Genomic DNA, 56,849 nt, shown 5'->3' with positions numbered 1-56,849 from the left:
CTCACCGACCAGCCTGTACAAAACGACGAACAGGACCTCACCCCCCAGCTACGCACTGTCCTTGAACTCCTCGCCGAGGGCTACACCGACGAGTCCATCGCCGCCCGCCTCGGGGTCTCCCCCCGCACCGCCCGCCGCCTCGCTGCCGAACTGATGACCCGCCTCGGCGCCCGCAGCCGCTTCCAAGCCGGTGTCCGCGCCGTCAGTCACGGCTGGTTCACTCCAAATTCCGGGAGTGTCTAACCTCGCTGGGGGTGAGGCGGGGGAAGTGCTGCCAGATGAAGATGCGGCAGGAGAGCATCGGTTCACGGCGCAGCACGGTGTGGCAGCCCTCGCCGCCGACGAAGATGATCGCGAGCTGAGTGGAGGGTTCGTCCCACAGGGAGCGGAAGTATTCGAACGCCTCGCCGTTGAGCCACTGGGCCTCGTCGACGAGGAAGGTGCGGGGGCGCTCGGCCAGGGAGGTTTTCAGCAGTCGGTCGAATTCGCTGGGGTGGCGCGGTGGCTGGCCGGCCAGGTCGAGGGCAGTGAACAGTTCGTAGCGCACCGCGCGGGCGGTGGGCCGGGCCCGGAAGGTGATCTTGCGGACGTCCTCGCCGGGTTCGAGTTCGCGGGTGCACCCGCAGGCCCGTCCCCCTCTCCCTGCCGGCCGAGGTGACATCGAACCCGGCACGGGTGAACGTCCGGCAGACCTCATCAAACAGCGTCTGCGGAACATCCTCAGCGGCCATGTCCAGAGCATAGCCGCAGGTCAGAGTCCCGAAGCAGGCACTAAATCGGACGCCCGCCTGTTCGGAATATCACTGCGGCGCACCTCTGGCCGAACGTTCCTGCCCCCGGAGGGGGCAGGAAGGTCGGGATGTCGATCATCACCCCGGGGGTATGTCTCCACCCGCGTTGCGCATCATGCGTTGCAGTACCTTCAGGGTGATCAGGTATTCCTCGTCCGGGATACCCGTGTGCACCTGTGTCCGGCTGGCGCGCTGAGTCTCGGCGGCGCGCTGGTGCAGCGCCCTGCCTTCGTCGGTGATCTGGAGTCGGCCGTTCCTATCCAGCACGAGCAGCTTCCGCTCCACCAGAAGGTCGATGTCGGGAGCAAGGCCGGCGCCAACGTCCAGGTTGGCCTGCTGGGCACTGATCACCTCGTCCCGCGTGGCCCCGGTTTCGCTGTGCAGCACCTGGTGCAGCACCCACCACTGAGGCTGTGTGATTCCGATGGCCGCGAGCCGCCCCCTGACGTACGCCGTAAGCGTCTTGTTCGCGGCCCATGTCCAGTACCCGATCGGCTGGTTCACCAGCTCTTCGTCGTCGTGCGAGTACTTCATCACGCCACCTTCTCTCTGCAGGTTCGCCCACCGCGCCGTGCGAGCGGCCACGCCACGTGGACAGCCACCGCGGCTCACTTTGGGCATCAGCAACTGTCGCCTCTCGACTGCGGTCAGCTCACGTGGGACCGCGTCGGCATCAGTCGTCTGCGCGCACCGCTGGGAGCCTGCGCCCGTAGGCAAGCAGCAGGAGCTCCTGAGCGGGGCGCGCCACCTGGGTGCCCCTGCCGTACGACCACTCCAGGTCGGTGGCCCGCAGTTCGACATCGCCGAGGTTCGCTCGGAAGAAGCGGAGCGTGCTCGGCTTGACGGTTTCCAGCACGATCCGCAGGCGTTCCATGGGGACTTGTCGCCCGATCCCGAGCGCGACGGTGATGTCCGATCCGTGAATGACATCGTGCCCGAGTGCCGCTGCCGGGCCGCCCACCGGCGGCCTCCAGGGGTGATGGGCGTTGTCCCGCAGTGCTGCGGCGAGTTCATGGGGCGTGAGGACAGCGGCGTCGCGGCGCGCGACGCGGTCGGTCATCCGGTGCAGGTTGCCTTGCGACCGAGCCAGCTCCAGCGCCGTCCTGCCGTACGAGTACCTGAATCCCATGCTCATGTGTGCGGCGACCTCTCGCACCCGCCACCCGCTGCACAAGGTCGGCGCATCCCACTGGTGATCGGTCAGTCCGTCCAGCACGTCCGCCAGTTCGCGCCGCTCGGCTGCGATCTCGGCACGAACGTCCACCGCTGCCCTCTTCATGATCACCAGCATCTCGGACGCTGGGCCAGAAGTCCAAGAGACAGTAATGCTCGCAACTAGCATCTCCGCTTATGGAGCTCCGCCAGCTGCAGTACTTCCTCACCGTCGTCGAAGAAGCCAACTTCACCCGCGCCGCGGCCCGCCTGCATGTTGCGCAACCGGGGGTGAGTGCCCAGATCCGGCAGATGGAGAGGGAACTTGGGCAACCCCTGCTGGACCGGTCCGGTCGAAGGGTGACCACCACCGAAGCGGGCGAGGCTGTCCTTCCCTATGCGCGGGCAGCACTTGCGGCCATCGAGGGGATGCGGCAGACGGTGGACGAGTTCACCGGTCTGGTGCGAGGACATGTCACCATCGGCGTCGTCTCAGGGGCCGCCACCGACGAGTACGACCTGGCCGCCTTGCTCGCCAACTTCCACGACGAGCACCCGCAGGTGGAGATTTCCCTCACCGAGGACACCTCAGCACGCATGCTCACCGCCCTGCGTCGCGGTGAACTCGACCTCGCCATCGTCGGCGTCACCGACGACGATCCCCTGCCGGGCACCAGCCTCCAGGTCGTGATCGACACTCCACTGGTCGCCGCCATGACCCCAAAGGATCCACTGCTGCTCCCCGTCGGCCGCACAGCACTCCCACTGGCCGCGCTCGCCGACCGCCCACTGATCAGCCTTCCACGCGGCACCGGCATACGCGGCGCACTCGAACGCGCCTGCCGACAGGCCGGTTTCCAGCCACGCATCGCCTTCGAGGCCGCCGCGCCGAGCCTGCTGACACGCTTCGCCGTCCGCGGCCTCGGAGTTGCCATCCTCCCGGAGATCCCGTCCGAAGCCGCAGCCGCTCTCGGCCTCCGCACTCTGCCCCTGACCTCCCCCCGCCTCCGCGGCCGGATTGCTCTCGCATGGCCGACGGACGGTCCCACCACTCCGGCAGCCAAGGCCCTCCTCATCCGCATGCAAAAGGCCCTCCCACCGACCAAACCCTCACAGCACTAGGAACGTGGCCAGGCCACCCCAAAGTATTCCGCAAGTTCAGAAGCAGGCACTGACGGCGGATCATGCTGCCCTGCTCCTTGCGGGTGGCGTGGTCGGTGCCGTCGAGGGTGAAGCAGCGCAGGGCGGTGAACCGGGCCTCGATGCGGTTGAGCCAGGAGCTGTTGGTCGGGGTGTAGGCGATCTCGACGTTGCTCGTGGCCGCCCAGGTGCCGACCCGCTGGCAATTCTTCGTGCTCGGGTGCGGGGGAAAGTCGTCACAGACGATCGCGATGCGGACCTCGGGCGGGTAGAGGCTGCGCAGGTAGCGGCAGAACTCCAGGAACTGCGTCCGCCTCTTAATCGGCTTGATGCGACCGTAGAGCTTGTCCTTGGCCAGGTCCAGGGCGGCGAACAGGTGCCGCACTCCACCGCAGCGATTGCAGGTGGCCCGGCGCCTGCGGCGGGGTCGCGGTCGGGGTCCTTGTGTCTGCCCCCGCGCTCGGCCCACTGCCGAACGGCTGACCACGCTGGGCATCGAGCCGCTTGAGGCGCCGTCTGCCGGCCCGGCGGCCACACGTAAGGGCAGGGCCCGGGCAAGGCGCAGCAGGCATTCCAACGCGGCCTGGCGGCCCTCGCGCAGCGGGTGGAGCGGGAAGGCGCACACCGGCCGGTGCCAGGCGGCCGCGCTGAACAGATCAAGGTCGACGGCGAGAGGGAGCCGGTGGTCGTGAAGCTGGGCGTGTGGGTAGCGAACACCAGATCGAGGCGGGACCGGCTTGACCAGGAGCAGCTGGACGCCGCGGGAACTGGGCGTGGACTGGGCGAAGCCGGTGACGGTTGTCCAGGCAGGCCCGGGCAGCGTCTGACCGCTTCCTGCGCCGTGACCGGGCCGAGGCTGCAGTGGTCCTGGTCCTGGTCCTGGTCCAGGGATGACGTGCTGTTGGCAGGTTCAGGCCGTGACCGTTGGGCGTCCTGGCAACTGCGCGGACCGGTGCCTGCTGTCGGTCGCCACCGGCGCTGTCATCGGGGCCGCAGGGTGATCACAGCGTGTGCATCAGTGTGGCGAGGGGCCGCGCGCACGTACGGAGAGGGCGTCACGGATCCGCAGCCTGCGCCGGGCTTCACCGTGCCACGCTCGCCTCACACCGGCGGCGCGATCTTGCGATCCTCATGGGGCAGAGCCTCACCCAGGCGCGGATCACGGCATCTTCGCTTCCGTTCGCTGTGACGGGCCTGTGCACCGGCCATGGACTCCGTCGCCGACAGCGAGGCCTCGCTGCAGGCCGCGCTCACCCAGTACTGCCAAGCCCTCGTGGACGAGCTGGGACACACATTGGGCATCGTTCGTCGTTCCCGCCTCGGGCAGGCACCGGCCGCTTCTGATGCTCGGACCAGCGGATCTCGCTACTGCGAGGCGTCTGCCGGGTCGGCGGAGGGCTGTTGTCCACGCTGGAAGGTGCGGCCGAGGCGTTGGCCGGAGCTGGGGGCGGGCAGGAGGCCCGGGCGTTTGGCCACGCGGCCGTCTCCGGAGGAGCGCCCACGCGCGCGCCTGCCGATCCACGGACCGAGGAATCCGGCGAGCCAGCGCGCCTCGGCTGACGCGGCACGCAGGAAGCGTGCCCGGCCGACAGGAAGGACGGGCAACGGGTGGGTCCAGGAGTCGTCGGTGCCCGGCAGGTTGAGCGAGTGAGCGAGCGCCGCCGCGATCCGCTGGTGGCCCAGCGGGCTGCAGTGGAGGCGGTCCTGACTCCACAGGCGTGGATCGGTGGCCACCGGATACCGGGTGACGTCGGCGACGACGACACCGTGCCGGTGCGCCGCGGCGCGAACGCGGTGGTTCAGCGCCTCAAGACGCGGCCGGAGCGGACGGGCCAGTGGAGTCAGGCACGTGATGTCGGGAATCGTGAGCGTGGCCACGCGCGCCCCCTGGCCGGTGAGCGCGGCGAACATCGCCTCCAGATGCGCGGCCACCTCATCCGCATCGAAGCGGGGGCGCAGCATGTCATTGACTCCGGCCACGACCGTGGCGAAGTCCGGCCGCAGCGCGAGCGCCACGGGCAACTGCTGTGCGTGGACCTGCCCGGCCAGACGGCCCCGCACGGCGAGATTGGCATACCGAAGCTGCGGGCTGTGCCGGGCCAGGTGCTCGGCGAGCCGGTCGGCCCACCCGCGCAGGCCTGTCACATCGTCGCCGTCGCCGACTCCTTCGGTGTGGCTGTCGCCCAGGGCCACGAAGCGCAGGAAGCGGGTCTCAGTGCCTGACATGTGCGGCCGGCTCCTTGTCTGCGATCACCGCCAAGAGCCACCATCCTAGTCAATTTTTTGAGTAAGCATCTTGGCGCGCTGGTCGAGCCTGCGCAACGCCATGTCGCCCCACTGGAGGTTCTCCCGCTCGAACGACATCCCGCGCAGCAACGTCAGGTACGGGCCGATACGCTCGGCCTCGGCGAAGTACGCCTCCTCCGAGCGGCCGCCCAGCAGCCGTTGCCGGATCCTCTCGTAGCGGGCCAGCTTGGCCGTGGCCCACCCCATGCGTTCGACGACGGCGGCGCGCACCGCCTCGACGTCGCCGGCGTCCGCGCACTGCACCTTGACCAGCAGCTCGTCCCTGATGACCGCAGGCCGGCCCGGCGGCTCGGCCGTGTATGCGCGCACCGCCTCCCGCCCGGCCTCCGTCAGGGAGAACAGCCGCTTGTTGGGACGACGCCGCTGCTCGACGAGGCGAGCGGTGACCAGCCCCTCGGCCTCCATGCGCTCCAGCTCCCGATAGAGCTGCTGAGGCGACGCCGTCCAGAAGTTCGCGACCGTCGCGTCGAAGCCTTTCGCGAGGTCGTAACCGGACGCCTCGCCCTCCAGCAGCGCGGCCATCACCGCGTTCCGCAATGCCATGGGAGCACGGTACGGCCCCGCGAGTGTCCAGTGCTGAGCACTCCCGCAGCGCCGCACCCTCGCCAAGCAGCGCAGTCGCCTCTACCCTCCTCCGCACATATGCAACTTATTGAATATAAAGATTGATCATGCACCCCTTCCGCAAGGCCGTCGAGAACGGCGACCCGGACGCCGTGGCCGCCCTGCTGGCCGACGACGTCGTCTTCACCAGCCCGGTCGCCTTCAAGCCGTACCCGGGCAAAGCGATCACCGCCGCCTGCGCGCTGTGACACAGGTCTTGGAGAACTTCACCTACGTCCGGGAGACCGCGGACCCCGACGGCCGCGACCACGCGTTCGTCTTCACCGCGAGCGTCACCGGAAAAAGCTCCAGGGCTGCGACTTCCTGCACCTCGACAAGGACAGCAAGATCGACGACTTCACGGTGATGGCACGCCCGCTGCCGGCCGCCCACACGCTGTCCGAGGCCATAGGCACCCAGATCAACAAGATCACCCGCCAGACCGCCGAGCAGTGAGCCCGAGCAGCCGACGCCGTGGTCATCGGCACGGCAACGCCTGACTCACCGCCGCCACCCGCCGACATACGGGACGATGCACCTCCTGGCGCAGCGTCACCCCATCCCCGGCGGCTGTGCCACGTCCTTCGCCGCGAGCGCTTCGCATTCGGCACGGCGCCGCCACCAGGTGTCCCCGGGGTGGGACGTGGAGGCGCCCCACCCGGCCGGGTCTCATCGGATGTGCTTCGCCGGCTTGGTGGCGGCGTTGAGCAGGTACTCCAGGGGGCCGCGGCAAAAGAAGCGGGACCAGAAGGCCGCGAACAGAGTGACCCCGAAGATGAACATCAGCAGCGGCACCCATGACTGCTGGGTGCCGGTCCCGGCGGGCACGGACAGCGCGGACTGTGCGAGGAAGTGGCCGACGTAGGCGGTCAGGGACATCGTGCCCACAGCGATGACCGGCCTTACCAGACGGCGCAGTCGCGGCAGGCGCTCCATCGCCACCGTCGCGCCCACGATCACGAGGATCGCGATGCCGACGCTGCCGATGATGTCGAACGTGGTCCCGCTGTGCGGCCCGGCCGAAAGAAGCGACGACGCCGGCATATCGGGCAACGACCCGCCGCCGGAGGGCATCGACCCGGAGCCGGAGGACGACGGCCCGTCTTCCGCCATGCTCCTCAACGCGCCCGGGCCGGCCAGCAGCAAGGACATGCCGTACGCGGCCACGGTCAGGACGGCACCGAACGCGGCCAGACGCCACCGGACCGTGCCGCAGGACAAGTCCAGGCGGCCCAGCGCCATACCCGCGATCACGAACGACATCCACGTCAGCGCCGGGTAGAAACCGGTGAGCAGCAGATCGAGCACTCCCACCCCACTGAGCCGGCAGAGCAGGTCGTAGGCGTTGATGCTCTCCTGGACCGACGGAGACAGCAGCGAGGTCATGACGAACGCCAGCTGCGGCATGACGAGCGCGATCCCTGCCGCGACGATCGCGAGCGTCCTCGCGCTCAGACGCACCAGAGGCAGGGCCAGGAGGAAGTAGACCCCGTAGAAGCCGAGGCTGATCACTCCCCCGTACTCCACCGCCAGCGTCGTGCCCAGCGCCAGCAGGACCACGGCCCGGATCGCGATCCGGGCCCTCGCCTGCCGGCCGGCCAGGCCGGTCTTCGGCTCCCGGCGGCCGGCGATCAGCATCAGCGAGAACCCGGCAAGGGTGGCGAACAGGACCGAGGAGTGACCGTCCGCCAGGTACCGGATCCAGCCGGCGACGCCGCTCGTGGCCGACAGCGGCGGGCCGATGTGCACGACGTACATGCCGAACACCGCCAGCGCACGGGCCAGATCCACGCCGACCAGACGTCCCATCGAGGGACCGGGCGAGACGGGCGCAGCGCACCCGGGGGAGGTGAGGGGCGGCGGAGGCGAGTTCTCCCGCGGGGCCGGCGTGCCCTGCTGTGTCGTTGGTGTCTGTGGCATGCGGAGACTCTCGCCTCGCCGCCGGGCAGGGAGCCATCCGGCAGGCTTCGGCAACGGCCCCGCCGACCGGCGGGTACCACCCCGCCGACCGGCGCAGTCCTACCTCCGGCCTGTCCGGTGCCAACCGCTGCGACTCGACGACGATCTCCTTCAGCCACTCGGCGGGGGTGAACCCGACAGGTGCCGGATGGGCGCACACAGGCCCGGATTCCAGGCTGGAGGCATGACACACCGTGCGCGACACAAACAGCCCGACACCCTTCTCACGCCATGGGACGACGTGCCGGGCCGTGACGCCGACCCACAGGAGGCGGCGGAGTTCCCCTCCGCCTGATGCCGGCAGCGGGCACTCGCCCCGCCGGTCGTACGACCCGAAGTCCGTCGAAACGTTGGCGGGCGCCGCCGCCACGAACACAACCGGACTCCTCCGCTGAGCCGGCACACAATCACGCCCTCCCCGCCCGGCGCCGCCGACACCGTGCCAGGCCGGTCCGGCCGACGCCGCCGACACCGTGCCAGGCCGACCGCAGAAGAAAGGAATTACGTGAACACCGCATCCGCCCCGACGACGGATGAGACCCACGAGACCTCCCTGTCCGCCCGGGAGACAGCCAGGGCCCTGTATGCGTATGTGCGGCCGCACTGGTGGGCCGTCACCCTCGGCCTGCTGTGTGCCCTCACCGGTGCCGCCGGGGGACTGCTGCAGCCACTGGCCACGAAGGCGCTGGTGGACCGGCTCGCGACAGGTGAGACCATCGCCGGGATCCTGATCGCGCTCACCGTGCTGGTGGTGGCGGGCACGGCGGTCGAGGCGTTCGGCGCGTATGTGCTGGAGCGGACGGCGGAGTCGGTGGTCCTGGCCGCGCGGCGCACCCTCGTGGGGCGGCTGCTGCGGCTGCGGATCGCGGAGTTCGAGCGGATCCCGCCGGGCGATCTGATGTCCCGGATCACCTCCGACACCACGCTGCTGCGGGCGGTCAGCACCCAGGCGGTCGTCTCCGCCGCCACGGGAACAGTGACCTTCACGGCAGCCATCGTCATGATGGCGTTCCTGGACGTCGTGCTGCTGGGTGTGACGCTCGGGGTCGTCGTGCTGGTCGGCGGGGCCGTCGCGCTGGTGATGCCGAAGATCGCGCGGGCCACCGAGCGGGCGCAGCAGGCGGTCGGGGAGGTCTCCGTCGCACTGGAGCGGACCCTCGGGGCGTTCCGTACGGTGAAGGCGTCCGGCGCCGAGGAGCGGGAGACCGCCCGGGTGGAGGCGGCGGCGCGGCGGGCGTGGCGGCACGGCGTGAAGAGCGCGAAGTGGGAGGCCGCGGCCGGCTCGGCCGACGAACTCGCCGTCCAGCTCGCCTTCCTCGCGGTGCTCGCGGTCGGCGGCACGCGCGTGGCGTCCGGGGAGATCCCCGTGTCCACCCTCATCGCCTTCCTGCTGTACCTCTTCTACCTGATCGAGCCGGTGTCCAGGCTGGTCGAAGCCGTGTCCTCCTATCAGGAGGCAGCGGCCGCCATCTCCCGGATCGCTCAGGTGGAACGCCTGGCGACGGAGCCCACCGACCATCCGGCGGGCGCCCTGCCCAGACAGGGGACACCGCAGCCGGGTCCGGCACCGCACCCGGGTGGGGCATCGGTCCGCTTCGAGGACGTGTCCTTCCGCTACCGCCCGGGCCAGCCGCATGTCCACCGGCAGGTGAGCTTCGAGGTACCGGGCACCGGGATGACGGCCTTCGTGGGCCCCTCCGGCGCGGGCAAGTCGACCGTGTTCGCACTCCTCGAACGGTTCCACGAGACCACCGGCGGCCGGATCCTGGTCGACGACAACGACATCCAGCACTGGTCCCTGTCCGCACTGCGGTCCGCCATCGGATACGTCGAACAGGACGCCCCAGTACTGGCCGGCACGCTGCGAGAGAACCTCCTCCTCGCGGCACCCGGCGCAACCGACGACGACATCCGCGACGTCCTGACCCGCACGAAACTCGACACCCTCATCGAGCGCCTCCCCCACGGCCTGGACACCCCGGTCGGACACCGCGGCTCAAAGCTGTCAGGCGGCGAACGGCAGCGCCTCGCCATCGCCCGCGCCCTGCTGCGCAGGCCACGCCTACTGCTGCTGGACGAGGCGACCTCGCAGCTCGACGCCGTCAACGAACTGGCACTGCGGAACGTCATCACGCAGGTGGCCCGCCAGACCACCGTGCTGGTCGTGGCCCACCGCCTGTCGACCGTGACAGGCGCCGACCGGATCATCGTCATGGACGGCGGACAGGTCCGGGCCGTCGGCACCCACGAGGAACTGGTGGCCCAGGACCAGCTCTACGCACAACTGGCCGCCACCCAGCTCCTGACCCCCACGCGATGACACACCACACGCCAGGTCGCCCGACCCGTCCACCACCACATTCCCGGCAGTGCGGTCACTGACACGGAAACCCATTTCCGTTACTCGGAGCGGCTGCGCGAGCATGTCGGCATGACCTTGCCGCGGTGCTGTGGAGGCACCTGATGGATGCGAGTCCCGAGCCCAGGCTGATCTTGCTCTGTGGGCTTCCTGGCTCTGGGAAGACGACGCTGGCCAAGCGCCTGGCGAGAGAGATTCCAGCGGTGCGTCTGTGTCCGGACGAATGGCTGGCAGATCTTGGTGTCGACCTGTTCGATGAGCGGATACGCGACCGGCTTGAGGGGCGGTTTTGGGCTCATGCCCAGGATCTGCTGAGGCTCGGACAGACCGTGATCTTGGAGTTCGGCTTCTGGCGGAGCGCTGAGCGGGATGAGAAGCGTTTGGCGGCGCATGCACTCGGGGTTCCCGTCGAGCTGCACTACCTTGCTGCGTCGGTCGATGATTTGTGCCGGCGCCTCGAAGCCCGCAACCGGGAGGGTGGGCCGGGGACCGTTCCAGTCAGCCGCGAGTTGCTCGAGGAGTACGCGAAGTTCTTCCAGGCGCCCGACGACGACGAGCTGGGTCTTTTCGACAACCCGCCTCCGGAACGGCGCGGATGACCGCGCCCCTGCGGTGCGGGTCCGGTCAACCGTCGGCTGGCGCCGGTTTCCTCGGCCAGCGGGGGCGGGCCCCTTCCGGCCTCGACACCTGGTCATGAGAGGGCGGCGGCGCGCCCATCCCCCCGGGCCGCCTGCTGGCGGCCAGGGAGCCCGCCAGCAGGCGGCCGGCGTCATTGGGGCGCAGGCTGATCGTGGGGAGTGGCCCGTAGACGTCGCCCTCGCGCGGCCCGTGCCGCAGCTGCCGGCGGGACCGTAGGCGTACGAGATCAAGGTCGATGGTTCTTCAGGCACTCAGAACTGTCTTACCGAGTGGCTGTCAGGCCGGGCGTTGCGCTCACCAGGCCGCGGGTCCCGGGAAAAGCCTTCGCCCACCGTCATGGCGGTCCGGCAGGCTCTGGGCCATGACCACACCGTCCTTCACCCCCGGACTGGAGCTCTCCCGCCGTTTCTACTTCGAAGCCGTCCGGCCCCTGCTGGACGAGGCCGCCCCCGGCATCTGTCACTCCGCCGCCCGTCTCGGCAGCGGCTCGGAAGTCCTGGGATTCGACACCGCCCGCTCCGCCGACCACGAGTGGGGACCCCGCCTCCAGCTTCTTCTGTGCCCGGACGATGTCGCCCGCCACGGGGCGGCGATCAAAGACCTGCTCTCCGCACGTCTGCCGAAGACCTTCCACGGCTTCCCCACCCACTTCGCCCCCACAGCCGAGGCGGGTATCCGCGTCATGCAGGCGACCGACGGGCCGGTGCACCACCGCGTCGACATCACCGACCCAGCCACCTGGTTCACCGAGCAACTGGGCTTCGACCCCGGCCGGGGCGTCACCCTGACGGACTGGCTGGCCACTCCCACGCAGCGGTTGGCCGAAGTCACCGCCGGCGCCGTCTTCCATGACGGCCTCGGCCGACTCGCCCCGGCCCGCGAGCGTCTCGCCTGGTATCCCCACGATCTCTGGCTGCACGTGCTTGCCTGCCAGTGGCAGCGCATCTCCCAGGAGGAGGCCTTCGTCGGCCGGTGCGGCGAAGTGGACGACGAACTCGGCTCCGCCGTCGTCGCCGCCCGCCTGGTCCGCGATCTGATGCGGCTCTGTCTGCTCATGGACCGCCGCTACCCGCCCTACAGCAAATGGCTGGGCAGCGCCTTCGCCCGCACCCCGCAGGCAGCCGTCCTCACGCCCGTCCTCTCCGCGACCCTCGCCGCCACCGACTGGCACACCCGCGAGCACCACCTGGCCCGCGCCTACGAGACCGTCGCCGCCGCCCACAACCGGCTCCGCCTCACCGACCCGGTCGACCCCACCACGCGCACCTACCACAGCAGACCGTTCCAGGTCCTGCACGCTGAACGCTTCACCGCGGCGTTGGCAGCCCGCATCACCGACCCAGCCGTGCGCGCACTGCCGCCGACCGGCACGGTCGACCAGTTCATCGACAACACCGACGCCCTCAGCCGCCCAGGACGGGCACGAGCGGTGACCCGGGCCGCCACCTCCGTCCCACCGCCGTGACGATGTGCCCGGCCTGTGAACCGCACCTCGCTCGTACTCCTCCATGTGTCACAGGGGCAGCCGTCCGTCGGGTACGGCGGCTTGCCAAGTCCTGCCTGACGAAAGCGGCCCAAGCCGATCGTGGTTACGGTCAGAGGCCGATGTCGGTCAACCACTGCCCGGTGGTGCGAGGGGTGATGCCGAGCAGCTTCTGGGCGGAGTTCTCGGGCGTGATCGAGCGGTCCGCCAGGGTGGTCATGGCCGCGTAGGCTCCGGCGACGTCGGCGGCGGGGCCCTCGCCGATCAAAGGTGCGACGGAGCTGCGGAACTGTTCGGGAGTGATCTGCTCGAAGAGCACGTCCTTGCCGAAGTGGGCGCCGAACGCCTCGGCCAGGTCCGGGCCGGTGATCGCCGGGTACTGGCCGACGGAGATCACACCGGTGATGTCCGGGCGGTCGAACAGAGCGGCGACGACATCGGCGATGTCCAGGTGAGACGCCCAGGAGGCAGGGAAGTCCGCGCGGATCGGATAGGGCAGTACGCCTCGCTCGCGGACCGCGTCGAGGACGTACGGCATGAGCAGGTTCTCCAGGTAGAACGTGGGTGTGATCACCGCATGGGGCACCCCGGAGTCGGCCAGCCCGTCGGCCAGGGCCGCGGCCGCGCCGCCGGTTTCCGGGTCGATCGGGGTACCGCTGGTGGAGAACACCACTCGGGCCGGGCGGGCCGCGCGGACAGCGGCGACGATGTTGTGCGCGTAGGTGCGGCGGTCCTCTTCGGAGACCACCGGCAGGTGGACGAACACGCCGTCAGCACCGCGGTATGCCTCGGTCAGTTCAGCGGTGGAGCCGTAGCCGGCGGCTACGACGCGCTGCGCGCCGTCCACGACGGCGTCGGCGTCTCGGGTCAGAGCGGTCACGGACTTGCCCGCGGCGGAGAGAACGGCGACGACGGGGGCACCCTGGGCGCCGGTGGCGCCGTGAATCACGTAGGTCATGGCGCCATTAGTGCATGCGATACACCAGTTACATCAACTGCACTAATGGCGTACGGTCAAAGTTGTGACCGATCCCTGTCTCCCCGAGTGCGGCGTCGCCCGGTTCCTCACGCTGCTCAACGGCCCGTGGGCCACCCTGATCGTGCGCGAACTGCTGCACGGTCCCCACCGGTTCAACCAGCTGCGCGAGGCGCTGCCCGGCATCAGCCCCCACACCCTGACCAGCCGGCTGCGCCAGTTCGAGCGGCACGGCATCGTCACCCGCACGACCTACGCGGAGGTCCCGCCGCGCGTCGAGTACGCGCTGACTCCTCTCGGCGAGGGGCTGCGCGATGTCCTGGACGCCATGGGCACTTGGGCCATGGCGGTGCCGGACCCGGAGGCAGACGTCACCACCTGACGTACGCGACGCCGCTGGGGCTCCGCCCCGAGCGGGACAAGCGGTTCGTCGGCATCGGGGAACCGCAGCCGAAGCCGCGCATGGCCAGTCGGAGCGGCACAGGCTAGTGACCGTCCTGTCCCAGGCCCCGGCGGATCGCGATCTCCACGGCGGAGTAGGCGCCGTCGGCCCGCTCCAGTTCGTACGGCGCGGCCGGCATCAGGGGAGGCTGGGCCATGAAGCGCGGTCGCACCCCGTGGTGCGGTTGCGCCGCGTGCACCAGGAACGGATGGCACAGGAAGACGTCGCCCGGGGAGCCGGTGGCGTAGGCGAGTGGGCGGTGGTCGGACGCCGCCACCAGATCGGGCGCGAGGGCCAATCCACTCGCCCCGTCCTCCCCGTACTTCTCCAGGACCTTCGGTACGTCGAGGTGTGAGCCGACCCGGATTCGTGTGGGGGCGTCCTCCTCACCGACCTCGCTGAACAGGAACAGCATCAGCAACGCCCGGTCCCGGGAGCGCAGGTTCGTGAAGTACCAGCTCTCGCCCTCCGGCAGGTAACTCCCCTCGATGTGCCAGCCCGCGTCGTCGGGCTCCTCCTCGTGCGGGAAGCGGAGCGGGAACGCGCCCAGCGAGTAGCGCGGCTCCCAGCGTCCCGCGCCGACGAGCAGGTCGTACGCGCGGTGCAGGGACGGGGAGTTGGGTGCGGCCGCGAACGGCCCCTGTGCCATGCCGGCCACCCAGTGCACCGGCTGCGTCCACGTCGCTGGATCGTCCGGGTCGCAGCCCGTCTCCCGCCACAGCAGCCGCGCGCAGTCCGCGGCCACGCGCGGCGCGACGGCGCCCTCCAACTTCACGTAACCGTCGCGGATGAAGGTGGATACCAAGGTCGTGTCGTCCATGCCCCCATCGTGTGGCGGCACCCGTTCCGGCCACCCGACATTTTCTCCACCACCTTTGTCGGGCGCGCGGGTCGGGTTGCAGAGTCACGCCAGTTCACGCAGAAGGCCGGGCGATGATCAGAGGACGGACCGTCTGCGCTAGATTTTGCCTCTCCTTGAACGCGATCACTCACGATCTCAACCCTTTGGAGTCGGCAATCCCATGAGCGACATCGTCAACGGACTCGGGCGGGCCACCGCGTACGGCGGGTTGGGCCTGGTCCTGTTGGTCCTCGGCATCGTCCTGGTCGACGTGCTGACGCCCGGAAAGCTCGGCCGACAGATATGGGAACAGCGCAACCGCAACGCCGCCGTGGTGCTCAGCTCCGCACTGCTCGGGATCGGCGGCATCGTGTTCACGTCCATCTGGACGACGTACGAGCACTTCGGCAAGGGGCTGGTCTCGACTGCGGCCTTCGGGTTGCTCGGGCTGGTGATGATGGCCGTGGCGTTCCTGGTGGTGGACCTGATCACGCCGGGGCGCCTGGGCGCGACGCTGGTCGAGACAGAGCCTCATCCCGCGGTCTGGGTGACGGCGTCCTGCAACCTCGCTGTCTCCGCCGTCATTTCGGCGTCCATCGCCTGAACCCTGGTCCTGTGGGAAGGTGTTGCGGCGGCCGCTGAGAGAGGGAGCGTGCTCCGGCGGGGCGGGCCGTCAGTGGTCACGGGGGCTGCCCGACCGCTTCGGGCCGAGCGGCCGCCGCCCCGGTCGGGCAGGTCGCCGAGCGCTGGGCGGCCGTATCGCTCGGTCCTTGCCTGCGGCCGGTCAGCGCCTGCGGCCCCGTGCCGACCAGCCGCTGCCGACCCCCGCGACGTGCAGGGCGAGCAGGGCCAGCCCGATCAGCATGACGTTGGTCGAGGTGAAGACGTCGTTGGTGGAGATCTCCGCCGCGTTGATGAGGAAGGCGAGAAGAAACAGGACTGCCGCGATGATGCCCAGCACTCTGTGCCTCCTTGGGTGAGGTGCCGGCCGAGGGTTCCTGTCACCCGTATGCCCCCGGCGGTCCCGCTCACGCACCGTGCGCGGCACGCTCGGGCGCGGCGGTGATGTGCGCCCCGTAGAGTGGAAGTGACCGGGCCCCTTCGCCTCTCGCACCATTCGTCCGGGAGCACTCATGCACCACCCGTCCGGCGGTCCGGACGACGACTCCGGCGCGCTGTTCGAGCTCGACGCCCTCACCCCCGCACCCGCCGCCACCGACCGGCACCCCTCCTTCCGCACCTCCGCGGAGGCCCGCCGGATGCTGCCCGTGCGGGAGATCTTCGCCGAGCCCGCGGCTGCCGCGTCCCCGCGCGGGAGGCAGATCACCGCCCGGTTCCCCGGCGCGCGCGTGACCATGGTGGACTCCCACTGGCGCATCCCCGGGCTGCACGGCAACCAGGGCAACATCGAGCGCTGGGTGCGTGTCAAGGGCGAGACGCTGGTCCTGGGTGAGAAGAAGACCCTCACCACACGTCCCAACGGCCGGTCGGCGGACTGGATCGCCCCCGGACCCTCCAACGGCTGCGCCATGGCCTGCGCCTACTGCTATGTGCCCCGGCGCAAGGGGTACGCCAACCCCATCACCGTCTTCACGAACATCGACCGGATCATCGGCCACCTCGCCCGGCACGTGGCGCGGCAGGGGCCCAAGCCCGAGCCGAACCAGTGCGACCCCGAGGCATGGGTGTACGACATCGGGGAGAACGGCGACTGTTCGGTGGACGCGCTGATCTGCGACAACACCGCGGATCTGGTGCACGCGTTCCGGCAGTGGCCCACGGCCAAGGCATCCTTCGCCACGAAGTTCGTCAACCCCGACCTGCTGGCCCTCGACCCCCGGGGGCGCACCCGCATCCGCTTCTCGCTGATGCCGCCGGACGACGCCCGGCTGCTCGACGTGCGCACCTCACCCGTCGCCGAGCGCATCGGCGCCGCGGCGGACTTCCTTGACGCGGGGTACGAGGTGCACCTCAACCTCTCCCCCGTGGTCGTCCGTCCCGGCTGGCAGGACGCCTGGGCCGAGCTGCTCGTCCACCTCGACGACGTCCTGCCACGGAGGGTGAAGCAACAGGCCGCCGCTGAGGTGATCATGCTCACGCACAACCAGGAGCTGCACGAGGTCAATCTCGGCTGGCATCCCCGAGCCGAGGAGGTGCTGTGGCGACCTGAGCTCCAGCAGGCCAAGCGCTCCGAGAACGGTGCCCTGAACGTCCGCTACCGCAACAGGGTAAAAGGGGATGCCGTGCGGACGCTGCGCGCCCTGATCGGCCGCCATGCGCCGTGGCTCCGGGTGCGGTATGCCTTCTGAGAGCGGGGCGTCGTAAGGGCGGTGCAGTTCTCCTCCGGCCTCATCCGAGGCGGTCACGGGTGTCGAGGGGGCCCTGGTGGTTCCCGTCGGAGGTGACCGCCCAGCTGGCGAGGAGTCTGAGCCGGTCTTCGTCGCGTCATGGAGTCGAGGTCCACTGGACGTGGGGCGGGATGTCGACGGCTCGACCGCCGTCGGCTCCTGGATCGCCGGGCTGGCCATCGGTTTTTCCCTGGGGGTCACGGGCCCCGCCGCCGTCGGCACGGTCGTCGCGGCGCTGACCCTGGTCCCCGCCGTCACCGTCGCGCTGGTCCAGCGCCGCCGTCCGGGGCCGTCGCCCGCCTCCCCCGCCCGGGCCGCCGACGCATTCGGTGGGACGAGCTGAAGAACGAACCGACGCCACCGTCACAGAAAATCCCCGCCGCAGAACAAGGAGACAGAACCCATGCGCGGGTTAGTCATGCACACGCCCATGGGTCATGAGTACGGGGGCGTGGTCCAGAAGGTCGGCTCCGAGGTGAATACCGTCAGGCCCGGGGACTTCGTGGTCGGATCCAGGCGGAGAAGGCCCGTATCCCACTGGCCGCCGGCACCCTGGTCGCCACTCCCGGGCAGCCCGGCCCAGAGCTGATCCCCGCCTCGCCTCCGACGTCCTCGGCACCGGCTGGTACGCCGCCGTCTGTCTGATGGCCGTCCTGGCCGCCAGGAAGCTGGGTGCGGGACGCATCATCGCCATGTCGCGTCACCCCGAGCGGCAGAAGCCGGCCCGCTGCGGCGGCGGGCACCTGGGCGCATCCACACCCTGGGCGGGCCCGCGCCCGTACGGCGGTTCCTGCCCGAGCTGATCCGGCTCATCTGGGACCGCGAGATCGACCCCGGCAAGGTCTTCGACCTCACCCTGCCCCTGGAGCGGGCCCCCGAGGGATACATGGCGATGGGCGAACGCCGCGTCACCACGGTGCTCCTCACCCTCTGAGGTGCGCGCGCCCTTTCCCCCGGGCGCCGGAGCCAAGATCGATTGTCAGTGGTGGGTGAGAAGGTGGGAACACCAAGCCGGAACGAGGGGGAGCTGTGACGACCGGAAGCCAGAACTACATCAACCACGTTGCGCTCGTGCTGGATGCCAGCTCGTCGATGTCGCATCTGAGCGGCAAGGTGGTCGAAGTCGCCGACCAGCAGATCGCCTATCTCGCGCGCCGTTCGAGGGAGCTGGACCAGGAAACGCGCGTCACGGTGTACGTGTTCGCCGACAAGGTGGAGTGCGTCATCTACGACAAGGACGTGCTGCGCATGCCGTCGCTGAAGCAGCTGTACCGGCCCGGCGGCATGACAGCCCTGCTGGCCGCCGCGCTGAAGTCGCAGAGGGAACTGGCCCAGACGGCCCAACTGTACGGCGACCACAGTTTCCTGACGTTCGTCCTGACCGACGGACAGGAGAACGCGAGCCACCGCTGCGAGGACTCCCCCGCCCGGGATCCGCGTGAACTGGTCAAGGCCGTGGCCGAGATGATGGCGACCCAGCAGGACAACTGGACACTGGCCGTCCTGGTGCCCGACCAGATGGGCAAGCGCGAGGCCATGCAGTGCGGCTTCCCCAAGGACAACATCGCCATATGGGACGCCACCAGCACACAGGGGCTGGAGGAGGCCGGGCAGGTCATCCGGCAGGCCACCGAGAACTTCATGGTGGGCCGCACGCAGGGCATCCGGGGATCGCGGGCGGTGTTCTCCACCGGCGCGGACGCGGTCAACAAGGACACCATCAAGGCAGCCGGCCTCACCCCGGTCGACCCCTCGAAGTACCAGCTGATCCCGGTGGCTCGCGACGCGGGGATCCGGGAGTGGGTCATCGAGTGCGGGCACCCTTACCGCACGGGTGCGGCGTTCTACCAGTTGAGCAAGTCCGAGAAGATCCAGGCGCAGAAGCAGATAGCGGTGCTGGAGAAGAAGACGGACCGCGTGTACACGGGCCCCGCGGCCCGAACGCTGCTGGGCCTGCCGAACGCAGAGGTGCGCGTCAAGCCGGACCACAACGACGATTTCACCATCTTCGTGCAGAGCACCAGCGTCAACCGCAAGCTCGTTTCGAATACGCGGCTGCTGCTGATGCTCTGACACCTCGTGGATCCGGGGGCCGGAGGCTTCGCCGCCGGCCGGCCCCTCATCACCAGCACCAGCGGCGTACCGTCCGTCGCCGGGGCGGCACCGCCCGTCCTGGGTGGGGACCGGTGACGGGCGCGCTCACCCGGCATCCTCCGCGGCGGCGTCGGTTGGTGCCGCGAGACCTGGGTCGGGCCGGCCGGGAGGGGTGAAGAAGCGCTCGACGTCGGCGTCGGTGACCTCGGTGAGGGTCTTCGGTGACCAGCGCGGCCTGCGGTCCTTGTCGACGACCTGGGCGCGGATGCCCTCGACCAGGTCGGGTGTGCCGAGGGCGGCGCAGGAGACGCGGTACTCCTGGTCCAGGACGCGGTCCAGCGAGCCGAGTGCCCGGGCCCGGCGCAGGGACGCGAGGGTGACTTTGAGGGCGGTCGGTGACCTGGTGAGCAGAGTCTCCGCGGCCTCCTTGGCGTCGGGGTCGCCGTGTGCGAGCAGCCGGTGCACGATCTCCTCGACGGTGTCAGCGGCGTAGCAGGTGTCGATCCAGTCGCGCCGGCCGGCCAGGACACCCTGCGGGGCCGTCCGCGCCACGCCGGCCAGCGCCTCGCTCGCGGACCGCTCGGTCAGAGAGTCGAGGAGGCGCCCCAGCGAGGCCGAGGGCACGTAGTGGTCCGCGAGGCCGCACAGCAACGCGTCGGCGGCGCCGGCCTGGGCCCCGGTCAGGGCGAGGTGGGTGCCCAGTTCGCCGGGGGCCCGAGCGAGCAGGTACGTGCCGCCGACGTCCGGTACGAAGCCGATGCCGGTCTCCGGCATGGCGACCCGGGACCGCTCGGTGACGACGCGGACGCTGCCGTGTGCCGAGACACCGACGCCGCCGCCCATCACGATGCCGTCCATCACGGCGAGGTACGGCTTGGGGTAGCGGGCGATCCGGGCGTTGAGGCGGTACTCGTCGCGCCAGAACGCCCGGGAGGCCGAGCCGTCGCCGTCGCGGGCGTCGTCGTGGATGGCGCGGATGTCACCGCCCGCGCACAGGCCGCGCTCCCCCGCGCCGGTGATGACCACGGTCTCCACGGCAGGGTCGTGTTCCCACGCGGTCAGCGCCTCGTCGATGCGGCGGACCATGGTGTGGGTGAGGGCGTTGAGGGCCCGAGGCCGGTTGAGGGTGATGCGGGCGGCGCGTCCGGTGGTGTGGAAGAGGACGGGTTCCTCGGCTCCGCTCATCGGAACGTCTCGGCCAGGTCGTGGGCCGGGGTGGTGCGCATACGTGCAGCTTCCTTCCGTTTCCGGTGAAGGACACGGTGTCCGCCACCGCCGGCAACGAACCGTCTCGCCGCCGGGCCCCTACGTTGCCTGATGACCTGCCCGGGCGACCCGGCGGGGGTGGGGCCGGCCCCGCCCGCGAGTCGGCGGTCACGGGAGGAGTTCGACGTACCCGTCGCTGCCGTGGACGCGGATGCGCTGTCCGTCCCGGATCAGGCGGGTGGCCTGATGCACGCCGACGACGGCCGGCAGGCCGTACTCGCGGGCGATGACCGCGCCATGGGTCATCAGGCCGCCCACCTCCGTGACGAGGCCCGCGATGCCGACGAACAGGGGCGACCAACTGGGGTCCGTGTAGGCCGTGACCAGGATGTCGCCCGCCTGGAGATCGGCTTGCGCCATGTCGAGGACGACGCGGGCCCTGCCCTCGATGGTCCCGGCGGAGACCGCCAGGCCGACCAGGGCACCGTCCGGCACGTCGTCGCGCCGGTACGCCCCGTCGACGGCCTCGCCGTCGGAGGTGAGCACCCGGGGCGGGGTGAGGGCCTGGTAGGAGCGGAACGCGTCCGCGCGCTGCCGGATGAGCCGGTCGTCCACCCGCTGCGAGCGCACCGCCTCGTGGAACTCCTGGAAGGTGAGGTAGAAGACGTCCTCCCGCTCGGCGAGCACGCCGGCCCGGACGAGCCGTTCGGCCTCCTCCAGCAAGGCCTGCTTGTAGACGAAGTAGCGGCTGACGATGTCGTATTTCGGGTACTCCCGGTACCCGATGAACGTGCGGACCCGGTCGATCATCCGCTTGGCCTCGTCGGCCTTCCGGTCCCCGTCCGGGAGGGCCCGCAGGCGCGACAGCACGTCCTGCTCCTTCTTCCGCGCCTCCTGCAGGCCTTGCTCGAAGCGCCGCCGGGCGGCGCCCGGTTCGAAGTTCCTGACGTTGTCGAGAATCGCCGGTACGAGCATGCCGGGGCGCTCGCTCCAGCGGGGCCTGGTGATGTCGATCTCGCCGGCGCAGCGCATGCCGTACCGGTCGAGGTAGGCCTCGATGGCGTCGCGTGCTTCGGTCCCGCCCGGGAGTTTCGGCAGCTCGTCCAGGAAGTCGTCGTCCTCGACGCCCTGGAGGAAGGCCACCACGTGCGGATGCGGGCGGATGACGTCGGCGACGTCGAGCAGGTCCAGTCCCATCTCCGAGGTGATGTTGCCGGGGGCGGACAGTGTGAGCGTGTCGGCCGCGTTCTTCTCCCCCAGCCACTCCCGCAGCTTGTCGTTGAGCCACCATGTGGCCTCCATGCCGGCCATGATGACCTGCATGCTCAGCGGGTCGCCGAGGACCCGCTTGTGCTCCGCGAAGGCCTCCACGAGGAAGTCGAACAGCGCCGGCCCGCTCTTCGTCCGGATGTCGCGCCTCAGGGCGGCGATGGAGGCCTGGCTGCGTTCGACCAGCTCGGTGACGAGGGCCGGATCGGTCTCGATCGGGGCCGGGGCGCGGCCGGGCGGTGGCCCGGCGGGGCCCTGGTCCGGGAGCGACGGGACGAAATCGCCCCGCTCGAGGACGGTTTCCAGCGCGTCCCTGACCAGCGGGTCGCCCCTCCCCACGAGGTCCAGGAGGCCGGCGCGGCCCGCGGGCGTGGCCAGGCGCCGGGTGACGTCGACGAACAGCCTGCCGCCTGCCTCGTGCATGGGCGCCATGGCCGTTAGCCGCCACATGGAGAGCCCCAGGGGCTTCATGGGGTCGGTCATCATCTGCTGGTGGCCGACGGAGACGTAGACGTGGTTCTCCTGGTCGCCGGTCTCGGGGACGGGGAACAGTGTCGTGATCGGCCGGCTCTGAACGATCCGGAAGCCGTCGTCGGCCAGGCACCACTCGATGTCCTGCGGACGGCCGAAGTGCGCTTCGATCCGCCGCCCGAGCCGCACGAGCCGCACGACCTGGGCGTCCGTCAGCGTCGGCTGCTCCTGCCGCTGCGCGTCGATCGTCACCTGCTGCGTACCGCCACCCGGCAGGGCGTGCACGGCGCGCTGTTTGGCGGCGATCGTCTTGGCGACGACCTCGCCGTCGCGGACCTTGTAGACGTCCGGGTTCACCAGGCCGGAGACCAGGGCCTCGCCGAGGCCGTAGCCGGCGTCCACGGTGGCGACCTTACGGTTGCCCGTGACGGGGTCGGCCGTGAACAGGATGCCCGCGGCCTGCGGGGAGACCATCCGCTGCACGACCACCGCCATGTGGACCGTGCGGTCGTCGATGCCGTTGCGCCGGCGGTAGGTCACGGCCCGCTCGGTGAAGAGCGAGGCCCAGCAGCGGCTGACGTGCCGCAGGATCGCCGACGCGCCGACGACGTTGAGGTACGTGTCCTGCTGGCCGGCGAACGAGGCCGTCGGCAGGTCCTCGGCGGTGGCGCTGGAACGGACGGCGAAGGCGGCTTCCTCGCCGAACGGTGCGAGCGCGCCGGTGATCGCCGTCGCGATGTCGGCCGGGACGGCGGTGTCTTCGATGGTGCGGCGGATCCGCGCGCTGAGCGTGCGGATCGCCTCCACGTCGTCCGGGCTCACGCGCGACAGCCGATCGAGGTCGTTGTCGATCGACGGCGCCTCCGCCATCGTGCGCCGGAAGGCGTCCGTCGTCACGCAGAAGCCGCCCGGGACGCTGACGCCCTCGATCCGTGACAGTTCGCCCAAGTGCGCGCCCTTGCCGCCTGCGACGGCGAGCTGTGTCCCGTCGATCTCCTGAAGGTCCAGCACGTACCTGTACGTCGACAACAACACACGCACCCTCGTTCCCCGTTTTCGCAGGTCCTGGTCTCGGTCGACGATTCTGCGCCGTCCCCGGGGCCTTGCCGCAAGCCCCCCTGTGCGCTATAACTTGAGACAGGCAAGGAGAGGTCTCCTTGCCTTCGTGTTTTTCTGCCACCGGTTCGTCTCGCCTTCCCGCTCAGGGTGAGGTGACGGCGGTGTGGGCGAGGGTGGCGGTCTCCTCCGGCGTACCGTCGATCGGGACGGCCGCCCCGGCTTCGTCCTCCCCCAGCGGTTCGAGGTCGGCGTACTGGGTGCGGAGCAGGTCGGGCGGCATGAAGTGGCCGCGCCTGGCGGTGAGCCGGGCGGCGATCAGCTCGGGCGAGCCGTCGAGGTGCAGGAAGAACACGCGCGGGGCGGCGGAGGCGAGCCGGTCGCGGTAGCGCCGCTTCAGTGCCGAGCAGGTCACCACACCTCCGCTGTCGGCGTGGCCGGTCAGCCAGCGTGCGATCTCCTCCAGCCAGGGGCGGCGGTCCTCGTCGTCCAGCGGGTGACCGGCCCGCATCTTCGCCACGTTGGCTTCGGGGTGGAAGTCGTCCCCCTCGGCGTACGGAACGCCGAGGCTCTGTGCCAGCAAGCGGCCCACCGTGGTCTTCCCCGAGCCCGACACGCCCATGACCACGACCAGCGGAGCGGAGTCCTGAGACATCCGGCACCTTCCCTTCGAGTTCTCGTTGCCATCGTCTAGAGATCGACGACTACCTTGACGTCGTCCGGTTGTGGGGTGAACGCCTCCGTCGCGCGCTCCAGGGGCACCCGCCGGGTGATCACGCGCTCCAGCCATGACAGGTCGGCCTCGGCCAGGGCGTCGGCGGCCTGCCGGTAGTGACGCAGGTTGGCGTTGACGGAGCCCACCACCGCGTCGTTCTGCAGCACGATCTCCCGGTTGATCGCGCCCGCGTCGACGGTCATCCGGCGCCCTGCGGGTGACACGCCGGTCAGGCACACCACCCCGTAGGGCGCGGTGCCGGTCAGCGCGGCCAGCACGGGCTCGTTCGCGCCGGTCGCCTCGATGACGACGTCCGGGCATACGGCCGTGACGACCTGCTCGGTGTCCTTCGCGTGGTACGTGGCGCCCAGGTCCCGCACCAGGCCGGGCTTGGGGCCCTCGGTCACGCGGTCGAGGACGTGCACGTCCAGGCCTCGCTGCGTGCCGAGGAGCGCGGCGAGCAGGCCGATGGGGCCCGCGCCGGTCACCAGGACGCGCCGCGGCTCGAACCAGGAACGGCCACCGACACGCTCGACCTGTTCCCACGCCTTCGCCACCACGGTGGTCGGTTCCATGAGCACTCCGACGCGGTCCAGGTGCGGCTCCAGCCTCACCGCGTACTCGGCCTCCACGCACCACGCCTCGGCGCCGTAACCGTCGATCTCCTTGATGCCGCGCTCGGTGTAGCGGCCGTTGCGGCACATGTCGAACTCCCCGCGTGCGCAGGCCCCGCACGGCTCGGGGTCCGGGCGGCGCACCACCCCGGCGACGAGGTCACCGGCCGAGAAGCCGCTTCCGGGGGGTGCCTGGCGCACCCGCCCGAGGGACTCGTGTCCCAGGACCAGCCGCTCGCGGCCCGGCGGGGCGGAGCCGTACTCGCCCCGGACGATCTCCTTGTCCGTTCCGCACACCCCCACCGCCAGGCCGTCCACCACCAGCTCGCCCGCGGCCGGGGCGGGGTCGGGCACCTCCCTCACCTCCACGGAGTCCTTGGTGCCGGGTCGCACAGTCACCGCACGCATCGCTCACCTCATCCCTCGCTCGGGCGGCGCGGGACGGGCACGCGCCGCTGTCCGACCGTCTGTCCCGTTCAGAGGGTTTCAGCACTGATCGCGTGTGTCTTCGGGACACGACCGTGTCGGCGTCTCTCCGGGGGCTGCTGCGCGTCCTCGCGCGCGCACCGGGCGGGGCTGCCGTTCCGTACCCTGACGGCATGCGCATGCGCCCCACCCTGAGCTGGACACCTGCCGAGGACCTGCCGCCGGGGACCACGGACCTGGAGCCGGTCGCCGACGCGCTGGGCACCGGCGGTGTGCTGGTGCTCAGCGGAGCGGGCCTCTCCACCGAGTCGGGCATCCCCGACTACCGGGGCGAGGGCGGGAGCCTGAGCCGGCACACACCGATGACGTACCAGGACTTCGTCGGCGGCGCCCAGGCCCGGCGCCGGTACTGGGCGCGCAGCCACCTCGGCTGGCGCACCTTCGGCCGGGCCCTGCCCAACGCCGGGCACCGGGCCGTGGCCGCGTTCGAGCGGCACGGTCTGCTCTCGGGGGTCATCACCCAGAACGTGGACGGCCTGCACCAGGCCGCCGGCAGCGAAGACGTCGTGGAACTCCACGGGGCCCTGGACCGGGTCGTCTGCCTGTCCTGCGGCGCCCGCAGCGCGCGCCGCGAGCTGGCCCGGCGGCTGGAGGAGGCCAATCCGGGGTTCGAGCCGGTGGCCGCCGGGATCAATCCGGACGGTGACGCCGACCTCACGGACGACCAGGTCGCCGGTTTCCGCGTGGTGCCCTGCACGGTCTGCGGCGGCATCCTCAAACCGGACGTGGTGTTCTTCGGCGAGACCGTGCCGCCGCAGCGCGTCGAGCACTGCCGCGAGCTGGTCCGGGCGGCGTCCTCGCTGCTGGTCCTGGGCTCCTCGCTGACGGTGATGTCCGGGCTCCGCTTCGTCCGCCAGACGGCCCAGGCCGGCAAGCCGGTGCTGATCGTCAACCGGGATCCGACCCGGGGCGACCGGCACGCCCTCACCCGGGTGGCGCTCCCTCTGGGCACGGCCCTCACGACCGTGGCGGACCGGCTGGGCATCGCGGTCGACCGGCAGGCGCCGCCGAGCCCGTGACCGTACGGGGCTCCCTCCGGGCCCGCTGTGGAAAGCAACTCCCGCCTCACAGGGAACGCACAGCCACTGTCCTTCCTCTTGCAGGGCGAAACCCCGCAACTGAGAGGAACGTGCTGTGCGTTCACGTACACGTATACGTCCGCGCCTGTACCCGGCCGGGTCGGTGGTGCTGGCCATCGCCGCCGCGGGATCCGTGCTGGCCGGTCCGGCCGGACCCGCGTTCGCCGCCGACGCGGCGGGACGCGCCGACCTGCGGGCGGATGTGAACCGCGACGGACGGGTCGATGTCACCGGCGGCAGCGACAAGAAGGGTGAGGACGGCTGGTCCGTCGAGCGTGGCGCCGTCTACCTGCCCAACATCGACGACGACGCCAAGCGGTGCCCGGTCACCGGGCCCGGCGGCAGCCCGCTGTCCGACGCGAAGTTGGCCGCGTGCAACGACGGCTCCGACACGCAGGTCAACGGCGCCGAGGACGCCGCCGACCTCGCCCGGGTCAGATCCGTGCCCCTGCCGGGGCTTCCCGCCGACGCCAAGGGCAGCCTGAAGCTCACCACGGGCGGCGAGCACGCGCACCTCTTCCTCAAGCGGGCCGGGAAGTGGGTGCTGGTGACGTCCGCGACCCGGCTCACCGCCGCCGAGTTGCGTGCCGGTGCGGAGTTCGGTGTCGAGGCCACCGACGTCGTCCGGGACCGTGCGCAGTGGGACGGCCGCGCGGTGGTCCGGCTGACGGTGACGTCCGGCGGGAAGTCCACCTCCGACGCCGTGACCCTGCGCGTCGCACCGCTGCTGACCCACCATCACCTGCAGGACACCCAGCAGGTGATGGTGAGCGAGGTCCAGGGGCAGGGCCCGTACAGCCGTCTCCAGCAGAAGTTCGTCGCCGAACTCGCGAAGGAGGTCGAGCAGGCCGGGGTCACCGCGCCGCTGGTCAAGTTCACGAAGTACGCCGACCCCTGGGCCCAGGACTTCGTCGAGCCGGCCTACGTCAGCATGACCGGGCCGGGCGGCCGGCGGCACGTGATGCGGGTGATGCTGCGTTCCGCCCAGCCCGACCGGGACGCGGGCCGGGAACTGTTCGAGAAGGTGCGCGGCCGGGACATCGGCGTCGTGCAGGTGACCGACCGGGCGGAGCCCGACGACTGGTCGCTCAACTCCATGGGGAACCTGGAGACGATCCCGCCCTACGCGCACAACGGGCGCTCGTTCCCGGCCGGGCGGATCATCATGGGCGAGCGCAAGGACAGCGGGGCGCGTCCGTCGAAGGTGGTGCGGACGCTGCTCGCGTCGCAGGGGATGCAGGATCCGCTGCTGCTGGACACCTCCTGGCTGGGCGTCGGGCACGTCGACGAGTTCGTGCAGTTCCTGCCCGCCGACACCCCCCGCGGCTGGCGCATCGGCGTCGCCGACCCGGAGGCGGGGCTGCGGCTGCTGCGCGACGCCCAGCGCGACGGCCACGGCAAGACGAAGATGTTCTCCGTCCCCGGCCGCAGCGACAGTCCCGCGCCCAAGGAGACCATCGACCAGGCGCTCGCCTCACGTCACCTGGTGGCCGACAACGAGATGGCGGCGCGGCGCATCGCGGCCAACCTGGAGGTCCTCAAGCGCGAGACGGGGGTCACCGACGCGGAGATCGTGCGGGTGCCCGCGCTGTACACCCGTGACTCGGAGGCCGTGACCGCCGAGGGCGAGGAGATTCCGGTGCCGCGTCTGACCCGCATGGGCGCCGGCTCCGACCTCGTGGACAGCCTCGGGGACCGCGGCCAGCAGAAGTGGCTCGCCGAGAACCCGGCCGCCCCGCGCGCGGCGGCTGCGCCGACGGTGATGACCAGCGCGTACGTTCCCGGCGCGGTCAACGGCGTGCTCCTGGCGCGCGACCGCTACCTCGCGCCGCGCCAGTGGGGGCCCGTCATCGGCGGCAAGGACATCGTCACGGAAGCCGTCAGCGCCGCCTACCAGCGGGTCGGGCTGAAGGTGTCGTACATCGACGACTGGTACACGTACCACCTCGGGATGGGTGAGGTGCACTGCGGCACCAACACCCTGCGCGACGCGACGGCGGCTTGGTGGCAGCGTCCGGCTGGGGGTCGTAACGGGGCCTAGGCGGCAGGTGGTTCCGGCCCGGCCCCGTCGCCCCGGGGCCGGGCCGGCCGGCGAGGACGTCGCGGCTGATCATGTCCCGGCACGCCGGCGCCTCGCCTCTGGTCGTCAGTCCACGATCAGTTCGGCGCGCGGCGCCGGGGTCCGGCCGGTGAGGACGCGGCTGAAGTTGGCTTCGACCTCCGTCTTCTCCGCCGCGTTCGGGTACGGGTTCGTGCAGGAGATGCCCGCGCTGGAGCCGGACATCAGGCTCGAGCACGGTCCGGGCTTGCGGTCGGGCAGGCCCAGGATGTGCCCGAGTTCGTGGGAGGAGATCCGGATGGTGTCGTAGCCCTGGTCGACGGCCTGGCGTCCGATGTAGACGGTTCCGTTGCCCAGGGTGGTGGGCAGGGCGCGCGGCCAGCCGTTGTCCGCAAGGACCCGTATGTTCGCCCGTTGCCCGGCGGTGACCGGCCGGAGCTCGACGGCGTCGACACTCGCGTTCCAGATGGCCGCGCCCCGGTCGACCGCGCTCTTGAACTCCGCGGCGCCGCCGGCGTCGTAGGTGAGGACCCGGGCGGCGAGGGTGGTGCCGGCCGGGCCGGGGGAAGCGGCCGCGGCTGGGCCGCCCGTCAGTGACAGGGCCATCAGGCAGGCGGCGGCGAGACCGCCGGTCAGCGTACGGACGTGCATGATCGACCTCCTTGTGGGGGAAGGGCAGTCGTGCTCATGACATTCGCAGGCCTCTTGCCCATGGAGGGTGGAGATGAATCCGTCGATTCGCGGACCGTGTCCCGGCGGACGAGCCCTCGGCGTCCGGTGGTTCAGGGTCGGTGTGCTCGGGTTCGGGTCGGGGTGGTGTGCCGGGTCGGGGTGGTGTGCCGGTTGATCTCGATCGCGAGCGGGGTGGCGGTGAAGACCGAGGAGTACGTGCCGATCGCCAGGCCGATGAGCAGGGCGAGGGCGAAGTCGGTGAGGGTGTCTCCGCCCAGGACGGCCAGGGCGGTGAGGATGAGGGCGGCGCCCATGCCGGTGTTGATCGTGCGGGGCAGCGTCTGCAGGATCGCCTGACGGGCGATGTGCGGCAAGGGGGTTGTGCGGTCGCGTCGCCACAGCTCCCTGACGCGGTCGAAGACGACGACCGAGTCGTTGACGGAGTAGCCGATCACAGTCAGCAGCGCCGCCAGGAACACCCCGTCGAGGGGCTTGCCGAGCCAGGCGAAGACGCCGACCAGGATGACGACGTCGTGGGCGAGCGCGGCGACCGCGGCGGTGCCGAACAGCCAGCGGAAGCGGGCGGCCAGGTACAGCAGTTGGGCGGCGAGGGCCACGCCGAGGGCGACCAGGGCGTTGCGGCGGAGTTCCTCGCCCAGGCTGGGGCCGATCAGTTCGTCGCGGATCTTCTCCGTGTCGCCGCCGAGTGCGGTGAGGGTGCGGGTGACGGTGTCCGCCTGCGTGTCGGTGAGTTCCTCGGTGCGCACGGTCAGGGCGTCGTCACCCGAGGACTGGACCACGGCGCGCGGGAAGCCGGCGTCGGCGAGTGCGGCGCGGGCGTGGTCCGGAGTGACGGGGCGGGTGGTGGTGTATTCGATCAGGCGGCCGCCGGTGAACTCGACGCCGAGGTCGATGCCGCGGACGGCGATGCCGGAGGCGGTCAGGGCGAGCGCGGCGGCGGAGAGGGCCAGCAAGCGGCGTGGCCGGCGCATCAGTAGGGGCTGGGAGCGCTCGATGCGGTCGCGGACCCGGCCGGCGGTGGCCAGTCCGGTCAGGTGGGGCCGGCGGCGTACCCACGGGCGGGACGCGGCGTGCTCGGCGAGGACCCGGGTGACGACCAAGGCGCTGATCATGGAGGCGAGGACGCCGATGCCCAGGGTGACGCCGAAGCCCCGCACGGGGCCGGAGGCGAGGAGGAACAGCAGACCGGCCGCGATCAGAGTGGTGATGTTGGAATCGGCGATCGCGCTGAAGGCCTTGCGGAAGCCGGCGGTCAGGGCCGAGCGGGGGCTGGAGCGGCGGCGGTTCGCGTGCTCTTCGCGGGCGCGTTCGAAGACGAGGACGTTGGCGTCGACGGCCATGCCGATGGCCAGGACGAAACCGGCCAGGCCAGGCAGCGTGAGGGTGGCGCCGAGCGCGGCCAGGGCGGCGTAGGAGATCAGTCCGTACGCGGCCAGGGCCAGTACCGCGAGGGCGCCCATGAGCCGGTAGACGGTGATGATGAACAGTGCGGTCAGAGCGGTGCCGATGACGGCGGCCCAGGCGCTGGCGGTGATGGCCTCGGCGCCCAGGGTGGGGCCGATGGTGCGCTGTTCGACGGTCTCCACGGGCACGGGCAGGGCGCCGCCGCTGATGAGCAGGGCCAGTTCGCGGGCCTCGGTGTCGGTGAAGGACCCGGTGATCTGGGTGGTGCCGCCGGTGATGCCGTTCTCGCACGTCACCGACGGGTCGACCTGCGGCGAGGAGATGATCTTCTCGTCGAGGACGATGGCGATGCGGCGCGCGGGATCGCCTGCCGGGTGGCAGGCGGCCCGGCCGGTCAACCGGCTCCATTTCCCGTGGCCGGAGGCGTCGAAGTCGACGGTGACGTGCCATCCGGCGCCGGTCCGCTGGTCGAACCGGGCCTCGGCTTTCTTGACGTCCTGTCCGGTGAGGGCCGCGGCCTCCAGGCGGAGGAGCCGGCCGGATTCGTCGGGCAGGACGTGCTCGCGGGGCCGCTTCGGCAGGGGGTCGCGGGCGTCGTCGGCCAAGGCGGATACGGGGTGGACGGTGAGCTGGGCGGTGCGGCCCAGTACGTCGGCCGCCTTCTTCGGGTCCTGCACGCCGGGCAGTTCGACGATGATCCGGTTGCTGCCGGAGCGGTGCAGGGAGGGTTCGGCGACGCCGAGCGCGTCGATACGGCCGCGCAGCACCTCCAGGGTGCGGTCGGTGGCCTCGGGGCCGGCCTTCGCGGTGGCGGTGGAGCGGGTTTCGAGCACGATCTGGGTGCCGCCGCGCAGGTCCAGACCGAGACGGACCGGCACGGTGAAGGCGATGAACAGGGACAGGGCGAGCACGGTGAGGGCGAGCAGGGCTCTCACCCGGGCGGAACGGATCAACGCGGGGCCTCCGGCGGGCACACCGCGGCGGCGGCCGGCGCGGCCGCGGTGAGGGACAGGATGAGGTCAGGGTGGGGTCAGGTGCCGGTGGGCGTGGGCGGCGCGCGGCCGCGGTCGGCCGGTGCGGGGTCCGTGGGGAAGGCCGCCGGTGACGGGGGTGCCGTCGGCCGGGCGGCGAGGCGCGGGGCGGTGGCCGCGCCGTCGGCGAGGGCGGCGAACGGCCCGTGCGGGGGTGTGCGTTCGCCGTGCGGCTCGTGCCGGGCCGGTGGCTGGAGGGTGCAGGGTGTGGCGCAGGCGTCGTTGGCCTGGAGGGTGCAGGGTGTGGCGCGGCCGTCGTCGGCGTGGAGGGGGCAGGGCGTGGCGCGGCCGTCGTCGGCCTGGTGGGTGCAGGGCGTGGCGCAGGCGTCGTCGGTCTGCCAGCCGGTGCCGGGGCTTGCGCCGGGCGCGTCGGCGGATACCGTGCCGGCCGGGGCGGGCAGCGGACCGGCCGGGGCGGGCAGCGGACCGGCCGGGGCCGCGCCGGTGAGGAGGGCCAGCAGTACTGCTGCCCAGACGGCGACCGCAGCCGCCGGCCGGGCGCGGAGGGTGGCGCCGACAGTGGCGCCGAGGACCTTCAGGGGCGGCCGGGCGGCGGGCGGCGCGGCGGTGGGCGATCCGGTGGTGGGCAGCCGGACAGTGCGCGGCACGGCGGTGGCTGGCCGGGCGGTGGGCGATCCGGTGGTGGACAGCCGGACAGTGCGCGGCACGGCGGTGGGCAGCCGGACAGTGCGCGGCACGGCGGTGGCTGGCCGGGCGGTAGGCGATCCGGTGGTGGACAGCCGGACAGTGCGCGGCACGGCGGTGGCTGGCCGGGCGGTAGGCGATCCGGTGGTGGGCAGCCGGACAGTGCGCGGCACGGCGGTGGCTGGCCGGGCGGTAGGCGATCCGGTGGTGGGCAGCCGGACAGTGCGCGGCACGGCGGTGGCCAGCCGGGCGGTGGGCGATCCGGTGGTGGGCAGCCCGACAGTGCGCGGCACGGCGGTGGCCAGCCGGGCGGCGGGCGGCCCGGCGGTGGGCGGCCGGGGCTCCGGGCGGTGGTGGTGGCGGTGGCTCATGGGTCGATCAGGCCCACGCGGATGGCGTAGCGGGTGAGTTCGAGGCGGTCGCGCAGGCCGAGCTTGTGGAGCAGGTTGGCTCGGTGCCGCTGGACGGTCTTGATGCTGATGAAGAGCAGGTCGGCGATCGCCTGCGAGGAGTGGCCCTCCGCCACCAGCTTCAGGACCTCCTCCTCGCGCGGGGTGAGGACCTGGTCGGGGGCCTCCTCGCCGTGGCGGGCCCGGTCGAGGTAGTTGCGGATCAGCGCGGTGACCGCACCCGGGTAGAGGAAGGGCTCGTCGCGCATCGCCGCCCGGCACGCGGCGACCAGGTCCCGGTCGGCGACGGACTTCAGCACATAGCCGCTGGCCCCGGCCTTGAGCGCCTGGAAGAAGTACTGCTCGTTGTCGTGCATGGTGAGGATCAGGATGCGCAGGCCCGGCTTGAGCCCGGCCAGTTCACGCGCGGCCTGGAGGCCGGTCATGCGGGGCATGGCGATGTCCAGTACGGCCAAGTCGACCTCGTGGCTGCGGACCTGCTCGATCGCCTCCGCGCCGTCCCCGGCCTCCGCGACGACCTGGAGGCCCGGTTCCTGGTCGAGGATGAGCCGCACACCGCGGCGTACCAGGGCGTGGTCGTCTGCCAGAAGGATGCGGATGTTCCCGGTCATGAGGTCGGCTGCTTCCTGGGCAGGGGCACGGTGAGCTTGACCTGGGTACCGGCGCGGGGTGCGGGCGTGATGTCCAGCGTGGCGCCGACGAGCAGGGCGCGCTCGCGCATGCCGAGGATGCCGGCGCCCTCGCGGGGAGCCTTGATGCCGCAGCCGTCGTCGGTGACGGCCAGGATCACACGGGTGTCGCTGTGGCCCAGGGTGACGACGACCCCTTCGGCGTCCGCGTGGCGGGCGGCGTTGGTCAGCGACTCCTGGGCGACGCGGTAGAGGACCAGTTCCGTCTCGGGCTCCAGCGGGGGCAGGTCGGCGGCGAAGCGGCGGGTGACCTGCAGCCCGGTGTGGGTGGCGAAGTCCTCGGTGAGCGAGGTCAGCGCGCTGACCAGGCCCAGGTCGTCCAGCACGCCGGGCCGCAGCCGGCGCACCAGGCGGCGGACCTCGTCCAGGCTGTCCCGGGTGATCTCCTGCACCTCGCGCAGGTCCTCGCGCAGCGGCCCGGGGGCGTCGTCCGCGGCACGCTTGAGTCCCAACAGGATCGCGGTCATGCTCTGCCCGACCTCGTCGTGCAGTTCCTGGGCGATGCGGCGGCGTTCGGCCTCCTGGGCGAGCAGGACCCGGCCGCTGCTGGCGGCCCGTTCCTGCTCCAGCCGCTCCAGCATGGAGTTGAAGGTGCGGATCAGTTCGGCGAGTTCCCCGCCGCCGTGCGCGGACAGCCGCTGCCCGGGCCGCAGCAGGTCCACCGTGGTCATGAGCCTGGTCAGCCGGTCCAGCGGAGCGAGCCCCCAGCGCAGCAGGGCGGCGTTGGCGACCAGCATCACCGCCAGACCGCCCAGCAGGATGATCGCCTCGGTCAGCAGCACCGGCACCGACACGGTCACCGGCGCCCACAGCAGCAGCGCCGTGGCCGTGCCCAGGACGACGGCGTTGAGGGCGAAGATCCGCCAGAACAGGGACACCGGGCGTCACGCCTCCTTCTGAGATGCGGCCCGCCTCCACCGTCGGGCATCACGCATCCCGGACGAGCTGCCGCGCCTGGCCGTCGGCCGAGCCTGGCCACAGCCTGCCCGCACCGGCGAGGCCGGGTCGATGGGGCCCAGCCCCCATTTCCCGCGGCGCGGCCTACCCACGCCCTGGTGGCCTGCATCGCCCGGCCCGCCGCAAATGGGGCCCGCGCCCGATGGGGATCCACGGCGAGGACGACCAGGGTGGAAGACGACCAGGTTGAGGCATGACCACGAGAGAAGGAGACGTACCGTGTCTGTCGACGCACCCCTCACCGGCCCCCGCTCTGAGCGCATGACCGCGCCCGATGTGCGACGGCGGCTGGAACACGCCCGCAGCACCCGGCTGACGCAGCTGCGCGCCCTCGACGAGACCGGGCAGAGCACGGACGATCACCTGATGTCCATGCAGCGCGGCGCCATCGCGCGCGTCCTGCGAGAGATCGACGACGCGTTCGCCCGCGTCGAGGACGGCACCTACGGCACCTGCCTGGGCTGCGCGGAGCCCGTCCCGGCGGAGCGCCTGGAGATCCTCCCCTACACCCCGTACTGCGTTGCCTGCCAGCGCCGCGCCGCCGCCTGACCGGCACGCCGACTCCCGCCGTTCTTCTCCCTCGCTCTGCCCAAGGGGTGCAGTGGTGAACAACCCGCTCATCGCCGACCGTGCCGCGACGCGTCTGTCGGCCGAGGATCTCGCCGCGCTGCGGGAGAACCTCACCGAACAGCGCCTGTTCCGCCAGGAGCAGCTCCAGCAGCTCGCCGGCGCGGCTCCCTCCCGGAAGGGCGACGTGCCGCGCCACGACGCCGCCTCCCAGGTCGAGGTCCACGTCAAGCTCGCCGCCGCCGCGCGCATGGTCCTCGCCGACGTCGAAGCAGCCCTCCGGCGCATGGACGAAGGCAGCTACGGCACCTGCCGACTGTGCCGGGGCCCCATCGCGCGCGAGCGGCTGATGATCGTGCCGCAGGCCCGCTACTGCGCGCGCTGCCAGCACGTCAGGGAGGCCGGCCGATGACCGCGGCCCGCCCCGCCGACTCGGAATCAGCACCCACCACCTCCGGCCGGCTCAGGAGGAGGTGTATCGCGGGCGTATCGGGAAGCGCATACGCCGCCGCAACCGCCCTCCGCCTGCCATGGGGGCATGGACGACAACGCATCCCTGTCCGCATCGCCCCGCCGTACCCGCGGGATCGTGTTGCCCGCTCTGGCGGTCCTCGGGGTGGCTTGTGCCGTGTTCGCCCTGCGGCGGCCGCTGATGATGTCCGCTCCGATGTGCGTGGCCGGGCGGTGGCACGGCTGTTTCGACACGTTCAACGGGGTGGTGCTCATGACGTTGGTCGCGCTGCCGTTGGCCGTGCTGGGGGTGTGGGCTCTGGCGCGCCGTCGGCGGGCCGCCGGCGTCCCGTCGGCGTGGCGGATTTCGGTGGCCGAGGTGGGCATGGTCCACGGGACGGTGCCGTTCCTGTGGCTGACCATGATGCCGGGTGCCGGGGCCGGCTCCGTGCCCGCACGGGTGAGCCTGGTGCCGCTGCGGGACCTGGTCACGATGGGGCCGCTCGGCATCGTCGGCAATCTGCTGGTCTTCGCGGCGCTGGGGTTCTTCGCGCCGATGCGGTTCGCGGCGCTGGCGTCCCTGCCGCGGATCCTGGCGCTCGGCTCGGGCTGCTCGGTCCTGGTCGAGACCGCGCAGTTCGTCCTGCGACTGGACCGGGTGTCCTCCGTGGACGACGTACTGGTCAACACCACCGGCGCGGTACTGGCGGCGCTGGCGTCGCGCCGCTGGTGGCGCGCCACGGCGCGAACGCCGTCGGACCGGCCGCGCCCCACGCCGGCACCGGCGGGCTGAGGCCCGCCTGGGGCGGGCGCCGCCCGTCACTGCATACGTCGGCGATGTCCCGTCACGCATACGTCGGCGATATGTGTTGCTGCCTAGGCTTCGGACATGCGCGTACTGATCGTGGAGGACGAGCCCTATCTGGCGGAGGCCGTCCGTGACGGTCTGCGGCTGGAGGCGATGGCCGCCGACGTCGCGGGCGACGGCGACTCCGCCCTGGAGCTGCTGAGCGTCAACTCCTACGACCTCGCGGTCCTCGACCGCGACATCCCCGGCCCCTCCGGCGACGAGGTCGCCCGGCGCATCGTCGCCTCCGGCAGCGGCATTCCGATCCTCATGCTCACCGCCGCCGACCGGATCGACGACAAGGCGTCGGGCTTCGGGCTCGGCGCCGACGACTACCTCACCAAGCCGTTCGAGCTGCGGGAGCTCGTCCTGCGGCTGCGGGCGCTGGACCGCAGGCGCGCGTACGCCCGGCCCCCGGTCCGCGAGATCGCGGGCCTGCGCCTGGACCCGTTCCGCCGGGAGGTCTTCCGCGACGGACGCTACGTCGCGCTCACCCGCAAGCAGTTCGCCGTGCTGGAGGTCCTCGTCGCCGCCGAAGGAGGTGTCGTCAGCGCCGAGGAACTGCTGGAGCGGGCGTGGGACGAGAACGCCGACCCCTTCACCAACGCCGTCCGCATCACCGTCTCCGCGCTGCGCAAACGGCTCGGCGAGCCGTGGATCATCGCGACGGTGCCGGGTGTCGGCTACCGCATCGATTCCGGCCCCGGCGCCACCCGGCCGGGCAGTGCGCATGCGTAGACGCCCAGGGCTCAGCGTCCGGCTGAAACTCACCCTCAGCTACGCCGGGTTCCTCGCCGTCGCCGGGGCGCTCCTGCTGGCCGTGGTGTGGGGGTTCCTGCTGCGCTACGTACCCGACAACTCCCAGGGCCTGCTCGGCGTCTCGCCCAACCGCTACCTGCTGGTGCGCACCTTCGCCCCGGCCGCGGCCCTGGCGATGCTCTTCCTGCTCGTGTTCGGCCTCGTCGGGGGATGGATCCTCGCCGGGCGGATGCTCGCGCCCCTCACGCAGATCACGGATGCGGCGCGGCTGGCGGGGAACGGGTCGCTGTCCCACCGGGTCCGTATGAAGGGCCGTCAGGACGAGTTCCGTGAACTCTCCGACGCTTTCGACTCGATGCTCGAACAGCTCGAGTCCCATGTCGCCGAGCAGCAGAGGTTCGCCGCGAACGCCTCCCACGAGCTGCGCACCCCGCTGGCGATCTCGCGGACGCTCCTCGACGTCGCCCGCAAGGACCCCACGCGGGACCGGGCTGAGCTCCTCGAACGCCTGGAGGCCGTCAACACGCGGGCGATCGGCCTCACCGAGGCCCTCCTGCTGCTGAGCCGCAGCGACCGCGGGAGCTTCGACCGTGCGAGCGTCGATCTGTCCCTCGTCGCGGAGGAGGCCGCCGAGACTCTGCTCCACCAGGCGGAACAGCGCGGGGTCACGCTCGATGTCACCGGTGGGGCGGCCCGGACGAGCGGCTCCGCGGAGCTGCTGCTGCGGATGGTGACGAACCTCGTCCAGAACGCCATCGTCCACAATCTCCCGGCCGGCGGAACCGTGACGGTCCACACCGAGGCGCGGGGCGGCGCGAGCGTGCTGCGGGTGGAGAACACGGGCCGTCCCGTGCCGGCGGAACTGGTACCGACCCTCATCGAACCCTTCCAGCGCGGAACGGAACGCGTGCGCGCCGACGAGCACGCCGGCGTCGGCCTGGGCCTGGCCATCGTGCACAGCGTCGTCCGCGCGCACGGCGGGACCCTCGGCCTCGTCCCCCGCCCGGCCGGCGGTCTCCTCGTCACGGTTCGGCTGCCTGCCGCGCCGTCGCAGCCAGGGCGGCAGCCGCCTGGGTCGACAGCGAGCGGTCCCGGGCGGGCGGCCGCGGGCCCGCTCGCACCGTCCTGACGTCAGGTCACATGTCTCGCCGACGGCCGACAGTGAACCGGAAGCTGTCGGCGGTCCCTGCCGGCCTCGGCCCCGTCACGACTCTCGTCGTCAACGCCACCTGGTGGTTGGTCGCATGGGCGGGTTCAGGCCGCGGCATTTCCCTGTGGCCCGGACGTCCAGGCCAGGATGTGCGGGACGGCTTCGCGCAGACTGGTGAAGTGGCGGTGCACGCCCTCCACCGGGGCGGTGGCGTTCACGCCCCACACCGTCATCCCGGCTCCCAGCCCGGACCGCACTCCGGACGGAGCGTCCTCTATGACCAGGCAGTCCGCCGGCCGAGCGCCCAGCCGTGCGGCGGCCTGCAGGTAGGGAGCGGGAGAGGGCTTGCCCTCGTCCACGGCGGCCGCGTCCACGATCACGTCCGGCACGGGCAGGCCCGTTCGTGCGAAACGGCCGCGCACCCGGTGCTCGTAGTTCGAGGTCACCAGCGCCCAGGTGCCCGGCGGCAGACCGTGCAGCAGCTCCGACGCGCCGTGGAAAGCCCCGTAGACGCCGGACCGGACGTCCTCGTCCTCCAGCTCGTGCAGCAGGGCCAGGCACTCGCTCGGATCACGGTCGGCGGCGACCTGGGCGAACGTCTCCACCGGCCGTGTCCGCAGGGCCACCCGGTAGACCTCGTCCGCATCCAGCCCGTACCGCATGGCCCAGGTTTCCCAGACGCGGCGCTGGTTCCTCACGGCGTCGATCAATGTGCCGTCGACATCGAACAGAACGTACTTCACGCGGCCCGGCCGCCCAGGTTCACTGGTCACGCGTCGATCATGCCAGGCGGCCGGCAGGCGACCGCGGGGCAGGCGCTCGGCTCGTGTACGTCCGCGGTGCGCCGCAGCGGAGCCGAGGACGGGTGCCGTCGGTCAGCCGAGCTTCAGCAGCAGCGCGGCGAGTTCGGCCGGCATGGTGATCATGCAGTCGTGGCCGGTCGGCAACTCCCAGACCTGTGCCGGGGTGCCGTTGGGCTGGATCTCGGGGACGGGACGGCGGGTGAAGCCTTCGGGCATGCCGACGACGCAGTGGATGTGCGTCCGCGGGATCGTGCGCACGGCCGGGTTGTCCAGCCGGGCCGGTTGTCGGAGGCAGCGCACCGGGTGGTCCGACAGGATCGAGCGCAGCCAGGCGGTGTCCGCCGGGTCGGTGACGCCGAACAGCCCCGAGGGGGGCGGCAGTTCGGGGAGGGGTGGGACCCGCCAGCCGCTTTCGGACTTCTCGGCGAGGTCGATCAGGACCTGGGTCACGGGCATGACATCGGCCGCGCTCTCGCCGTCCTCCGGGACCATCGCGTCGAGGTGGACCAGGCGCGCGATCCGGTCGGGGACACGGTTGGCCGCGGACGAGATGACCAGCCCGGCGTAGCTGTGTCCCACGAGGACCACCTCGGTGAGGTCGTCCGCGGCGATCAGATCGACGATGTCGTCGACGTGCGTGTCGAGTCCCACCTCGCGGCTGAGCAGATGGGCCTTGTCGCCGTAGCCGGTCAGCGACGGTGTGAACACCCGGTGGCCGGCCGAGGTCAGCAACGGGACCACCCGCTCCCAGCATTCGGGGCTGTGCCAGGCACCGTGCACCAGCAGATATGTCGTCATGGTTTCGCTCCTCGTTGGACTCCGCGCCGCGTCCGCACTGGACGAGTCGCCGGGCGGTCCGGGTCCGCTCGGCGGGTCGCCGACCAGGCTTGCCGCCCGCCCTCCGGCGGAGCCAGGGCCTCCGTGATCCTGGGGGTGACAGGGCCAGGTACGCGCCGGGCCGCGCGACTTAGGGTGAGGAAATGACCGGCGGACCCAACCTTCTGGGCGATTACGTGCGCGCCCGTCGTGAGCTCGTCACACCGGAACAGGTCGGTATCCCGGTGGTGGGGGCCAGGCGGGTGCCGGGCCTGCGGCGGGAGGAGGTCGCGATGCTCGCCGGCATCAGCGCCGACTACTACCTGCGCCTGGAGCAGGGCCGCGACCGCAACCCCTCCGTCCAGGTCCTCGAGTCCCTCGCCCGGGCGCTGCAACTGGACGACGACGCGACGGCACACCTGCTGCGCCTCGGCGCAGGCCGGCCCCGTCGCCCGACGCCGAGGTCTCGGGACGAGGCCGTACCCGAGGGCATCGCCACGCTCGTCGCCACGCTCCCGCTGCCCGCGGTCGTCGAGGGCCGCTACTTCGACGTACTGGCCGCCAACGCCTTGGCGACCGCTCTGTCACCACGCCTGGCGCCGGGAGGCAACCGGCTGCGGGACCTGTTCCTCGACCCCGCCGAGCAGGCCCTCCACCCGAACTGGGAGAAGGCCGCCGAGGGCATGGTCGCCGGCTTCCGCCAGTCCGTCGGCACCGAGACGGACGACCCCCGGTTCGTCGCACTCGTCGGTGAACTCTCCCTCGCCAGTGACCACTTCAGCAGGTTGTGGGCCCGCCACGACATAGAGGTGTGCGAAGGCGCGCCCAAGGACATCGACCACCCCCGGGTCGGTCGCCTGCGGCTGAACCGGGAGCTGCTGGGCATCGGCGGCGCGGCAGGCCAGACGCTCGTCCTCTTCCATCCGGACCCGGGCACCGACGACGCCGGAAAACTGGCGCTCCTCGCGTCCGCCGTGCCGGCACCGTCCGCCCCGAGGCCCGACCGTCGGCGAGCAGGTGTTGTTTCTCCAGGGGCGAAGGAAGGGCGGCGATGACGATGAAGGTGGCGATCTTGGGCAGACGTCGGGAGTGATCTTCCCGTCGGTCCCATGAGAGGGGGCATGCCGTGACCGCACCCGCGCGTCCCGCACCGCCTGCGAGGCGTCGGCGCCGGTTCGACCTTCGCGCGACCGCTCTGTTCTTCGTCTTTCTCGCCGTGGTCGTGAGCGTCGTCGGCCTCGCCGCCCGCGTGGTGGCAGGTGCCGTCGAGCGGCGTCCCGCCTGGGTCTTCGTCCTGGTCGTCGTGGCTGTCGCGGGCTTCACGGGCCTGGGGCGACGGTGGCATCTGGCGCGAGCGGCCCGCCGGGCCGCGGCGGCGCTCGACGAAGCGGCGCGCGAGGCGGCCGGCGAGTTGGCGGCACCCGCGATTCCCCGGCAGCACCCGGCCGTCGTCGAGGTCTCGGTGGACTACGACGCCCTGACGGCCGAGGAGTTCGAGGAGGCGGTCGCCGCGCTCTGCGAACGCGACGGCTGTTCCGGCGTCGAAGTGGTGGGAGGTGCCGGGGATCTGGGCGCCGATGTCGTCGCCGTGGCCCCCGACGGACGGCGGGTCGTCGTCCAGTGCAAGCACTACGGCGACTCCCACCGGGTCGGCTCCCAGGACCTCCAGCGTTTCGGCGGCACCTGCTTCACGGTCCATGAGGCCGATGTCGCCGTGCTGGTCACCACGAGCGACTTCACCGCGCCGGCGGTGGAGTACGCCGACCGGTGCGGGATCGTGTGCGTGGACCGGGAGGCCCTTTGGACCTGGACGGACGGCACCGGTCCCGCGCCCTGGGAGGCCGCCCCGACAGACCGGGCGGCGGGGTGGGAACGCGCAGGTGCCGAGTCGTGAGCCGGGCGAGCGACACCGCGCCCCCGGCGGCCGGCGGCCCGTCGCTCCAGCGCCTCGCGCCGGGGTCGCGGGCCGCCTTCACCTCGTGGCTCGGTCAGTTGAGGGGGTCGAGGGTGAGGTAGGCCTGGCGCGGGTTGCCGTCGTGCACCAGGGATTCGTGGTGGCCGACGTCGTCGAAGGCGAACGCGTACGCCTTCCCGTCGGCCATCTGCGCGTGGATCTTGCGGGCGTAGTGGTTGGTGACGCCGTCCCGGTAGAAGGCGTCGGCGGTGGTGTCCGGCTGGTGGGGGTTGACCAGGAGCGTGGAGCGGTTGAATCCGGCGCACAGGGTGCGGGAGATCGGGCCGCGTACCTGGTCGTTCGGTGCGTCGAGCCTGCGGTGGCAGCCGAACACGGAGGAGGCGTCCGGCTCCTGGAAGCTGGTGACGGTGGCGCCGGAGCCGTTGGTGAAGTTCATGACGCCGCCGGAGACCCGGCCGTAGTACTTGGTGCCCGGCTGGTCGGCGAACGGGGTGACCGTCAGGGTGGAGGTGGTGTACTTCTGCCAGACGCGGTTGATGTAGTCGTCCATGACGGTGGCCGGCAGGGCGCCGGTCTCCACGCCGTACAGCGGTGACAGGGCGCGCAGGACGGTCCCGTCGGGGCGGGTCTGGATCAGGTTCGCCCAGCCTCCGGGCTGTCCCCGCAGGGCGTTGAAGAAGCCGTTGTAGCCGCCGGGCCTGAGCCGGCCGGTGCTCGCGGTGGTGCCGTCGGCGCGCTGCACTCCGACCGCGTACGGGGCGGAGAACATGTCGACCTGTGTGCTGTTGATCCATAGGCCGGAGTCGTTGAGTGTGTACTCCGACCAGTTGAACAGGATGTTCCGGTTCGGGTCGGTGGGGTTCTGTACGGCGGGCTGGACCAGGCCTCCGGTGGTGAGCCGGAAGACGAGTTTCTGTCCGTAGGAGAAGTACACGCGGCCGGAGAACTTCGGCATGCGGATGGTGATCGACTGTCCGGCCGCCGGGCCGGGGATGGAGGCGTCGGGGGCGGGTGTCGGGGGGTTACCGCCGGCCGGCCAGGGGTGGAAGGTGCCGTTCGCGTCGGCCCAGCCCTGGCGTCCGGTGGACAGTTCCGTGCCGAGGTTGTAGAGGTACACCGGCTCGTTGCGGGCCGAGTTGTTGGTGATCTTCAGGGGGATCGTCGCCGGGACCGCGGCTTGGGCCGGTGTGCTCGCTCCGGCCGTGAGCAGTGCGCCGGTGAGCGCCGTGGCGAGGGACAACCCCATTGCTCTTGCCTGGCGTCTGAGGGTCCGTAACATGCTCTGCCTCCGATCGACGAGGGCCGGTACAGGGCGTTCTGAGAGCGCTCTCAGCGTTGCGCGTTGGTACGGACCTGTCAATGAGGTGGGCATGCGGAGGTGGAGGTGCGCCGCCGTGGGCGCACCTCCGGGCGGCACCGTCAGTCCCCGAGTGCCCGGGCGGTCTCCTCGCGCAGCAGGGCGACGTAGTCACGGGTCCAGACCTCGATCGTGCTGCGGTCCCACAGGTCGGCCGAGTACTCGACGAAGCCCCGCAGCTCGTCCCCGGCCGGGACGAGGCCGAAGGTGAGTTCCGTGCGGGACGCGGCGGGGGCGAGGTCCTCCACGGCCGTGGTGAGGCCGGGGAGTTCGACTTCCGCGTCCAGGGAGTTCTGGTAGGCGAAGCCGACGTCCAGCCGGTCCGGCACGTCGGCGCCCGTGTGCTCCCGCAGTGCCGGGGCGATCAGCCGTACCGGCATGGCCTGGTCCATGCACTCCACCGCCGTGCGGGCGACCCGGTCCGTCAGCGCGGTGAAGGAACCGGCGGCTCCGTCCCGTACCGGCAGGGCGAAGCCGGTGATCGTGCAGGCCAGCAGGGATTCGAACGCGCGGCGCTCCCGGTTGGCGTAGGAGATGTTGAACACGACGTCGGCCTGCCCGGACTTCTGCGCGAGCATCCGGCCCAGGGCCGCCGCCGTGACGGCGAACGGCGTCGTGCCCCGCTGCCGCGCGAGGCGTTCGACGGCGGACCGCACGCCGGCCGGCACGGTGAAGGTCACGGCCCCGCCCCGGCCGCTCGGCTTCTCGGGCCTGGGCCGGTCCAGGGGCAGGCCCACAGTGAACGGCAGTCCGTCGAGTGCGCGCAGCCAGAACCGCAGCTTGCGTTCGTCGGCGGCCTCGTCGGCCTGCTCCCGCTGCCATCGCGCGTACGCCACCGGCTGGCACAGTACGGCCGGCAGAGGGGGCGGCTCGCCCCGCCGGGCGGCGCCGTAGAGCGCGGCGAGTTCCTTCAGCAGCAGGCTGACGGACCATCCGTCACAGGCGGAGTGGTGCAGGACGAGGAGCAGGACCCAGGTGGTGTCGCCGGTGCGCAGGAGACGCACGGTCATCGGCGTGCCCCGGGTGGGGTCGATCGGGGTTTCGGCGGCCTCGGTGCTCGCCTCGTCCAGGGCGGCCTGGCGCTCGTGCGCGGGCCGTGAGGTGAGGTCGTCGAGCGGCAGGTGCACCGGGCCGGGCCACAGGACCTGCTGCTCCCATCCGTCTCCGCCGCGGGTCAGGCGGGTGCGCAGTCCCTCGTGCCGCTCGACCAGTCGGGTCAGGGCGGTGCGCAGGGCCGGGACGTCCAGGGTTCCGGTGAGGGTGATGCGCAGGGCGACGTTGAAGACCTGCGGCAGCAGGTGGTCGGCGTGCACCGTGGCGAAGCGCACCTGCTGGGCGGTGGCGGGTGCCCGGTGCTCGACGGTGCCGGGGAGGGCGTCCGGCTCGGGCGCCGTCTCCTCGGCTGCCCGGGCCAGTCGGGCCGTCATGGCCCGCAGGGTCGGCTCCTGGTAGAAGCTCAGCATCGGATAGTCGGTGCCGAACTCCTCCCGGACCAGGTTGACCAGCCGCATCGCGGTGATCGAGTGGCCGCCCAGGTCGAAGAACGAGGCGTCGGCCGTGAGGGCGTCGGGGTCCGTGCCGAACTCGGCCGCCCAGAGCTCCCGTACGCGCCGCTCGACGTCCGCCCGGTGGCCGGCCGCCGGCTCGCCGGTGGTGGTGGGGACCGGCCGGTGGCTCGGTGCGGTCGTGACGAGGTCGGGTGCCGGGAGCGCGGACCGGTCGAGTTTGCCGTTGCCCGTCACGGGCAGGGCGGGCAGGACCCGCCAGGCGCGCGGCACCAGGTATTCCGGCAGGCGGGCCGCCAGTTCCTCGGCCACGAGGTCGGCGAACGCCTGCCGGTCGTCGGCCGCCGCGCCGATCGGATCGGCGGGGACGGCGTAGGCGGCCAGGTAGGCCTCACCCCGGTTGTCGCGGCGGGCCAGGACGGCCGCCGCGCGCACACCGTCCAGGGTGGCCAGGACGCGGGAGACCTCCTCCGGCTCGACCCGGAAGCCCCGGATCTTCACCTGGTCGTCGGCCCGGCCGCAGAACTCCAGTGTGCCGTCGGCCCGCCAGCGGACCAGGTCGCCGGTGCGGTACCTGCGGGCGTCCTGGGCACCGTCCGGGTCCGGCAGGAAGCGCTCCTCGGTCAGCCGGGGGCGGTGCAGATAGCCGAGGGCGACGCCGGGGCCGCCGACGTACAGCTCCCCCACCGCGCCGACGGGCACCGGGCTGCCTGCGGTGTCGAGGACGCTCAGCGTCACGTTGTCGGCCGGCCGCCCGATCGCGATGGACCGGCCGGGCTCCTGGCCCGCCGGGGAGACGGTCTGGGTGGTGCACAGCACGGTGACCTCGGTGGGCCCGTACACGTTCACCGTCTCGTACGGCGCCTCGGGCCGCGGCCGGGTGCGCAGCACGTCGCCGCCGAGCAGCAGGTGGCGCAGCGGCGGCTGCTCGGCCGGGGGAAGACGCAGCAGTTGCTCGCCGAGGGCGGTGGGGAGGATCGAGAAGGTGACGCCCTGCTCGGCGTACCAGCGGGCCAGGGCGAGCGGGTCCCTGCGCCGGTCCTCGTCGGCGATCGTGACCGACGCGCCCGCCGTCAGCGCCGGCCAGATCTCCAGGAGGGAGGCGTCGAAGCTCTGGCTGCACACCACGGCGCCGCGGTCGGCCGGGGTGAAGGCGAAGCGCCGGTGCTGCCACTCGCACAGGTCGACGACGGCGCGGTGCGGCACCACGACGCCCTTGGGAGTGCCGGTACTGCCCGAGGTGTACAGGACGCAGCACGGCGCCTGGCCGCCGGGGGCGGACTCGCCGGCTCGGCCGCCCCGTGCGGTCGCGTCCGGCGGTACGACGGTCACGTGGCCGGGCAGTTTCAGGGCCGCGGCATCCTCGCGCGTCGACACCAGGGTGCGGGCGCCGCACTCGGCGATGATCTGCTCGGCGCGCGCCCGGCCGAGGGACGGGTCGAGCGGGACGTAGGCGCGGCCCGTCCTGAGCACGGCGAGCATGGCGACCACGAGGTCGGCGGAGCGGGGCAGCCACAGCGCCACCGTCCCGTCGGCGCCCGCCGCGTCCCGTTCCCCCAGGGCGGAGGCCAACCGCTCGGCCCGGTCGTCGAGTTCGCGGTAGGTCAGTCGGGTGTCGCCGCTGATCACCGCCGTGCTGTGCGGCTGCGCGGCGGCCCGCCGGGCGACGAGGGCGTGGAGGGTGGTGTCCGCGGGCGGGCGGGACGGGCCGTGCCGCCAGGCTTCCGGCACGGGGTCGCCGTCGGCGGCGGTGTCGGGGGCCGGCGGGGCGAGCCGGGACAGGGGTGTCCCGGGGTCGTCGACCGCTGCCGCGAGCAGGTCCCGGAAGGTGGCGAAGAAGCGGTCGACGGTGTGCCGGTCGAACAGGTCGGTGTTGTACTCCAGATGGCAGCGGACGCCGTGCGGCTGGTCGGTGAAGTAGACGGTGAGGTCCGTCAGGGCCTTGTCCGGGCCCGCGTCCAGCGGGGTGGCCTCGATGCCGGGCAGGTCGAAGCGGAACGGTTCGGCTCGCTGGAACTCGGCGAACGTCTGGAACACGGGTGTCCGGTCGACCGCCCTGGCCGGGGCGAGTTCGCGCACCACCGTCTCGAAGGGCACGCGCGCGTGGTCGTACGCGTCGAGGGCGACCGTGCGCACCCGGTCCAGGAGGGTGCCGAACGCGGGGTCGCCGGACAGGTCGAGGCGGAGCGCGAGGGTGTTCACGAAGAAGCCGAGCAGGTGCTCGGCGCGTTCGGGCCGGTCCGAGATCGGGGTGCCGACGACGAGGTCCGTCTGCCCGGTGACGCGGTGCAGCATCGCCGCGTATCCGGCGAGCAGGGTCATGAACAGGGTGCTGCGGCGGGTGCGGCTCATCTCGCGCAGTCGCCGGGAGAGTTCCGGGTCGAGGGTGTGGAAGACGGCCCGGCCGTTCGACGTCATCGTCGCCGGGCGGGGCCGGTCGGTGGGCAGGGCAAGGACGGGCAGTTCGCCGCCGAGGGCGGTGCGCCAGTACGCCAGGTCCTCCTCGGCCTCCCGGCTGTGCGCCGACGCCGCCAGCTCCCGGGCGTGATCGGCGTAGCTCCAGGTGAGGGCGGGCAGGGCGTGGGGGGTGCCGTCGCGTTCGGCCCGGTAGAGGGCGGACAGGTCGCGGGCGAGGACGGTGGCGGAGGCCGCGTCGACGACGATGTGGTGCAGGGACAGGACGAGGACGTGCTCCGCCTCGGCCGTCCGGACCAGCCGGGTGACGAACAGCGGGCCGTCCGCCAGGTCGAAGCGGCGGCCGCTCTCGGCGGACAGGACGTCCCGCAGCGCGGTGCCGGGAGCGGCGGTGGCGTCCACGACCTCGAAGTCGGGCTCGGCGGACGCCCGGACGACCTGCCGGGGCTCTCCTCCCCTCTCCCGGACGACCGTGCGCAGGCCCTCGTGCCGGGCGACGAGGCCGCGCAGTGCCGCGCGCAGGGCGGGGACGTCGAGGGGGCCGTCGAGGCGGATCGCCTTGATCTCGTTGTAGGCGGTACGTCCCGGCAAGAGGCGTTCCAGGAACCAGACGCGTTCCTGGCCGGGTGACAAGGGGGCGTCGGCGAGGGCCGGCCGGACGGGTGCGGGGCGCGGGGGTGCCGGGGCGGCGGTGGCCCGCCGGTCGTAGTGCCGGCGCAGGGCGTCCAGGCGCGGCAGGCCCGCGCGCAGCCGGTCCGCCGCGACACCGAAGTCCACGAGGGCCACGATCTCGTCGGCTCCGGCCGCGGTCACCGCGTCGACCACCGGGCGGACGCCGTCCGCCGTGCCGATCAGGGCGCGCTGGTCGCAGTAGCGGCCGTAGGCGCGGCGGAACAGGGCCTCCAGGTCGTCCTCGCTCAGGGCGGCCAGGTCGACGCTGTGCCCGAGGCTGCTGGTGACGCCGCTGAACAGGGACAGCGACGCGCGCATGTAGCGGGACAGGGGCTCGTAGGCCTCGGTGCGCGCGGTGTCGTGGTCGTCCGCGAGGAAGGTGTGCAGCAGGACGGCCACCCGGCCGGCGTCCGGGTCCAGTCCGTGCCGGGCCCGGGTGCGGCGGTAGCGGGCGATGTTCTCGCCGAGCTGTTCGACGCTCTGGGTCATCAGGTTGGTGACGACGCCCAGGTCGTGGCGGGCGGCCAGTTCGTACGAGGCGGGGTTGCCGACGACCGCGGTGTACAGGGGCGGGGTGTCCTGCACCGGGCGTGGGAAGAGCCGCAGGTCGGCCTCGCCGTCGCCGGTGGTGCGGCGCAGGGCGGCACCGCGCCACAACGTCCGTACGTCTTCCAGCTGTTCGTACATCAGCTCCTTGTGCCGGCCGAAACGGTCGGGGAAGAAGGCGAAGTCCTTGGAGTTCCAGCCGGCGGCGACGCCGATGCCGACGCGGCCGCCCGAGAGGTTGTCTACCATCGACCACTCCTCGGCGACCCGGATCGGATCGTGGAGCGGCAGGACGACGGAGCCGGCGTTGAGGCGGATGCGCTCGGTCTCCCGGGACAGTGCGGCGGCCAGAACCGCCGGGTTGGGGAAGAGCCCGCCGAAGGAGTGGAAGTGACGCTCGGGCATCCAGAGCGCGTGAAAGCCGTGCCGGTCGGCGAAACGGGCGGTCTCGAGGAGGAGTTCGTACTGACCGTGGGGCGGGGAGGACGCGTCCTGGGGGTAGTCGCCGAAGAAGTAGACGCTGAAGTCGGGGGTGCGGGGGGAGGCTTGTTGCGTGGGGGCGGTGCGGGGTGCGGGGTCCTTTGCGGGGGCGGTGTTGGGCGCGGCGTCGTTCGCCGGGGCGGGGCGGGGTGCGGTGATCGTCGCGGCGGCGTTCCAGGGCATGGCGGCCACGGAAGCGACTGTTTCGGGAGCCGCTTGCGGCTGCGGCTGCTGCGGCTTCGGCTTCGGTTCCGGCTCCAACTTCGGGTCCGGCTTTGGTGGCGGGGCCTTCGGCGTCACCAACGGTCCGCCCGGGAAGAAGCCCGCCGACCGCAGCTCGCGCAGCGAGTCCCGTACGGCGTCCGCCACGAACTCGATGTCGCCGTCGGAGTGGGCGGTGGACAGGAAGAAGTTGCGCCACTCCCAGACGTGCACACCGCGCAGCATCAGGTGGTGGTAGAGGAGCTCCATGTCGGCGCGGTGCTCGAAGCGGAACTGGGAGCCGAAGTGGCTCATCCGCAGCGGGTACTCCTCGGCCTCGAAGAAGCCGTTGAGCGTCGCCGCCAGTTCGGCCGTGCGCGCGTTGAGCCGCTCCTGGAGACCGGGGCTGTGCTCCTTGAGGTGGGCGAGGACGGCACGGGCCGCGACCATCGACACCGGGTGCTGGATGTACGTGCCGCCGAAGAAGGTGGTGTCGGCGGGCGGGTAGCTGTCGTCGCCGTAGGACCAGTGGCCGCCGTCGACGCCGTCCATGATGTCGGCGCGGCCCGCGATGGCGCCGATGGGGAAGCCGCCGCCGAGGAGCTTGCCGTAGGTCGCGAGGTCGGGTGTGACGCCGTACAGCTCCTGCAGGAGGAGCCGAGGCCGTCCACCGCGCGGATCGCGATCATCGCCATCAGCAGCGGGGCTGTGCCCAGCAGCATCCGGGCTGTCCAGCGTGCGGCCCCCGAGGCTTTGGCGGAGCCGTCGTCCGCGGGGTCCCCGGCCGCCCGGGTGCGGACGGGGAGGAGGAACAGCACGGTCGCGGAGACCAGGAACGTCGCGGCGTCCAGGGCGAACGCGGCGGAGTAGCCGAGCTGCGCGACCACCAGGCCCGCCGAGGCGAAACCGGCGATCATGGCGAGCGAACGTCCGGTCACCAGCAGCCCGTTGGCCCGGACCCGGTGCTCCGCTCCGACGATCTCGGGGATGCTGCTGCGCAGGGCGACCTGGGAGAGCGTCGAGCAGCCGCCCGTGACCACGGCCAGGACGTACAGCAGCCCGGGGCGCACGCCGTCGGGCGCGAGCAGCAGCGTCAGCAGTGCCGTGGCCTGGCACAGGTCGGCGCCGACCATCAGCCGCTTGCGGTCGTACGCCGAGACGAGCCGCCCGCTCACCCAGCCGGAGACGACACTGGTCCCGAGCCGTACGGCCATGAAGAGGCCGGCGGCGAGCGCGCTGCCGGTGGCGTCGTAGACGAAGACGTTCAGCGCCACCATGTTCAGGTAACTGCCGTACGCCGAGATGCCGTTGCCCAGGACGAGCAGACGGAAGTACCTCATGCACCTTCCCCTGGTCTGCATGAGGGGCGCGCGTTCCCCCCGATACGCCGCCGGCCGGCAGCCATTGGTCCGTCACCCAAGCAGAACCGGACAGACGTCTTCAAGACTCGGAAGTGGTCCAGACGACTTCCGGTCTTGTTTTGGCGCTTTCGAAGCGACGGGCAACCCGTCGCGGGCGCGCTTACGACGTCAGTCGGTCGAGGGCCGTCAGGACCGGTGCCACGCCGTCCTCCTCGGCCAGGCGGCGGGCGAGGTCCTGGGCGCGGCCGCGGTGGCCGGGGTCGCTCACGGCCCTGCGCAGGGCGGGGGCGAGGGCGTCGGCGGTGAGGCGGCGCAGGGGGACGGCGCAGGGCGCGGTGCCCAGGGCGATCAGGCGGGCCGCCCAGAAGCCGGCGTCGAACTGCACGGGCACCGGAACGCTGGGGACTCCGGCGCGCAGGACGGCGGCGGTGGTGCCGGCTCCGGCGTGGTGGACCACGGCGGCCATCCGGGGGAACAGCAGCGCGTGCGGCACGTCGCCGACCGTGATCACCTCGTCGGTGCGGGCGGCCAGCCCCGCCCAGCCCTGCTGGACGACCCCGCGCAGTCCCGCGGTTCGCAGGGCGCGCACGATCTCGCCGCTGAGCCGCCGCGGATCGGGCACGGTGGCACTGCCCAGCCCGACGAAGACCGGGGCGGGCCCGGCGGCGAGGAACTCCTCCACGTCCCGGGGCAGTTCGCGGGTGTCGTGCGGCCACCAGTAGCCGGCGATCTCCAGCCCGGGACGCCAGTCGCGGGGCCGGGGCACCACCTGCTCGCTGAAGCCGTGCAGCACCGGCCACAGGGCCCGCTCATGGGCCCGGCGGCTCGCGACGGGGCCGCCGCGCAGCGTCATGCCGTGCCGGGTGCGGAGCCTGCGCAGGGCCCGGGTGAAGACGCGGTCGACGGCGGTGGTGACGGCCAGTCCGCCCAGGCGGTTGCCGACGCTGCCGAGGGAGCGTCCACCGAGCATGGGGGCGCCGAACTCCCGCGTCGGGTGCTGGGGTTGCAGGAACAGGCCCAGGCTGGGCAGCCGCAGCCCCTCGGCGATGGCGGCGCCGAGCGGGGCCACGGCGCCGGCGGCCAGGACGACATCGGCGCCGCGGGCCGCCTGGACCAGGGCGTCGGTCATCTCCTCGGCGGCGGACCGGGCCATCGACGCCGCGCGCAGGAGTTTGCCGAGCCCGGTGGTGCTGGCGTGCAGGCTGCGGCCGCGGTCGGAGTGCGACACGGCGAGCGGATCGACCGGGGTGGGGTGGAACCGCACGCCGGAACCGGCGGTCAGCGGCTCGAACAGGCCGTGGGTGGCGAGCGTGACCTCGTGTCCGCTCCGCACCAGCCCCGCGCCCAGCCCCGTGTACGGCGCGACGTCGCCGCGCGACCCCGCCGTCATGATCACCACCCGCATGCGTCCCAGTGTGGACCGCCCGGGCGGGCGACACGCGGCGTACGGCGGCAGGTGGACGAAAATCGCCGGTGCAGGTGAGGACCGGCCGGAACTGCTTACGACGGGTCGAACACCGGGCCCGCGTCGAGTGCTTCGACAAGCTCTGCGGCGGCTCGGCGCACCCGGAGGGAGGCGTCCTCGGTGAGGGCGGTCAGCCGGACGCGCGCCGCCTCGCTGCCGGGCGGCAGCGTACCGGTGGCCTCCACCCAGCGGGTGAGCCCGAGGACGGCCTGGTAGCGGACCCCCTCGTACGGGTCGTCCAGGCTCCGCAGGAAGCGCCGTACGTCGCGCCGGGCCCGCTCGTCGGCCGGGTCGTCCCCGTCGAGCAGGGACAGCGCGGCGGCCCGGACCTCACCGGACCCACTGCCGTCCGCGAGGTGCCGTACGGCGGGGAGTGCCTGGGCGAGGCCGGAGAGCGCGTTGCGGGTGCGCCAGGTGTGGCGCGCGTCGGTTTCCAGATGAGCGGCCAGGGCCCAGGCCACGGGGTGGCGCTCCCAGAGGCGGAGCCCGTTCTCGACGCGTGCTTCGAGTCCGTCGAGCGCGCCCGCGCGCAGGTCGTCGTCGGGGTCGTCGAGGAGGGGCAGCAGGAGCCACACGGCGTCCCAACGGCCTTGCGCTCCGATGGCCGTGGCGGAGGCGGCCCGGGTGCCGGCGGGCAGTGTCTCGTCGGCCAGGGCCGTGCGCAGGTGTGCGGCGGCCGTGTCCGTGTCCAGGGCGCCCAGGGCCTGCGCGGCCGACGGTCCGGCGACGGGGTCGGGCAGCCAGCGCACCGCCGGTTCGGCGATGTGCTCGTCGCCCCGTTCTGCCAGGCCGCGCAGCAGCCTCGCCGCGACCTCGGGGTCCCGCTCGGTGCGCAGGGCTTCGGCCAGCTTGTCCTGTACCTGCCGTTGTTCCACGCGGAACAACCGCCGGGCGACCGCGATCCTGACCGCGGGAGAGGGATCGCGCAGGCCGGTGAGCAGCGAGTCGAGGAGTTGCTCGGTGTGGCTCTCCGGCAGCCAGTCCAGGGCTCGCGCCCGGGCGGTGCCCGTACCGTTGCGGGCGGTGCGGATCACCTCCTCCCGCACGGCCGCGTCTCCGGCGCACTGGTAGATCAGGGTCCGGGCCCGCCCCCAGACAGCCGGGTCGGGGTCGCCGAGGAGTCGGGCCAGGGCGGCGGCATCCCCCGGCGCGCCCAGGGCGATCAGTCCCTCCAGGGCGTTGATCCGCACAGTCCGGTCAGGGTCGGCCAGTTGACGCGCGAAAGCCCGCAGGAACGCGGGTCCCTCGAGTCCCAGCCGGGTCACGGCGACCGAGGCCCTGCACCGTACGCCCGGATCCCCGTCGCTCATCAGCAGGGGCAGCACCGCGCGGCCCGCCTCCGGGTCCCCGAGGCGGGCCAGGGCCAGGGCGGCGGCCGCGCGTACCGAGGGCACGGGGTCGCCGGCCGCCTCCGCGGCCACGGGGGCGTACTCGGACCGGCCGGTCCGCCCCAGCCCCTTCAGCGCCGCCGCCCGCCGCTCCGGCTCCGGCGCCGCCGACTCCCGCAGGAAGAAAGCGATCTGATGGTCCGCCCCCATGGCCACCTCCACGAAGGAAGACCCACGAGCGACGCGAAGGTTGCTCCCACGCTCCCCGAGGCTGGCCGCCGGGGCGTCAGCCGGTGGGGGCCGGGGGGCCGGAGGGCCGGGGCGTCAGCCGGCGGGCGGCCCGGGGGCGCGGTCAGCCGACGGGCGACACCCGGGGGCGACGTCAGCCGGCGGGCGCCGAAGGGCCGAGGGCATCAACCGGCGGGCGCCGAGGAGCGTCAGCCGGCGAGGGCCGGAGGGCCGGGGCGTCAGCCGAGGGGCGGCGTCACCCGGGGGCCGAGGGCGTCAGCCGGCGACCGACGGGCCGAGGCGCCGGGGCGTCAGCCGTGGGCGCCGGAGGGCCGAGGGCATCAGCCGGCAGACGTCGAAGGGCCGAGGGAGTTAGCCGGTGGGTGCCGGCGGGCGCGTGTCCGGGTCGGTTTCCGGCGCTCCGGCCGTTCGGGGCGGTGGCGGGGCGTCGGCAAACGATCGATGCGTGGCCAGCGCGCGGTCACGGGATTCCGCTTGTCGGTGACCCCTGCGTCACATCCGGTGCGTGAGTGACTCCCCGAGGGGTCAGGGGGTGCCTTGGCCGGCCTGCTGTGCGCGGGGTGCCGGGAGGGTGATGCCCGCCTGCTCCGCCTGGAGTTCGGAGCGGACGAGTTCCAGGAGGCGGCCGGTCCAGTTCCGGCCGCGGCCTCCCCGGTTGCCCCAGTGCTCGGAGTCCGAGTCGTCGTAGACGAGTGTCGCGTCGGCCGTGTCCAGGAGGACCCGGGCGAGCGCCGGGTGCTGGGTGAACTTGGCCCTCAGCAGGGAGGTCATGACCGCCGTCCGGGCCTGTTCCCACCCCTCGCGCCGGGGAGCGCCGGCCGCCGCGCCGCGGGCGGCGAACGCCGTGTCCGCGTCCCGGACGGCGGCCCGGGCGCCGGGATCGGCGGTGGACAGGGCCCAGTACGCGTGCGTGACCGTGGGGTAGGTGTCGCCGTCGATCAGCAGGGGCGCGGGGAACTCGTTGCGCAGGGCCTTCGTGCCCGGGTCGTCCGAGGGCTTGAGGGGGTAGCTCTCGTAGAGGTGGATCGCCGGAGCCATGGGGGTGGCGGGGCCGTCGGACGGGACGCGGGAGGGGCGTTCGCTGCTCCACTTCGCCCGGTCCTCGAAGTAGGCGACCGCCTCGTCGTACTCCTCCTGCGTGACCGGTTCGTCGGGCAGGGCCTCCAGATGTCCGCCGGGGCCGGCCACCAGGACCTGCAGCGGCCCGTCCTTGCGGTCCATGTCGCCGAGGGCGTAGTGGCGTTGGGTCTCCGGGATGGCGTGGTAGGCGGCGCGGGCCGCGGCCCGGTTCTCCTCCGTCCGGTCGGCCAGGAACACGTCGACGGCGGCCAGGCAGCGGTCCGTGGAATCCGGGCGTCCGTTGAGCTGGTCGATGGTGTCGCGGATCTCGGCCAGCAGCAGTTCGGGGGTGAGCCAGGTGTACGGCTCGCTGAACTTCCACGCGGCCAGGTTGTGCGCGGAGACCCTGGCGCCGTCGGGGAGCCGGGTGGCGACCCAGCCGCTCCGCAGCTTCTCCTCGAACTCCTCGAGGGTGACCAGGCCCCAGCAGTCGATCAGCCCGTCCGCGTAGACGAACAGGTCGGTGAGGAAGTAGTCGCCGTTGCGGATGAAGGCGGGGCGCCAGGTTCCGGGGACGCGTCTGCCGTCCGCCGTGCGGTAGGTGATTCGATTGCCGATCATTCCGGCATTCTGCCGTAATCGCTGGTCAGCGCAACGGGTTTACCGTCGTCGCGGATCGCCGCGGATCGCTGCGGATCGCCGTGAATCGCCGTGGGAACGCCCGGAGCCGGGCCTTCCGCCGTGGCGCGGCGGAGGACCCGGCTCCGGGTCGGGACAGTGGCTCAGGACGACTGGGCGCTCTGGTACAGGTTCTGCGCGTCGGCGCCGAAGTACGGGCCGTACATGGCGTTCGGCAGGAAGTTGTACTTGAAGCTGTTCACCGAGGACTGAAGGCCCGTCCCGGTGGCCTCGTTGAACTGCGTGAACCACGGGCCTCCGCTGGAGCCGCCGGTCATGTTGCAGGTCAGACCGTGGTCGCTGGACAGCAGGAAGTCCCGGTAGGTGGTGCCGCTGCAGTAGATGAACTTCGAGCCGTCGTACGGTGCCGCGGCCGGGAAGCCGAAGGCGTACATGGCCTTGTTGTAGCCGGTGTTGAAGGCGAGTCCCTGGCCGCCGACGACGTCGGTCAGCTTCTTTCCGTCGAGCGGGGCGACGACGGCCGCGCCGATGTCGTAGTTGATGTCCTCACTGGCCGTCCACTGGGGTGTGGACAGGGTCTTGGACGCCGTCCAGGTGCCGTACGGGGCCTGGCCGTCGTGGTAGCCGGGCACGAACACCCAGTTGGTGTGCCAGGCCCCCTCCATCTTCACGCAGTGCCCCGCGGTGAGCACGGTGCTCTTGTTGGCGCTGGTGACGGCGTTGCCGGAGCAGGAGGCGGTGCGCCCCTGGTAGGTGAAGAACACCCGGCCGGCGGTCTTGACCACCGCTCCCCCGCCGGACCAGGGTCCGCCGCTGTGGGGAATGGCCAGGGGGCCCACGCCGGAGGCGGAGGCGGTGGGGGCGATGACGGTCGTCCTGCCCTTGCGGGGTGCCGCCGCCCGCACGTCGGAGCGGTCGACGGACAGGACGTCGAGCGGGGTGGCCTCGCGCATCCGCTGCGGGGTCCAGAAGGCGCGGGCGCGCTCCTGCGCCGAGGGTGCCGTCGTTCCCGGTTCGGGCGCGGCGCTCGCGGGTGCGGCGGTGACGCCGGTCGCCAGCAGTGCGGCGACGCCGGCGAGTACGCCGAGGAGGGTGCGGCGAACGGGCTCGCCGCGTCCGGACGGGCGGAGGCTACGGGGTCTGCCTATCACGCGGTCTCCTTCTGCTGTGGGGGCCGGGCGGAGGGTCCGTCCGCCCGGTCAGGCAGGGGTGTCGCTGCGGACAGCCAGAGGGCAGCGTGCCACCAGGAGACCGATATGGACAGGTGCATGTCACGACGATGGCCGAAACGTCACATGCTCTCCGCGTGGGGCACACGCGGGCAGGGGCACGCCCGGTCAGGGACATACGCGGGCACGAGAGAACCCGGCCTCCACGGTGGAGGCCGGGTCCGGGACGGAGAGGGGTGTGGGTCAGAGGGCGGGGCCGGGGCCGGTGCCGCCCGGCTGGATGCGTCCGCGCCAGGCGCCGGACTCGGCTCCGCGCTCCTCGATGTACTGCTTGAAGCGCTTCATGTCGCCCTTGATCCGCCGGTCGATCGTGCCGATCATGTCCGCGGCCTTCTCCACCGCTCCGCTGGGCTCGACGTCCATCACGAGCTCCACCCGGGTGTGGGTGTCATCCACGCGCTCGAAGCGGACGGAGCCCCTCTGGTTGGTGTCACCGCTGGTCGTGCGCCACGTGACCCGCTCGTCGGGCAGCTGGTCGACGATCTCCGTGTCGAACTCGCGGCGTACTCCGCCGATCTTGGTGGTCCAGTGGTTGTGGCGGTCGTCGAGCTGCCTGACCTCCTCGACGCCTTCCATGAAGTTCGGGAACTCCTCGAACTGCGTCCACTGGTTGTAGGCGGTGTGCAGAGGGACGTCGACTTCCACGGTTTCCTTGACGGTGCTCATCTGTATGCCTCCGTTTTCCCTGATCGACTGCAGGAGGCCCATCGGCCCACACACAGGTCCGGGCCCGACACGACGAGTACCCGGCATGCCGCGGTTGCCACATGCGATCCGATCAGTGCCTCGCCGGGCGCCGGGGCGGAACCGGCACCACCGCACCGGCCGTGGCACCCGTCAGGCGGCCGGGGCCGTGGTTCTCGCCGTTTCCGAGCGGAAGCCGTGGCCGAGTTCGGGGGTCAGGCCGTGGTAGTGGCGGAAGTTGTAGATGAGCGGGCTCCACCGCGCGGGGTCGATGTGGTGTGTGCCGGGTACGACGATGTGTTCGGCGGCGTGGACGCGCAGGACGTCGCACTCGACGGTGAAGAAGACGCCGGCGCCGCCGGGGGTCAGCTTGCGGGCCCGGGCCTCCAGCTGCAGGGCGCACTCGGCGACGCGCGGTGGCCGCACGAGATCGG

General features: G+C 72.0%; 47 protein-coding genes and 5 pseudogenes (2 of these 52 cut by a window edge). 22 read left to right on the top strand and 30 right to left on the bottom strand.

Going from position 1 to position 56,849, the window contains the following annotated elements; genetic code table 11:
• Positions 1-243 carry the 3' portion of a LuxR C-terminal-related transcriptional regulator gene (locus ABZ386_RS33825; protein ID WP_351345931.1) on the top strand. It extends 765 nt beyond the left edge of the window, so only the last 243 of its 1,008 coding nucleotides appear in the window; the start codon falls outside the window, past its left edge; the stop codon is at positions 241-243.
• Here ABZ386_RS33825 and ABZ386_RS33820 read toward each other — a convergent pair.
• The 3 genes from ABZ386_RS33820 to ABZ386_RS33810 form a co-directional block, all read right to left on the bottom strand.
• Complete coding sequence (locus ABZ386_RS33820; RefSeq protein ID WP_356505830.1) at positions 218-661, bottom strand: ATP-binding protein; 444 nt, start codon at positions 659-661, stop codon at positions 218-220. The two genes, ABZ386_RS33825 and ABZ386_RS33820, sit on opposite strands and share 26 nt — an antisense overlap.
• 208 nt (positions 662-869) lie before the next feature.
• Positions 870-1,325, bottom strand: coding sequence for a MarR family transcriptional regulator (locus ABZ386_RS33815; RefSeq protein ID WP_351345925.1), 456 nt, complete (start codon positions 1,323-1,325; stop codon positions 870-872).
• A 139-nt stretch (positions 1,326-1,464) separates the two neighbouring features.
• Positions 1,465-2,082, bottom strand: coding sequence for a maleylpyruvate isomerase family mycothiol-dependent enzyme (locus ABZ386_RS33810; protein ID WP_356505828.1), 618 nt, complete (start codon positions 2,080-2,082; stop codon positions 1,465-1,467).
• Between the two features lie 59 nt (positions 2,083-2,141).
• On the opposite strand from ABZ386_RS33810, the gene ABZ386_RS33805 reads away from it, so the two are divergent.
• Entirely contained in the window at positions 2,142-3,065 is a 924-nt protein-coding gene (locus ABZ386_RS33805; protein WP_358967384.1) for a LysR substrate-binding domain-containing protein, read from the top strand.
• Between the two features lie 52 nt (positions 3,066-3,117).
• On the opposite strand, the pseudogene ABZ386_RS33800 reads toward ABZ386_RS33805, so the two are convergent.
• Positions 3,118-3,557 (bottom strand): annotated as a pseudogene (locus ABZ386_RS33800) (transposase); the annotation flags it as partial.
• On the opposite strand from ABZ386_RS33800, the pseudogene ABZ386_RS33795 reads away from it, so the two are divergent.
• Positions 3,557-3,910: pseudogene (locus tag ABZ386_RS33795) on the top strand (helicase associated domain-containing protein); the annotation flags it as partial. The pseudogenes ABZ386_RS33800 and ABZ386_RS33795 sit on opposite strands and share 1 nt — an antisense overlap.
• A 538-nt stretch (positions 3,911-4,448) precedes the next feature.
• On the opposite strand, the gene ABZ386_RS33790 reads toward ABZ386_RS33795, so the two are convergent.
• Positions 4,449-5,309, bottom strand: a complete 861-nt coding sequence (locus ABZ386_RS33790) for an SGNH/GDSL hydrolase family protein (RefSeq protein WP_358967381.1) — start codon at positions 5,307-5,309, stop codon at positions 4,449-4,451.
• A 45-nt stretch (positions 5,310-5,354) separates the two neighbouring features.
• Positions 5,355-5,933: a PadR family transcriptional regulator gene (locus ABZ386_RS33785; protein WP_351345913.1), complete on the bottom strand. Its 579-nt coding sequence runs from the start codon at positions 5,931-5,933 to the stop codon at positions 5,355-5,357.
• A gap of 128 nt (positions 5,934-6,061) precedes the next feature.
• Between ABZ386_RS33785 and ABZ386_RS33780 the strand changes: the two are divergent.
• Positions 6,062-6,449 (top strand): annotated as a pseudogene (locus tag ABZ386_RS33780) (nuclear transport factor 2 family protein).
• Positions 6,450-6,662: 213 nt separating this feature from the next.
• Here the strand turns inward: ABZ386_RS33780 and ABZ386_RS33775 are convergent.
• On the bottom strand, positions 6,663-7,802 hold the full coding sequence (locus ABZ386_RS33775; RefSeq protein ID WP_358967379.1) for a DUF418 domain-containing protein: 1,140 nt from the start codon (positions 7,800-7,802) through the stop codon (positions 6,663-6,665).
• Between the two features lie 655 nt (positions 7,803-8,457).
• Here ABZ386_RS33775 and ABZ386_RS33770 point away from each other — a divergent pair.
• The 3 genes from ABZ386_RS33770 (at position 8,458) to ABZ386_RS33760 (ending at position 12,415) form a co-directional block, all read left to right on the top strand.
• Positions 8,458-10,272, top strand: coding sequence for an ABC transporter ATP-binding protein (locus ABZ386_RS33770; RefSeq protein ID WP_358967377.1), 1,815 nt, complete (start codon positions 8,458-8,460; stop codon positions 10,270-10,272).
• Between the two features lie 143 nt (positions 10,273-10,415).
• Positions 10,416-10,910: an ATP-binding protein gene (locus ABZ386_RS33765; protein ID WP_358967374.1), complete on the top strand. Its 495-nt coding sequence runs from the start codon at positions 10,416-10,418 to the stop codon at positions 10,908-10,910.
• 401 nt (positions 10,911-11,311) lie between these two features.
• A complete protein-coding gene (locus ABZ386_RS33760; protein WP_358967372.1) occupies positions 11,312-12,415 on the top strand; it encodes a DUF4037 domain-containing protein in 1,104 nt (367 codons plus the stop codon).
• A 130-nt stretch (positions 12,416-12,545) separates the two neighbouring features.
• On the opposite strand, the gene ABZ386_RS33755 is transcribed toward ABZ386_RS33760, so the two are convergent.
• A complete protein-coding gene (locus ABZ386_RS33755) occupies positions 12,546-13,391 on the bottom strand; it encodes an NmrA family NAD(P)-binding protein (RefSeq protein ID WP_358967369.1) in 846 nt (281 codons plus the stop codon).
• Between the two features lie 64 nt (positions 13,392-13,455).
• Between ABZ386_RS33755 and ABZ386_RS33750 the strand changes: the two genes are divergently transcribed.
• On the top strand, positions 13,456-13,791 hold the full coding sequence (locus ABZ386_RS33750) for a helix-turn-helix domain-containing protein (RefSeq protein WP_351345898.1): 336 nt from the start codon (positions 13,456-13,458) through the stop codon (positions 13,789-13,791).
• A 103-nt stretch (positions 13,792-13,894) separates the two neighbouring features.
• Here ABZ386_RS33750 and ABZ386_RS33745 read toward each other — a convergent pair whose 3' ends face one another.
• Positions 13,895-14,671 (bottom strand): phytanoyl-CoA dioxygenase family protein, encoded by a 777-nt coding sequence (locus ABZ386_RS33745; protein ID WP_355715610.1) that lies wholly within the window; start codon positions 14,669-14,671, stop codon positions 13,895-13,897.
• Positions 14,672-14,873: 202 nt separating this feature from the next.
• Here ABZ386_RS33745 and ABZ386_RS33740 point away from each other — a divergent pair, with 202 nt between their 5' ends.
• A complete protein-coding gene (locus tag ABZ386_RS33740) occupies positions 14,874-15,296 on the top strand; it encodes a DUF350 domain-containing protein (RefSeq protein ID WP_355715607.1) in 423 nt (140 codons plus the stop codon).
• Between the two features lie 180 nt (positions 15,297-15,476).
• On the opposite strand, the gene ABZ386_RS33735 is transcribed toward ABZ386_RS33740, so the two are convergent.
• A complete protein-coding gene (locus ABZ386_RS33735; protein WP_114249917.1) occupies positions 15,477-15,653 on the bottom strand; it encodes a hypothetical protein in 177 nt (58 codons plus the stop codon).
• A gap of 172 nt (positions 15,654-15,825) precedes the next feature.
• On the opposite strand from ABZ386_RS33735, the gene ABZ386_RS33730 reads away from it, so the two are divergent.
• The 4 genes and pseudogenes from ABZ386_RS33730 to ABZ386_RS33715 all read left to right on the top strand — a co-directional run bounded on the left by ABZ386_RS33730 (position 15,826) and on the right by ABZ386_RS33715 (position 19,113).
• Positions 15,826-17,001 (top strand): spore photoproduct lyase family protein, encoded by a 1,176-nt coding sequence (locus ABZ386_RS33730; protein WP_358967367.1) that lies wholly within the window; start codon positions 15,826-15,828, stop codon positions 16,999-17,001.
• Positions 17,002-17,161: 160 nt separating this feature from the next.
• Positions 17,162-17,383 (top strand): hypothetical protein, encoded by a 222-nt coding sequence (locus ABZ386_RS33725; RefSeq protein WP_358967365.1) that lies wholly within the window; start codon positions 17,162-17,164, stop codon positions 17,381-17,383.
• Between the two features lie 84 nt (positions 17,384-17,467).
• Positions 17,468-17,974, top strand: a pseudogene (locus ABZ386_RS33720) (IMP dehydrogenase); the annotation flags it as partial.
• A gap of 158 nt (positions 17,975-18,132) precedes the next feature.
• Positions 18,133-19,113, top strand: coding sequence for a VWA domain-containing protein (locus tag ABZ386_RS33715; RefSeq protein WP_356505838.1), 981 nt, complete (start codon positions 18,133-18,135; stop codon positions 19,111-19,113).
• 126 nt (positions 19,114-19,239) lie between these two features.
• On the opposite strand, the gene ABZ386_RS33710 is transcribed toward ABZ386_RS33715, so the two are convergent.
• From ABZ386_RS33710 to ABZ386_RS33695, 4 genes are all read right to left on the bottom strand, one after another.
• Entirely contained in the window at positions 19,240-20,319 is a 1,080-nt protein-coding gene (locus ABZ386_RS33710) for an enoyl-CoA hydratase/isomerase family protein (RefSeq protein WP_358967362.1), read from the bottom strand.
• Positions 20,320-20,508: 189 nt separating this feature from the next.
• Complete coding sequence (gene rph / locus ABZ386_RS33705) at positions 20,509-23,115, bottom strand: rifamycin-inactivating phosphotransferase (RefSeq protein ID WP_358967397.1); 2,607 nt, start codon at positions 23,113-23,115, stop codon at positions 20,509-20,511.
• A 166-nt stretch (positions 23,116-23,281) separates the two neighbouring features.
• Positions 23,282-23,791, bottom strand: coding sequence for a gluconokinase (locus tag ABZ386_RS33700; RefSeq protein WP_355715594.1), 510 nt, complete (start codon positions 23,789-23,791; stop codon positions 23,282-23,284).
• 35 nt (positions 23,792-23,826) lie between these two features.
• Entirely contained in the window at positions 23,827-24,873 is a 1,047-nt protein-coding gene (locus tag ABZ386_RS33695; protein WP_355715591.1) for a glucose 1-dehydrogenase, read from the bottom strand.
• Between the two features lie 191 nt (positions 24,874-25,064).
• Between ABZ386_RS33695 and ABZ386_RS33690 the strand changes: the two genes are divergently transcribed.
• Both ABZ386_RS33690 and ABZ386_RS33685 read left to right on the top strand, forming a co-directional pair.
• Positions 25,065-25,970 (top strand): NAD-dependent protein deacetylase, encoded by a 906-nt coding sequence (locus ABZ386_RS33690; RefSeq protein ID WP_356505805.1) that lies wholly within the window; start codon positions 25,065-25,067, stop codon positions 25,968-25,970.
• A 115-nt stretch (positions 25,971-26,085) separates the two neighbouring features.
• Complete coding sequence (locus ABZ386_RS33685; RefSeq protein WP_358967359.1) at positions 26,086-28,071, top strand: protein-arginine deiminase domain-containing protein; 1,986 nt, start codon at positions 26,086-26,088, stop codon at positions 28,069-28,071.
• A gap of 105 nt (positions 28,072-28,176) precedes the next feature.
• On the opposite strand, the gene ABZ386_RS33680 is transcribed toward ABZ386_RS33685, so the two are convergent.
• The 5 genes from ABZ386_RS33680 to ABZ386_RS33660 all read right to left on the bottom strand — a co-directional run bounded on the left by ABZ386_RS33680 (position 28,177) and on the right by ABZ386_RS33660 (position 33,839).
• Positions 28,177-28,740 carry a snapalysin family zinc-dependent metalloprotease gene (locus ABZ386_RS33680; RefSeq protein ID WP_351345870.1) on the bottom strand — a complete coding sequence of 188 codons (564 nt, stop codon included), beginning with the start codon at positions 28,738-28,740 and terminating at the stop codon, positions 28,177-28,179.
• A gap of 131 nt (positions 28,741-28,871) precedes the next feature.
• Entirely contained in the window at positions 28,872-31,139 is a 2,268-nt protein-coding gene (secD, locus tag ABZ386_RS33675) for a protein translocase subunit SecD (RefSeq protein ID WP_358967356.1), read from the bottom strand.
• Between the two features lie 77 nt (positions 31,140-31,216).
• Positions 31,217-32,233 (bottom strand): hypothetical protein, encoded by a 1,017-nt coding sequence (locus ABZ386_RS33670; RefSeq protein WP_358967354.1) that lies wholly within the window; start codon positions 32,231-32,233, stop codon positions 31,217-31,219.
• Entirely contained in the window at positions 32,230-32,883 is a 654-nt protein-coding gene (locus tag ABZ386_RS33665; protein WP_355724274.1) for a response regulator transcription factor, read from the bottom strand. The genes ABZ386_RS33670 and ABZ386_RS33665 overlap by 4 nt, the downstream gene beginning before the upstream one ends.
• Positions 32,880-33,839 carry a sensor histidine kinase gene (locus tag ABZ386_RS33660; RefSeq protein WP_351345858.1) on the bottom strand — a complete coding sequence of 320 codons (960 nt, stop codon included), beginning with the start codon at positions 33,837-33,839 and terminating at the stop codon, positions 32,880-32,882. The genes ABZ386_RS33665 and ABZ386_RS33660 overlap by 4 nt, the downstream gene beginning before the upstream one ends.
• A 298-nt stretch (positions 33,840-34,137) precedes the next feature.
• Here ABZ386_RS33660 and ABZ386_RS33655 point away from each other — a divergent pair, with 298 nt between their 5' ends.
• The 5 genes from ABZ386_RS33655 to ABZ386_RS33635 all read left to right on the top strand — a co-directional run bounded on the left by ABZ386_RS33655 (position 34,138) and on the right by ABZ386_RS33635 (position 37,670).
• On the top strand, positions 34,138-34,467 hold the full coding sequence (locus ABZ386_RS33655; protein ID WP_355724279.1) for a TraR/DksA C4-type zinc finger protein: 330 nt from the start codon (positions 34,138-34,140) through the stop codon (positions 34,465-34,467).
• Positions 34,468-34,519: 52 nt separating this feature from the next.
• Positions 34,520-34,897 carry a TraR/DksA C4-type zinc finger protein gene (locus tag ABZ386_RS33650; RefSeq protein WP_355724282.1) on the top strand — a complete coding sequence of 126 codons (378 nt, stop codon included), beginning with the start codon at positions 34,520-34,522 and terminating at the stop codon, positions 34,895-34,897.
• 126 nt (positions 34,898-35,023) lie between these two features.
• Positions 35,024-35,728, top strand: coding sequence for a VanZ family protein (locus ABZ386_RS33645; protein ID WP_358967349.1), 705 nt, complete (start codon positions 35,024-35,026; stop codon positions 35,726-35,728).
• A 96-nt stretch (positions 35,729-35,824) separates the two neighbouring features.
• Positions 35,825-36,520, top strand: coding sequence for a response regulator transcription factor (locus ABZ386_RS33640; protein WP_356617683.1), 696 nt, complete (start codon positions 35,825-35,827; stop codon positions 36,518-36,520).
• The gene (locus tag ABZ386_RS33635; protein WP_358967346.1) at positions 36,513-37,670 is read left to right on the top strand and encodes a HAMP domain-containing sensor histidine kinase; all 1,158 of its coding nucleotides are present in this window, start codon (positions 36,513-36,515) and stop codon (positions 37,668-37,670) included. Before ABZ386_RS33640 ends, ABZ386_RS33635 begins: the two co-directional genes overlap by 8 nt.
• Positions 37,671-37,795: 125 nt before the next feature.
• On the opposite strand, the gene ABZ386_RS33630 is transcribed toward ABZ386_RS33635, so the two are convergent.
• Both ABZ386_RS33630 and ABZ386_RS33625 read right to left on the bottom strand, forming a co-directional pair.
• Entirely contained in the window at positions 37,796-38,464 is a 669-nt protein-coding gene (locus ABZ386_RS33630) for an HAD-IA family hydrolase (protein WP_355724294.1), read from the bottom strand.
• Positions 38,465-38,566: 102 nt separating this feature from the next.
• Complete coding sequence (locus ABZ386_RS33625; RefSeq protein ID WP_358967342.1) at positions 38,567-39,292, bottom strand: alpha/beta fold hydrolase; 726 nt, start codon at positions 39,290-39,292, stop codon at positions 38,567-38,569.
• Positions 39,293-39,474: 182 nt separating this feature from the next.
• Between ABZ386_RS33625 and ABZ386_RS33620 the strand changes: the two genes are divergently transcribed.
• Together ABZ386_RS33620 and ABZ386_RS33615 are read left to right on the top strand one after the other, a co-directional pair.
• Positions 39,475-40,365, top strand: a complete 891-nt coding sequence (locus ABZ386_RS33620; protein ID WP_358967340.1) for a helix-turn-helix transcriptional regulator — start codon at positions 39,475-39,477, stop codon at positions 40,363-40,365.
• 71 nt (positions 40,366-40,436) lie between these two features.
• Positions 40,437-41,204 carry a restriction endonuclease gene (locus ABZ386_RS33615; RefSeq protein WP_358967337.1) on the top strand — a complete coding sequence of 256 codons (768 nt, stop codon included), beginning with the start codon at positions 40,437-40,439 and terminating at the stop codon, positions 41,202-41,204.
• Between the two features lie 94 nt (positions 41,205-41,298).
• On the opposite strand, the gene ABZ386_RS33610 is transcribed toward ABZ386_RS33615, so the two are convergent.
• From ABZ386_RS33610 to ABZ386_RS33570, 9 genes and pseudogenes are all read right to left on the bottom strand, one after another.
• Positions 41,299-42,504, bottom strand: coding sequence for a glycoside hydrolase family 64 protein (locus tag ABZ386_RS33610; RefSeq protein WP_358967334.1), 1,206 nt, complete (start codon positions 42,502-42,504; stop codon positions 41,299-41,301).
• A gap of 140 nt (positions 42,505-42,644) precedes the next feature.
• Positions 42,645-49,043: a MupA/Atu3671 family FMN-dependent luciferase-like monooxygenase gene (locus ABZ386_RS33605; protein ID WP_358967396.1), complete on the bottom strand. Its 6,399-nt coding sequence runs from the start codon at positions 49,041-49,043 to the stop codon at positions 42,645-42,647.
• Positions 49,044-49,051: 8 nt separating this feature from the next.
• Positions 49,052-49,741 (bottom strand): annotated as a pseudogene (locus ABZ386_RS33600) (MFS transporter); the annotation flags it as partial.
• 181 nt (positions 49,742-49,922) lie between these two features.
• Positions 49,923-51,167, bottom strand: a complete 1,245-nt coding sequence (locus ABZ386_RS33595) for a glycosyltransferase (RefSeq protein ID WP_358967332.1) — start codon at positions 51,165-51,167, stop codon at positions 49,923-49,925.
• Between the two features lie 95 nt (positions 51,168-51,262).
• A complete protein-coding gene (locus tag ABZ386_RS33590) occupies positions 51,263-52,765 on the bottom strand; it encodes a HEAT repeat domain-containing protein (RefSeq protein WP_358967330.1) in 1,503 nt (500 codons plus the stop codon).
• A gap of 564 nt (positions 52,766-53,329) precedes the next feature.
• Positions 53,330-54,484, bottom strand: coding sequence for an NADAR family protein (locus ABZ386_RS33585; RefSeq protein WP_356505772.1), 1,155 nt, complete (start codon positions 54,482-54,484; stop codon positions 53,330-53,332).
• 161 nt (positions 54,485-54,645) lie between these two features.
• Positions 54,646-55,653, bottom strand: coding sequence for a peptidase (locus ABZ386_RS33580; protein WP_358967327.1), 1,008 nt, complete (start codon positions 55,651-55,653; stop codon positions 54,646-54,648).
• A 261-nt stretch (positions 55,654-55,914) separates the two neighbouring features.
• Entirely contained in the window at positions 55,915-56,397 is a 483-nt protein-coding gene (locus ABZ386_RS33575) for an SRPBCC family protein (protein WP_114249946.1), read from the bottom strand.
• 171 nt (positions 56,398-56,568) lie between these two features.
• A protein-coding gene (locus ABZ386_RS33570; RefSeq protein ID WP_351345808.1) for a flavin reductase family protein crosses the window boundary here: on the bottom strand, positions 56,569-56,849 show its 3' end. Its footprint extends 349 nt past the window's final position; 281 of the gene's 630 nt are visible here — the last part of the coding sequence; the start codon falls outside the window, past its right edge — the gene reads right to left on this strand; its stop codon occupies positions 56,569-56,571.

Source organism: Streptomyces sp. NPDC006140, assembly GCF_040628815.1.
In the GTDB taxonomy this organism is placed as follows: Bacteria; Actinomycetota; Actinomycetes; order Streptomycetales; family Streptomycetaceae; genus Streptomyces.
This window is presented reverse-complemented; position numbering and strand designations above follow the sequence as displayed.

What these genes read in the sequence shown, in the direction of transcription:
- ABZ386_RS33820 (WP_356505830.1), bottom strand. Translation starts at nt 661, where the DNA reads ATGTCACCTCGGCCGGCAGGGAGAGGGGGACGGGCCTGCGGGTGCACC.
- ABZ386_RS33815 (WP_351345925.1), bottom strand. Translation starts at nt 1,325, where the DNA reads ATGAAGTACTCGCACGACGACGAAGAGCTGGTGAACCAGCCGATCGGG.
- ABZ386_RS33810 (WP_356505828.1), bottom strand. Translation starts at nt 2,082, where the DNA reads ATGCTGGTGATCATGAAGAGGGCAGCGGTGGACGTTCGTGCCGAGATC.
- ABZ386_RS33805 (WP_358967384.1), top strand. Translation starts at nt 2,142, where the DNA reads ATGGAGCTCCGCCAGCTGCAGTACTTCCTCACCGTCGTCGAAGAAGCC.
- ABZ386_RS33790 (WP_358967381.1), bottom strand. Translation starts at nt 5,309, where the DNA reads ATGTCAGGCACTGAGACCCGCTTCCTGCGCTTCGTGGCCCTGGGCGAC.
- ABZ386_RS33785 (WP_351345913.1), bottom strand. Translation starts at nt 5,933, where the DNA reads ATGGCATTGCGGAACGCGGTGATGGCCGCGCTGCTGGAGGGCGAGGCG.
- ABZ386_RS33775 (WP_358967379.1), bottom strand. Translation starts at nt 7,802, where the DNA reads ATGGGACGTCTGGTCGGCGTGGATCTGGCCCGTGCGCTGGCGGTGTTC.
- ABZ386_RS33765 (WP_358967374.1), top strand. Translation starts at nt 10,416, where the DNA reads ATGGATGCGAGTCCCGAGCCCAGGCTGATCTTGCTCTGTGGGCTTCCT.
- ABZ386_RS33760 (WP_358967372.1), top strand. Translation starts at nt 11,312, where the DNA reads ATGACCACACCGTCCTTCACCCCCGGACTGGAGCTCTCCCGCCGTTTC.
- ABZ386_RS33755 (WP_358967369.1), bottom strand. Translation starts at nt 13,391, where the DNA reads ATGACCTACGTGATTCACGGCGCCACCGGCGCCCAGGGTGCCCCCGTC.
- ABZ386_RS33745 (WP_355715610.1), bottom strand. Translation starts at nt 14,671, where the DNA reads ATGGACGACACGACCTTGGTATCCACCTTCATCCGCGACGGTTACGTG.
- ABZ386_RS33740 (WP_355715607.1), top strand. Translation starts at nt 14,874, where the DNA reads ATGAGCGACATCGTCAACGGACTCGGGCGGGCCACCGCGTACGGCGGG.
- ABZ386_RS33730 (WP_358967367.1), top strand. Translation starts at nt 15,826, where the DNA reads ATGCACCACCCGTCCGGCGGTCCGGACGACGACTCCGGCGCGCTGTTC.
- ABZ386_RS33715 (WP_356505838.1), top strand. Translation starts at nt 18,133, where the DNA reads ATGTCGCATCTGAGCGGCAAGGTGGTCGAAGTCGCCGACCAGCAGATC.
- ABZ386_RS33710 (WP_358967362.1), bottom strand. Translation starts at nt 20,319, where the DNA reads ATGAGCGGAGCCGAGGAACCCGTCCTCTTCCACACCACCGGACGCGCC.
- ABZ386_RS33700 (WP_355715594.1), bottom strand. Translation starts at nt 23,791, where the DNA reads ATGTCTCAGGACTCCGCTCCGCTGGTCGTGGTCATGGGCGTGTCGGGC.
- ABZ386_RS33695 (WP_355715591.1), bottom strand. Translation starts at nt 24,873, where the DNA reads ATGCGTGCGGTGACTGTGCGACCCGGCACCAAGGACTCCGTGGAGGTG.
- ABZ386_RS33690 (WP_356505805.1), top strand. Translation starts at nt 25,065, where the DNA reads ATGCGCATGCGCCCCACCCTGAGCTGGACACCTGCCGAGGACCTGCCG.
- ABZ386_RS33680 (WP_351345870.1), bottom strand. Translation starts at nt 28,740, where the DNA reads ATGCACGTCCGTACGCTGACCGGCGGTCTCGCCGCCGCCTGCCTGATG.
- ABZ386_RS33670 (WP_358967354.1), bottom strand. Translation starts at nt 32,233, where the DNA reads ATGAGCCACCGCCACCACCACCGCCCGGAGCCCCGGCCGCCCACCGCC.
- ABZ386_RS33665 (WP_355724274.1), bottom strand. Translation starts at nt 32,883, where the DNA reads ATGACCGGGAACATCCGCATCCTTCTGGCAGACGACCACGCCCTGGTA.
- ABZ386_RS33645 (WP_358967349.1), top strand. Translation starts at nt 35,024, where the DNA reads ATGGACGACAACGCATCCCTGTCCGCATCGCCCCGCCGTACCCGCGGG.
- ABZ386_RS33640 (WP_356617683.1), top strand. Translation starts at nt 35,825, where the DNA reads ATGCGCGTACTGATCGTGGAGGACGAGCCCTATCTGGCGGAGGCCGTC.
- ABZ386_RS33635 (WP_358967346.1), top strand. Translation starts at nt 36,513, where the DNA reads ATGCGTAGACGCCCAGGGCTCAGCGTCCGGCTGAAACTCACCCTCAGC.
- ABZ386_RS33625 (WP_358967342.1), bottom strand. Translation starts at nt 39,292, where the DNA reads ATGACGACATATCTGCTGGTGCACGGTGCCTGGCACAGCCCCGAATGC.
- ABZ386_RS33620 (WP_358967340.1), top strand. Translation starts at nt 39,475, where the DNA reads ATGACCGGCGGACCCAACCTTCTGGGCGATTACGTGCGCGCCCGTCGT.
- ABZ386_RS33610 (WP_358967334.1), bottom strand. Translation starts at nt 42,504, where the DNA reads ATGTTACGGACCCTCAGACGCCAGGCAAGAGCAATGGGGTTGTCCCTC.
- ABZ386_RS33595 (WP_358967332.1), bottom strand. Translation starts at nt 51,167, where the DNA reads ATGCGGGTGGTGATCATGACGGCGGGGTCGCGCGGCGACGTCGCGCCG.
- ABZ386_RS33590 (WP_358967330.1), bottom strand. Translation starts at nt 52,765, where the DNA reads ATGGGGGCGGACCATCAGATCGCTTTCTTCCTGCGGGAGTCGGCGGCG.
- ABZ386_RS33585 (WP_356505772.1), bottom strand. Translation starts at nt 54,484, where the DNA reads ATGATCGGCAATCGAATCACCTACCGCACGGCGGACGGCAGACGCGTC.
- ABZ386_RS33575 (WP_114249946.1), bottom strand. Translation starts at nt 56,397, where the DNA reads ATGAGCACCGTCAAGGAAACCGTGGAAGTCGACGTCCCTCTGCACACC.